Origin of the sequence: Caballeronia sp. DA-9, from assembly GCF_051615025.1 — a bacterium.
In the GTDB taxonomy this organism is placed as follows: Bacteria; Pseudomonadota; Gammaproteobacteria; order Burkholderiales; family Burkholderiaceae; genus Caballeronia; species Caballeronia sordidicola.
The window spans coordinates 686264-742903 of the sequence record NZ_CP195133.1; the positions used below are offsets into that span (position 1 = coordinate 686264).

Genomic DNA, 56640 nt, shown 5'->3' on the forward strand with positions numbered 1-56640 from the left:
CACACTGATTTTGCCGTGAAGCGGTGGCCGTTTGGCTGACTGTCAGGGCCTTGCCGGGCTCAATAAGATCGAAGCGTCTGGATTGCATCACGCAGCCAGACGCTTCGTCCTTTTGGGAGTTCAGCAATGACAGTAGCGGTGTGCGGGTTCAAGAGCATCAGGGAAGGCCAGTCGTGGTTTCGGCGGCTATTGGCGCGGGATAAAAAGAAGCGCTTGGGGCTGGGTTTTACGCTGATCGAGTTGATGATCGTGTTGGCAATTGTGGGCGTGGTCGCGGCGTATGCGATTCCGGCGTATCAGGATTATCTGGCGCGCAGCCGGGTGGGAGAGGGGTTGTCGCTCGCGTCTTCAGCGCGGTTGGCCGTGGCTGAAAATGCCGCGAGCGGATCTGATCTGGGCGGCGGATATTCCACGCCGCCAGGCACGCGTAACGTGGAATCCATTCACGTGGATGAAGACAACGGCCAGATCACCATTGCATATTCCACGCGTGTAGCGCCCGCCGGATCGAACACAATCGTTCTGGTGCCGTCCACGCCCGATAACGCCGAAGCGCCGACCGCGCGAACGGCTTTGACGAAGGGTTCGGTCCAGGCGGGATCTATAACCTGGGAATGCTTCGCCGCGACGAAATCATCGTCGTCGTTGCCAGCGCCGGGTGCAGGCCCGTTGCCATCCGAAGCAGCGACGTTGGCGCCGAATCTTGCACCGCCAGAATGCCGCGCTTAAGTTCCACGCCGGTTAGATCGTGCTGAAAAGGCTGACCGCATGAAACCGTAATCGCTGATTCGATATTTGAAAGCGAGCACGCGGATTGTGTTCAGCTTCTCTGTTTTGCCGAAAGCGCCACGGATTTCTAACGATCGACTGCGATTTCGGCGCATTTCATGCCGGGCGCCGCACAGCATGAGTAATTTTTTGTATAGTGCGCCGGTTGCCGACGTTCCCGACCCCTCATGCCTTCAAATATCGCGCGCTACCTTACTCTTTCCGTCCTCTGTCTGGCGCTGACGATTCCATTTGCAGTCGTCAACCATACGTATCCCATTCCGACCTTCTACGCCGAATACAGCGCGTTCGGGTTGTTTCTTGCGCTCGGTGCCGGAATGGCGCTGGTCGTGCGCTTGTCCGAGCCGCGTGTGGCATTCGCGACGCCACTCATCGCGTTGATGCCGCTCGTGCTCGGGCTTTTGCTTGTGGCGCAGACAGTTGTACTTCCGGTCGCGCAGCCCTCCATGAACTGGCTCGGCGGCGGTTATCTGCTGGCGTCGTTTATTGCCGTGCATACCGGATATGGCTTCGTGCGCGCCGGAATGGCCGAGAAAGCGTTGCGCTGGGGCGCATCGGCGTTGATCGTGGGCGGCCTGTTCGCCGTGTTCTGCCAGGTCGTGCAACTCTTTCATATGGAAGCGAAGTTTTCGCCGTTCGTGGTCGCCTACAACGTGAGCGTCGAGCGCCGGCCGTTCGGCAACATGGCGCAGGCGAATCACCTTGCTACGTACATCGCGTTCGCGACCGCGGGGGCGCTTTATCTGGTACAGACGCGGCGCTTGCCCGTGGTCGTATGGTTCGCGCTCTCCGCGATATTTTCTGCGGGGCTTGCTCTGACGGTATCGCGTGGTCCGTGGTTGCAGATGGGCGTGATCGTGGTCGCCGGTTTATGGATGGCCTTGATCCAGGGCCGCCCGAGCGCCGCCGACGATCCCGACGCGCCCGCGAGCGATGCTGCCAAACATAAGGCGCGCGCATGGCTGGTTCCCTTCGTGCTGCTGGTGCTGTTCTTCGCGGTGAACGCCGCGATCCGATGGGCGAACGTGCGCTATCAGCTTGAACTGGGACAGTCGGCGGCGGAGCGCATGCAGGACGCCAACCAGATCGCGCCGCGGCTCGCGCTGTGGAAATACGGCTGGACCATGTTTCTGACGCATCCGTTGCTGGGTGTGGGCTGGGGCGAATTTCCGCTGCATCAGTTCGAGTTTGTGCGTGAACTCGGCGGTGTGGAGATCGCGAATAATTCGCACGATATCTTCATTGATCTGCTCGCCAAAACCGGTTTGCTTGGGTTGGCGATCGTGTTGTTCGGCGTGATTGGCTGGCTCGTGCGTGTGCTGCGCGCGCCGCATACGCCTGCGCGGATTTTTGCGCTCGCGTTGCTCGGTGTTCTGACAATGCACGCGCTTGTCGAATACCCGCAGCAGTACATGTTTTATCTGATGCCCGCCATGCTGATTTTTGGCTTGCTCGAAACGCGGCCTTTGCGACTGGTTTCGCGCTCGTTTTCGTTCGGGCTTTATGCTGTGCTGGTTGTCCTCGGCCTGCTTTCGCTTTATCCGGTGCTTCGCGATTACAACCGCGCGGAAGTGCTGTATTACGGTGCGCGGCCCGCAGAGCAGTACGCGGCGGATCCATCGTTCCTGTTTCGAGCGTGGGGCGAATATGGTGCGGCTACGTTGCTGCCCATGAACGGCCAGGATCTTGCCAGCAAGCTCGACAGGCATCGTCAGGCGATCGCGCTGTTGCCGGGAGAAACCGTCTTGCGTCGATACGCCGTGCTGCAGGCGCTGGCCGGTCAGAATCAGGACGCGCTCGATACCGTGGCGCGGCTGAAGATTTTCGCGACCGAGCTGCACGACTGGCCGACACAACTGGAGTTGGTGTTCAAGTCGCTCGATGAGCAGGGCAAGCCGGTCGCGGCGTTCAAGGCGGAACTGGTGAAGCTGTATGGCGTGCCGGCGGCATCGGAGACGGATGAAAGCGATGACGATGACGATGAGTGACGCTCGCGCGTCTTGATCCCGACGTTACCGCGTGGAGAAAACTAAAGGCCGTTCCAGCGCAAGCTGGAACGGCCTTGGTCTTTCCGAACCGAAATCAACGAGGAAGGTGCTATTCCTTCGCCACCCAATCCCCCGACTTCCCCCCATGCTTTTCCAAGACCTTCACATTAGTGATCGTCATCCCCCGATCCACCGCCTTGCACATGTCATAAACCGTCAGCAGCCCGACCTGCACGGCCATCAGTGCTTCCATCTCCACGCCGGTCCGCCCGACCGTTTCAACGCGCACTTCGCAATGCACGCCGGGCAGTGTTTCATCGATGGAAAAATCCACCGCCACGCGCGTGAGCGCCAGCGGATGGCATAGCGGGATCAGATCCGACGTGCGCTTTGCACCCTGGATCGCCGCAATCCGTGCAACGCCGAGCACGTCGCCTTTCTTGGCTTTGCCGTCGCGGATCAGCGCGAGTGTGGCGGGCAACATTGCGATGGAGCCGCGCGCAACCGCAATCCGCCGCGTTTCGCTTTTGTCGCCGACATCGACCATGTGCGCTTCGCCAGAAGCATCGAAATGTGTAAGTCCGGACATGAATTCTCCTTGCATCGGCGCTCATGATACCAGCGGCGTGCGGGTGGTCCACGCGCGCTCACGCTGCTACGATAAGCCTTTCCGGCCGATGCCTCCGGCCATCCGTATAGCAAAGCTTGCCATGCGTCCAAACCGCCTGATCACAGTCGTGTTGTGCCTGACCGTGGGCCTGCCTCACGGCGCTTTCGCACAAACATCGGCACAAATACCGGCGCAAACACAGGCACAAACCGCAGCGGCTTCCAGCGATTCGCTCACCACACCGAGCGCAACCATCGACGCCAACGTCTTCGGCCTCTATGGCGGCGCGGCCGCGCGCTTCGCCAATCGGCCGGGTGAGAAAGCGAGTCTCCAGGCGTCGATGAACGCGCTCCAACTCCCCGATCTCGGCGATGGCTCCGGCGGCGCGCTCACGCCACAAGCCGAACGCCGTCTCGGTGAGCGTCTGATGCGCGATCTACGGCGCGATCCGGATTATCTCGATGACTGGCTCATTCGCGATTACCTGAATTCGATCGCCGCGCGTTTGTCGGCGGCTGCGGCGACGCAGTACATCGGCGGCTATCTGCCGGACTTCGATCTCTTTCCCGTGCGCGATCCGCAGATCAACGCGTTCTCCATGCCCGGCGGTTTTATCGGCGTGAACACGGGGCTGATCGCGACGACCCAGACAGAGTCGGAACTGGCGTCGGTGGTCGGGCACGAGATGGGACACGTGCTGCAGCGGCACATCGCGCGGATGATCGGTTCCAGCGAACGCAGCGGCTACGCGGCGATCGCGGCGATGTTGTTCGGCGTGCTCGCGGGCGTGGTGGCGCACAGCGGCGACCTGGGAATGGGAATCGCGATGGGCGGCCAGGCGTTCGCGCTCGATAACCAGCTGCGCTTTTCACGTTCGGCGGAACACGAAGCGGATCGCGTCGGCTTCCAGATGCTGAGCGCGGCGGGCTACGATCCCTACGCAATGGTCTCGTTTTTCGCCCGGCTCGACCGCACCGCGATGGGCGACAACGGCGTGCCGCCGTATCTGCGCACGCATCCGCTGACGGGCGAGCGCATGGCCGATATGGAGGATCGCGCGCGCCGGGTGGCCTACCGGCAGCCGCAGCAGGATCCGGAATACGGTTTCGTGCGAGCGCGCGCACGCGTGCTGCAGGTCAATTCAACGAGCGAATATCGCGATGTCGCGAGCCGGTTGCGCGCTGAAATCGAGGATCAGACGGCGCTGAACGTGGCCGCGAACTGGTACGGGATCGCGCTCGCGCAGACGCTTCAGCGCGACTACGATGCCGCGAACACATCGCTGGCCGAAACTCGGAAAGTGTTCGACGCGGAATCGGCGCAGGAGGATCGTCTCGTGTCCGGGGAACAGAAGGCGCCGGCTGCCACCAGCAACAATGACAGCGCCATCCCGCCGCCGCTATCAATCGATGTCGCTTCGCCCGCGAGCGCGGCGCTGGCGTCGCTGAATGCCGTGTCGAAATCTCCTGCCAACGTCGTGAACCTGGGCACGGTCGCGGCGAAGCGTCCGCAAGTTCGCAGTTCGCCAAGCCTCGATGTCCTCGCCGCCGATATCGCGCGCCTCGCCGGTCACGACAACGAAGCCATCCATCTCGCCGATATCGCCCAGGCGCGTTGGCCGGCATCGCACGCGGCTATCGAAGCGCATTTGCAGGCGTTGTTATCGGCGCGCCGTTTTGCCGAAGCGCAGGCGCTGGCTCGCCGCGAGACGCGCGATGACCCCAATCAGCCCGACTGGTGGCGATACCTGGCGCAAGCGAGCGCGGGCGCGAACGACCCGATGCAGCAGCATCGCGCGATGGCGGAAAAGCTCGCGCTGGATGGCGCGTGGCCTTCGGCGATCCGGCAGTTGCAGGCCGCGCGCGATCTGAAGAACGCGGGTTTCTACGATTTATCGACGATATCCGCGCGGCTGCGCGACTTCGAGACGCGCTACAAGGAAGAGCGCGAGATGGAAAAGGACGACAGCTAGGCCGCCGCTTTCGCCGCCGGACTGGTGACGAAGCCGAAGCGTCCTGCCACGTCTTTGCGCGAGATGGGCTGCAAAGGCAAATCCACGCTCGGCGCGAAGTGGAAAACGCCACTGTCTTCACTGAATTCCGCGTGCGATGCAAACAGATCGAGGTCATGATCGTGCAAGGCGGCAACACGCGTCGAATCCGAGAAAAGCACATTTCCCTGATCGTCCAGCCACGCTTCGGACGGCTCGAACGCGCCACCCGCGTGATCGGTCAGCTTGAGAGCGCCGTCTGTTGCGGCCAGCCGCACGATCCATGGCGTATAACCCAGTTCCACATACACGCGCTGCGGACCGTTCTGGAAGAACCACTGACCGGTTTCATCGGCGGCGTAATTGCGGTTGATAAAGCCCAGAAGCGCGTCGTGGCGGATGATATCGCCGGGCAAACGGGCTGCTTGCGTGGCGTCGTCGCGCATGCGCCACTGGCCGCGCCGGTCGAGCAGCAGCCAGCCGGTGCAATGCGGGACATTCGGCCATTTGGCCAGCGCCTGCTTGACGATCTCATCCATGCGTGGAATCCGTGTTGGCCGAAGCCGCCGCGACTTGCCGGACATGCGTCTGCAAGTAGCCGAAAACCCGCTGCGACAACCAGTCGATACGTCCCGGAAACGGCCCGGTCATGAATCCGACGTGGCCGCCGTGCGCGGGCTGGTCGAGTGTGACAGCGGCGGATACTTCCGTCACCGATGGCAGCACGCGTCCGGGCAAGAACGGATCGTTGCGCGCGTTCAGCACGAGCGTGGGCGCCGCGATGCGCGGCAAAAACGGCCGCGTGGTGGCGCGGGTCCAATAGTCGTCGGTATCGCGGAAACCGTGGACGGGCGCGGTGACGGCGTTGTCGAATGCATGCATGGTGCGGGCGGCCAGCATGGCGTCGCGGTCGAAGAGGCCGGGGTACTGATCGAGTTTTGCGAGCGCCTTGCTCTTGAGCGTCTTGAGGAAACTGCGGGTGTAGACCATGCCGAATCCCTGCGATATCGCGTGGCCGCCGGCGTGGACGTCGAGCGGCGCGGAGATCGCGGCGGCGGCATCGAGAATGGCGCTCGCGTCCTGTTCCTGCTCGCAAAGCCATCGTAACAACACGTTGCCGCCCAGCGAAACACCCGCCGCGACCACCGGCCCTTTGTGCTGCGCCTTCAGCCGGCGCAGGATCCAGTCGACTTCGGCGCTGTCGGCGAGATGGTAGAAGCGCGGCAGGAGATTCATTGAACCGCTGCAGCTTCGAAAATGCGGCACGACGCCAAGCCAGCCGCGCGCCTGGGCTTCGGCCATCAATACGCGCGCGTAGTGGGAATCCGAACTGCCTTCGAGTCCGTGGAAGAGGACAAAAAGCGGCGCCTGGGGCTGTGATTGCGCGGTATCGGCGGCGTTGCTACCGGCCTTGTCGAGCCAGTCAAGATCGATGAAATCGCCATCCGGCGTGGTCCATCGTTCCCTTCTGTATTCCACCATTGGCCGGCGCGCGAACAACGCGGGCACGATGGTCTGCGCGTGAGCGGTCGGCAGCCATCGCGGCGCCTGGTACAGCAGGTCGACCAACGGATCGACAATCGCATCCACAGCCGAGGGCGTTGAGGGCGCATCACCGTCCGATGCCGTCGCGCGGGCCGGGCCGGGAGCAATGAGGTGAGATGAATCGCGTTTCATGGCGCGCTATAGAACGAGATCGAACTTGAATACCAGCTTGGCCGGAGGTGTAGGCAAGCCCATGAACACCTTCCGGCGAGCATTCCTCAAACCATTCATGGACTTCTCCGCGTTCCAGCGCAACGCGCTGTGAAGGCCGTTTCAATGCAGCGGACCCTGCCCATGACGCATTTTGGCGGCAACCTGACCGGCGGCTTCGTCTGGCATCGCACTCGCGTGGATATGCGCTATGCGCCATTCCCCACGTTCATGAACCATTACATAGGTGCTGAAAACCATCACCGGCGTGCTGCCCGGTTCGGCGGACTGATGTGCTTCCGCGATCGCGTAGACCACGGTGCCAAGGCTGTCGTAGACGCGGATATCGAGCGGCTCCACGGTCACCGGCTGGAGTTCGAGTTGCGCGGCAAGACCTGCGCGAATGCTGTCGAGGCCGCTCAGGTGCGAGCCGTCCGAACAGATGAACGTGGCGAATTCCTCGTCGATCCAGAGCGCCATCACGCTGTCGATATTGCCCTCCGAAACGGCCTGGTAGTAGGCGTTGAGGGTATCGGCGGCAGCTTCGAAGAGGCGGGCAAAACGTGGCATGGCTAGTGGGTCTCTAACGTTCGATGCACGGCGCCCAGTGTTTTGCGGACAAAAGACGCCACGGTTCGGTCAAGTTTCAAAAGCATGCCCCCGCTCGGGTGGCATTGGCGTGTCGGCGCTCGCATGAGGACGGCAACGTGCGCGGCCGATCAATGCAGGCCGTCATGCGTCCCGGCGCTGTGGCTCGATCAGGCGACTTTGACGAAGTTATGTGAAGCGGGCTTTAAAGCGGGCTTCATGCGGCACCAAGCACGCCGCATCAGCCACGCTGCGTCATCAACATGCCGCGCAGATCGCCGAAAACCTGGTCCGCGCCGAGTTCGCGCAGGCAGTTCAGATGACCCAGCGGACACTCGCGGGCAAAGCACGGACTGCATTCGAGGTGCAACCATTGTACCTTTGCGAGGTCGGAGAGGGGCGGCGTGTGGCGCGGGTCGGTCGAGCCGAACACCGCGACCAGCGGGCGGCGCAACGCGGCGGCGACGTGCATCAGGCCGGAATCGTTGGTGACCACGGCGCTTGCACGCGAAATCAGCGCGCACGCTTCGCCCAGCGATGTCTGGCCGCACAGGTTGCGCACGTTCGGCGCGCGGTCGGCGATTGCCTGCGCGATTGGCGCATCTTTCGGCGAGCCGAGCGCCACAATGCGGGCATACGGAAACGACTGCGCGATGAATTGCGCAAGCGATGCAAAATGCTCCGGCGGCCAGCGTTTGGCCGGACCAAACTCCGCGCCGGGACAAAATACAACGAGCGGCGCGCGGGTATCGAGATTGAAGCGCGTGGAGACACGCGCGGCTTCGTTCAGGTCGAGATCGAGACGAGGCACGGGCATGGAAACGGTCGCGTTTTCCTGCAGCCACGGCAGCTTCGCGCCCGGTGCGTAGGCGAGAGCGGCGTACTGGTTGACCATCGGTGGGCGCTGGTCTTTTTGCGGATTCGCATGCCGCACGTTGAGCAGGCCGTATCGGCTTTCGCCCTTGTAGCCCACGCGCAGGTTGATGCCGGCCATCCACGGAATCAGCGCCGACTTGAACGAATTCGGCAGCACATAGGCGGCGTCGTAGCCAACGTCGCGCAGGTCGCTCGCGAGTTGCCACCGGCGCAGCATTTGCAGCTTGCCGTGAGCGAGATCGGTGGCGTAGACATCGTGGATCTCGGGCATGCGCTCCAGCACCGGCGCGACCCAGGCGGGCGCGACGGCGTCGATCACAATGCGCGGATGCAGTTTCTTGAGCAGCGAAAACAGCGGCTGCGCCATCAATGCGTCACCAATCCAGTTCGGGGCGATAACCAACGCGCGACGCATCTATTTAGATTCCAATCTCGAAAATGACGCAGCCTAAGCCGTTAAGCGTTTGCTGGCCGGTACAAATGGGGTGGTTGGCGCCTGGTGCGATGCGCGCCGGACGTCGAGGTAGGCTGTCATGTCCGGGAAAGCCGCCGGACATGACAGCGCGTATGTGCGTGATAAACGATACAGCGTGTCGCCGCCGCGGGTTACTTGTTCCCAGGCCGCCTGCTGAATCTTCGGCCCGCGGCGAGCAAGAGCCGCGTGGTCAGTGACCCTTGATCGTTTCGCCGTCTTTCAGCTTGTAGCGCGTGCCGCAATACGGGCAACGTGCTTCGCCGTGCGAGATATCGAGAAACACGCGCGGGTGCGTGCTCCAGCGCGGCATGTTGGGATTCGGGCAGAACGCCGGCACGTCTTTCGCCGACAACTGCACCAGCGGCATTTCCTTCAGTTCGCTCTTCAGTTCACTCATCAGGAATCTCGTTCGGGTTCGTTTCTACGTTCTATTCTGGGGACGCGGCGAACCGCTTTTACCGCTGGTTCGCCGCCGCACATCATGCGTGATATTTACTTGACCGCCGACAGCCAGTCCGCGTACTTCTCGTTCTTGCCGCTCACGATATCGAAGAAAGCGCTTTGCAGTTTCTCCGTGACCGGCCCGCGCTTGCCTTCGCCGATAGTGCGATTGTCCAGTTCCCGGATTGGCGTGACTTCGGCGGCCGTGCCGGTGAAGAAGGCTTCGTCGCAGGTATAAACCTCGTCGCGGGTGATGCGCTTTTCGATCACCGGAATGCCGAAGTCGCGTGCGAGCGTGATGACCGTGTCGCGCGTGATGCCGTCAAGGCACGACGCCAGATCCGGCGTATAGAGCTTGCCGTTGTTCACCAGGAAGAAGTTTTCGCCGGAGCCTTCGGAGACGTAGCCGTCCACGTCGAGCAGCAGCGCTTCGTCGTAGCCGTCCGTGATGGCTTCCTGATTCGCGAGGATCGAGTTCACGTACCAGCCGGACGCCTTCGCGCGAACCATGGACACGTTCACATGATGACGCGTGAACGATGACGTTTTCACGCGGATGCCCTTCGCAATGCCGTCGTCGCCAAGATAGGCGCCCCACGGCCATGCGGCGATCGCGACGTGAATGGTGTTGCCCTTCGCCGATACCCCGAGCTTCTCCGATCCCACCCAGATGATCGGGCGGATATAGCAGGATTCGAGTTTGTTCACGCCGACCACTTCGAGCTGCGCGGCTTCGAGCGTAACGTGGTCGAACGGGACTTCCATCTGGAAGATCTTGGCGGAATTCAGCAGGCGCCTGGTGTGATCCTTGAGGCGGAAGATCGACGTGCCGTTGCTGGTCTTGTAGGCACGCACGCCCTCGAAAACGCCCATGCCGTAGTGCAGCGTGTGGGTCAGCACATGGATGTTGGCGTCGCGCCAGTCGATCAGCTTGCCATCCATCCAGATCTTGCCGTCGCGGTCGGCCATTGACATACATTTCTCCTGGCGAGTGTTGTGCACGTGTTTGAATGGGTCGCCAGCGCGGTTCCACGAGTGCACGGGAAGCCGGATTTCGATGCAAAACCGGCACGCGGCCAGACGACCAAAGACCGTTATTTTAGCGTCTTTTCGATTAAAAAATGGGCGCTCTCGGCCATTTGGCGCCTTTCACGACGCTATAATTCGCCTTTCGCCATCACGCGATGCGCTCCGGCTGCGCTTCCGGCCGCCGCTCAGGGCGCGGAAAACGCCGTAATGGAAGCGAACCGGCTTGATTTCCGGCGGAATTCAGGCTTTATCGCGGTCCGATCCGTCAGCCGTCGCGCACTCAACCCGCACTCACCTCATGTTCGACCGGCTGTCAGACCTCAATCGACGCGCCTTCATAGACGGCGTCAAAACGCTTTCTCCCGCCGTCCCGGCAACGTTCTCGTGGGGTCTCGTCACCGGTATCGCAATGGCGAAGTCGGTGCTCACCGTGCCGCAGGCGCTCGGCATGTCGCTCGCGGCTTACGCCGGTTCGTCGCAACTTGCTGTGTTGCCGCTCTTCGCCGCAAAGCTGCCGCTCTGGACCATCCTCCTGACCGCCGCCATGGTCAACTTGCGTTTCGTGATTTTCAGCGCGGGCCTCGCGCCGCATTTCGGCTATCTGCCGCTGCGACGCCGCCTCGTGCTCGGCTATTTCAATGGCGACATCATCTATTTGATGTTCTCGAAGCGCAATTTCCCGGTCGGCTATCAGCCTGGCAAGGAGGCGTTCTTCTGGGGCATGGCGGCGACGAGCTGGTCGTCGTGGCAAGTGTCGTCAATCGCGGGAATCCTGCTTGCCAGCCTTTTCCCCGATAACTGGGGTCTCGAACTCGCCGGCACGCTCGCGCTGATTCCGCTCATTGTTTCGGCAATCGCCACGCGCTCCACGCTTGCCGCCGTGGGCGTGGCAAGCGTGATTGCGCTGATTACGCTGGATTTGCCTTATCGGCTGTCGTTGCCTTTGGCGGTCGTCTCGGCCTTGCTGGCCGGAACGTTCGCGGATCTGATGGCGGAGAAGATGGGCGCACGCGCCACGACAAAAGCAGTAACAGGAAGCTTGCCGCCTGAAAACCCGATCACCAGGGTGCCGCCGCGCGCCGCACTCGATGGCTCCAAAAAATCCCGGAGCATCCGATGACCACCGCTCAGGTATGGCTCGCCATTGCGGGCATGGCGCTGATCACTGGCTTCACGCGCGCGCTTTTCCTGATCGGCGGGGAACGCATGATCCTGCCCGAACGCGTGCAGCGTGCATTGCGCTACGCGCCTGCTGCGGCGCTCGTCTCGGTCGTCGTGCCTGACTTGCTTTCCACACCGAACGGACTTTCCATCGCGTTTTCGAACCATGCGCTGTACGCGTCGCTGTGCGGCCTCGCGTGGTTTTTGTGGCGGCGGAGCATGCTCGGGACAATCGTCGTGGGCATGGTCGTGTTTACCGCGTTGCGCTTGTTCGCCTGACCATAAGCAGTACATCGAGAATCGACTCATTGCGATGGTGCGTCGCAGCATGATTTTCTCGGGGCATTGTCGGCTATCCCGAATCCCGGGGATTTGCGTTGGCGGCGTTGGCGGCCGGTGGGTATCGGTTAAAATGGCCTTCTTGCTGTCGTATCCAATGAGGTCGAACGTGTATTCGGCAGTCACCGCTCAAGAGCTTCACCCGCTTCGTTCTCCGTTGCCACGCTTCGCCGTTTCGACGCATCCGTCGCCGGCGCAAGCGGCCGCGCGATTCGCTTCATGTCCCGCACCCGGCTTGCTTGAGCCGTTCGAACGCGAGCACGCCGCGTCAGCTTCAATTTCCCCGTAGCATTCCTCGCGAGCAGCAAGTCCTTGATGCTGGCTTGCAAAGTCAATCGCCCGAACCGCTTTCCCTTCACCCGCTTACGCGCTGACTCCCATGACGAAAGTACTGCGTTTCACCGATTTGATCGCCGAAGGCAAAGTGTCCGGCAAACGTGTTTTCATCCGTGCCGATCTCAACGTGCCGCAAGACGACCAGGGCAACATCACCGAAGACACGCGCGTGCGCGCATCGGTCCCGGCCATACAGAAGGCGCTCGCAGCGGGAGCGGCCGTGATGGTCACCTCGCATCTCGGCCGGCCAACGGAAGGCCAGTTCAAGCCCGAGGACTCGCTCGCGCCGGTTGCCGCGCGTCTTGGCGAACTGCTCGGCCGCGAAGTGCCGCTGGTCGCCGATTGGGTCGACGGCGTGCAGGTCCAGCCAGGCCAGGTCGTGCTGCTCGAGAACTGCCGCTGCAACAAGGGTGAGAAGAAGAACGACGACGCGTTGTCACAGAAGCTCGCCAAACTCTGCGATATCTACGTGAACGACGCGTTTGGCACGGCGCATCGGGCGGAGGCGACCACGCACGGCATCGCGAAATATGCGCCCGTGGCGTGCGCCGGTCCGCTGCTCGCGGCTGAACTCGATGCACTGGGCAAGGCGCTCGGCGAGCCGAAGCGTCCGCTGGTCGCAATCGTTGCGGGATCGAAGGTCTCCACGAAACTCACCATCCTCAAGTCGCTGGCCGAGAAAGTGGACCAGTTGATCGTGGGCGGCGGGATTGCAAACACCTTCATGCTGGCTTCCGGCTTGAAGATCGGCAAGTCGCTGGCGGAAAAGGATCTCGTCGATGAAGCCAAGACCATCATCAGCGAAGCGCGGGCACGCGGGGCATCGGTGCCAATTCCGAGCGACGTTGTGACCGCGAAGGAATTTGCCGCGACCGCGAAGGCGGAAACGAAGGCCGTCGATCAGGTTCAGGACGACGACCTGATCCTCGATATTGGCCCGGACACCGCCAAGGCCCTTGCCGCGCAACTGGAAAAAGCCGGCACGATCGTGTGGAACGGTCCGGTCGGCGTATTCGAATTCGATCAGTTCGGCAACGGCACGAAGACATTGGCGGACGCCATCGCCAACTCGTCGGCGTTCTCGATTGCGGGCGGCGGCGATACGCTCGCCGCCATCCAGAAGTACGGCATCCACGACAAGATTTCCTATATCTCGACGGGCGGCGGCGCGTTCCTGGAATTCCTGGAAGGCAAGACGTTGCCGGCGGTGGAAGTCCTCGAATCGCGGGCTTGATCCAATGACAAAAGCCACGTCGGAGTCGGATAGCGAGCGTTCTGTTTTGGCCGTGGAAGAACTGGCGGAGAAGATGGTGGAAGACGTGGAGGGCAGTGTGGGCGAGGCGGCCCGCCATGCCCGCGCGGCTGAAGCGCTGTCTTCCCCGTCCGCGGAGGACGAGTCCGGCGCGGACGCGCCCAGGCCGAAGCGTACGGCCCGCGCGCCGGCCCGGCGTGGCGGCAAGTTGAAGAAGGAAACGGCGGTCATGATTGGCGGCGCGAGTGCGGCGTCGCTGATTCCGGGCCCCGGGCAGTTATCGAATAGCTATCAAAAAGCGACGCCGGCACGATCCGGCGCGCGTTCGCAGGCGGAGACATTTGTATCCCCGTCGGCACACCGTACTCGCAGCGCTGTTTCAGGCGATACCACCCAGACGAGGAATTCCATGCATCGCGCTACAAAGATTGTCGCCACCATTGGCCCGGCTTCCAGTTCCCCCGAGATCCTGTTGCAGATGATCCAGGCCGGGCTCGACGTGGTCCGTTTCAACTTTTCGCACGGTACTGCCGACGACCATCGCCAGCGTGCGCAATACGTTCGCGACGCAGCGAAGCAATGTGGCCGCGAAGTTGCGCTGATGGCGGACCTGCAAGGCCCGAAGATCCGCGTGGGCAAGTTCGAGAATGGCAAGGTCACGTTGATTGCGGGCAACCCGTTCATTCTCGACGCACGCTGCGAGCTCGGCAACGACGAACGCGTGGGTCTCGACTATCCGGATCTGCCGCGCGATCTGCGTGGCGGCGACGTGCTGTTGCTCAACGACGGCCTGATCGTGCTCGACGTGGTGCGCGTGATTGGCGAAGAGATTCACACGACTGTGAAAGTGGGCGGCGACCTTTCGAACAACAAGGGTATCAACCGGCAGGGCGGCGGTTTGACAGCGCCGGCGTTGACCGAGAAGGACATGGAGGACATCAAGACCGCGATGTCGCTGGGCGCGGATTTTGTGGCGGTATCGTTTCCGAAGAACGCCACGGACATGGAAATGGCGCGGCAACTGGCGAATATTGCGGGCGCGCCTTACGGCATCAAGCCGAAGATGATTGCGAAGATCGAGCGCGCGGAGGCTATTCCGGCGTTGCAGGGGATTCTCGACGCATCCGACGGCATCATGGTTGCCCGTGGCGATCTGGCTGTGGAAGTGGGGAATGCGGCGGTTCCGGCGTTGCAAAAGCGCATGATCCGGATGGCGCGCGAGTCCAACAAGTTTGTGATTACTGCCACGCAGATGATGGAATCGATGATTCACGCGCCGGTGCCCACGCGCGCGGAGGTATCGGATGTGGCGAATGCCGTGCTGGACGGGACGGATGCTGTGATGTTGTCGGCGGAGACGGCCGCGGGGAAATATCCGGTGACGACCATTGAGACGATGGCGGCGATTTGTCTTGAGGCGGAGAAGTCAGAGCAGAGTGAGCTGGACAAGGATTTCCTGGACCGGACGTTCACGCGGATCGATCAATCGATTGCGATGGGCGCGTTGTTCACCGCTTATCACCTGGGTGCGAAGGCGATTGTGGCGCTGACTGAGTCGGGCGCGACGGCGCTCTGGATGTCGCGGCATTGGTCGCATGTGCCGATTTTTGCTTTAACGCCGCGGATTGGTAGTGAGCGCACTATGGCGCTTTATCGGAATGTTACTTCGTTGCACCTGGATACGAACACCGATCGCGATGTTGCGCTTCAGCAGGCGCTGGAAGTGGTTGTTTCCAAAGGGTACGCGGCGCGCGGCGATATGGTGGTCTTGACCGTCGGGGAGCCGATGGGGCAAGCCGGCGGTACCAACGCGATGAAAATTGTCAGGGTGGGAGACCCGTTCTAGGGGCGCTGGCGCTTGGGGTTGGGAGCCTGCTGTTTTTGCTTTCGCGCGGTCCCTGTGCGTTGTTCCTCTTTAGCACTGTTGGCCACTGTCCGTGGCGGGACTTCATTTCTTTTTCCAACGGCGAAAAAGAAACGAAGCAAAGAAAACGCCTTCCAACCGCTAATTCTTAAGTGGACCAAGCGTGCAGTGATATCTGCTTGGGACTTCAAAAGAACCCTCGACGCCATAACCACCAACACCTGAAACCCTCCCCCTCCGAATCCCTACATCCACACGCTTCGCCACCAGCGCTCTCGGGCAAGATCAACCGCCCAAGCGGCGGCGGCCGCCGCCGTCGCCCGTTTTGCGCCGTTGATTGAGAGGCTGGTTGAACTGTTGGTGCTTCGAGTTTTTTGATTTTTTGGGCTTTTGTTATTGCTTATGATGCGAGTGATGGCTGCGCCTGGCTGCCTGGTGGCGAAAAGTGTTCGCTGGTGTGGATTTCCGGATTGATGCCACGAACACTGGTGGCGAAGCGTGTGGATGTAGGGATACGGAGGGGAAGGGTTTCAGGTGTTGGTGGTTATGGCGTCGAGGGTTCTTTTGAAGTCCCAAGCAGATGAAACTGCACGCTTGGTCTCCTTAAGAATTGGCGGTTGGAAGGCGTTTTCTTTGCTTCGTTTCTTTTTCGCCGTTGGAAAAAGAAATGAAGTCCCGCCACGGACAGTGGCTAATAGTGCTAAAGAAATCAGCGAACAGGGAACGTGCGAAGGCATAAAAAGCAGCAACCCGGCATTGACTAAACCCACAAAAATCCAATCCCCAACAAAAACGTAGGCCGCCATGCCAAATGGCACCTCTCCCCGATGAGATTCCCGTAAAAACCTAATCAAAATGCGCCAAACCGTACGCAACCGCGTAAATCACCCTGTAGCCCCGGGCTAAAATATTACAAAACCGGTGCGAGGAAGCAAAAAAAACCAGGCACCGCAGGCAAGAAAAAAGATAAACCAAGACAGAAAAATTCGTTTCATCTTAAGGAGTTAGACAATGCCTCTCGTATCAATGCGACAACTGCTGGATCACGCGGCTGAAAACGGCTACGCGCTCCCGGCGTTCAACGTGAACAACCTTGAGCAGGTCCAGGCCATCATGGCCGCCGCCGACGAAGTCAACGCGCCGGTCATCATGCAAGCCTCGGCGGGTGCGCGGAAATACGCCGGTGAAGCATTCCTGCGCCATCTGATCGAAGCCGCGGTCGAGTCGTATCCGCACATCCCGGTCGTCATGCACCAGGACCACGGCCAGTCGCCCGCAGTCTGCATGGCCGCAATCCGTAGCGGTTTCACCAGCGTGATGATGGACGGCTCCCTCGAAGCCGACGGCAAAAGCGTCGCATCGTACGAGTACAACGTCGACGTGTCCCGCAAAGTGGTCGAAGCGGCGCACTCCATCGGCGTGACAGTGGAAGCCGAACTCGGCGTGCTCGGCTCGCTCGAAACCATGAAGGGCGACAAGGAAGACGGCCACGGCGCCGAAGGCACCATGACCCGCGAGCAACTGCTCACCGACGTCGAACAAGCCGCCGACTTCGTGAAAAAAACCCAGTGCGATGCGCTGGCAATCGCCATCGGCACGTCGCACGGCGCGTACAAATTCACCAAGAAACCGACAGGCGATATCCTCGCCATCGAACGCATCAAGGAAATTCACCAGCGCATTCCGAACACGCACCTGGTCATGCACGGTTCGTCGTCGGTGCCGCAGGATCTGCTGGCCGAGATCCGCGAATTTGGCGGCGACATGAAAGAAACCTATGGCGTGCCGGTCGAGGAAATCCAGGAAGGCATTCGTCACGGCGTGCGCAAGGTGAATATCGATACCGACCTGCGTCTTGCGATCACGGGCGCGATCCGCCGCTATTTCGGCGAAAATCCGTCGAAATTCGATCCGCGCGACTACCTGAAACCCGCACGCGAAGCCGCGAAGAAAATCTGTCTCGAACGCTACGTCCAGTTCGGCTGCGAAGGCCAGGCAAGCAAGATCAAGCCCGTTCCGCTCGACAAGATCGCCGAAAAGTACAAGTCCGGCGAACTGGCCCAGATCGTCAAGTAAGCGCATTTCAAGGCGGTTCGCCCAGAGTAAATTCGAGACAACCGCCGGACGCGTTTACAATGGCGCTGGATCGCGGTCGAGCGCCGGTTTTTCCGGCCGGCGTCGAACGTACAATCGATGAATACCAAGGCTGATCCGCCGCAAGCCGGAACCAGCCGACACAACCCGCCGTTCCCGCAAGCCTCGGGGAACGGCGCGTTGGTTTTTTCGTTTATTTTTTGCTCTTTCTCTGCGTTTCTCTTTTTAGCCAGACGTTGCAGCACTTTTCCGGTAGATGACGATGTCCACCCAACATTCCCCGCTGTACGAATCCACGCTGAAATCGGTGCCCCTGCTCGGGCGCGGCAAGGTCCGCGACAACTACGCCGTCGGCGCCGACAAACTCCTGATCGTGACGACCGACCGTCTTTCGGCGTTCGACGTGATCATGGGCGAGCCGATCCCGAACAAGGGCCGCGTGCTGAATCAAATGGCCGATTTCTGGTTCGGGAAGCTTTCGCACATCGTGCCGAATCACAATACGGGCATCGATCCGGCAACCGTCGTGTCCGCCGAGGAAGCCGATCAGGTCGCAGGCCGCGCCGTGGTAGTGAAGCGCCTTGAGCCGATTCTGGTGGAAGCCGTGGTGCGCGGCTATCTGGCTGGCAGCGGCTGGAAAGACTATCAGGCGACGGGTTCGGTGTGCGGCGTGGCATTACCGCCCGGCCTGCAAAACGCCGAACAGCTGCCCGAGCCGATTTTCACGCCGGCCGCAAAGGCCGAAATGGGTCATCACGACGAAAACATCACCTACGATGAAATGGAACGCCGTATCGGCACTGAATTGTCGGCGACCATCCGCGATATTTCCATCAAGCTGTACAAGGAAGCGGCCGAGTACGCGGCGACGCGCGGGATCATCATCGCGGATACGAAGTTCGAATTCGGGCTCGACAACCGCGGCGAACTGTTCCTGATGGACGAAGTGCTGACGGCGGATTCGTCGCGATTCTGGCCGGCGGACGGCTACAAGGTGGGCACGAACCCGCCATCGTTCGATAAACAATTCGTGCGCGACTGGCTCGAAACGCAATCGTGGGGCAAGACGCCGCCGGCGCCGAAGCTGCCGGACGACGTAATCGCGAAGACGGCGGAGAAGTACGAAGAGGCGTTGCAGCGCCTGACCGGGCAGTCGCTCGCGTAATGCGGCGCGCAATGAAGCGAAGACCAGAACCAAACCACCCCACAGGAATGCAGCACGATGAGCGAAGTCCAGGCCCACACGCATGACGCACCGTTGATCGGCGTGTTGATGGGTTCCAGTTCCGACTGGGACGTGATGAAAAACGCCGTCGCGATCCTGCAGGACTTCGGCGTGCCGTACGAGGCGAGGGTGGTCTCCGCGCACCGCATGCCCGACGAAATGTTCGCTTACGCCGAAAGCGCGCGCTCGCGCGGACTGGCCGCGATCATCGCGGGGGCGGGCGGCGCGGCGCATCTGCCGGGCATGCTCGCCGCCAAGACCACGGTACCGGTGCTGGGCGTGCCGGTATCGAGCAAATACCTGAAGGGCGTCGATTCATTGCATTCGATCGTGCAGATGCCCAAGGGCGTGCCGGTCGCGACGTTTGCCATCGGCGAGGCGGGCGCGGCGAATGCGGCGCTGTTCGCGGTATCCATGCTCGCCGTGACCCAAAGCGCCTACGCCGACAAGCTCGCCGCTTTCCGCGCCCGTCAGAACGACGCCGCGCACGCAATGGTCCTCCCGCCGCTTTAGACGCTTTGGAAAGCGACGAGCGCCAGCGCCAACGAAACACTCCCGGCCGCGACCGGCTGACCGACCTCACACGATGAACGCACACACTCAACCCAGTTCTCCCATCCAGCCGGGCGCGTGGCTCGGCATGGTCGGCGGCGGCCAGCTTGGCCGCATGTTCTGTTTCGCCGCGCAATCCATGGGCTATCGCGTGGCGGTGCTCGATCCGGACGAAACCAGTCCGGCCGGTTCCGTCGCCGATAAACACATCCGCGCCGCCTACGACGACGAAACCGCGCTCACCGAACTCGCGCGCCTGTGCGCGGCGGTATCGACGGAATTCGAGAACGTGCCGTCCGCCAGCCTCGATTTCCTCGCGAAGACGACGTTCGTCAGCCCGGCCGGCCGGTGCGTCGCGATCGCGCAGGATCGCGTGGCGGAAAAGCGCTTTATCGCGAGCGCGGGCGTGCCGGTCGCGCCGCACGTGGTGATCGAATCGCCGCAGGCGCTGGCCGCCTTGAGCGATGACGAAATCGACGCCGTGTTGCCCGGGATCCTGAAAACGGCGCGGCTCGGTTACGACGGCAAGGGCCAGACGAGCGTGCGCAACGCCGACGAAGTCCGCACCGCGTATGGTTCGCTTTCCGGCGTGCCGTGCGTGCTCGAAAAACGCATGCCGCTGAAATTCGAAGTATCCGTGCTGATTGCGCGGTCTGGCGACGGCAAATCGGCGGTTTTCCCGCTCGCGCAGAATCAGCATGTCGGCGGCATTCTGGCGAAAACGGTCGTGCCCGCGCCGGACGCATCGGCGGCGCTCGTTGCGCAGGCGCAGGACGCGGCGTTGACGATTGCGGCGAAATTGGATTACGTGGGCGTATTGTGCGTGGAGTTTTTCATCCTCGAAGACGGATCGCTGATTGCCAACGAAATGGCGCCGCGCCCGCACAATTCCGGTCATTACACGGTCGATGCCTGCGCCACCAGCCAGTTCGAGCAGCAAGTGCGCGCAATGACCGGCATGCCGCTTGGCGATACGCGTCAGCATTCGCCCGCGGCCATGCTCAATATTCTCGGCGATGTCTGGTTCGATGGCGCCAAGGCTCACATGCCGCCGTGGCACGAAGTCATCGCGATGCCGGCCGCGCGCCTGCATCTATATGGCAAGGAAGAAGCGCGGCCCGGCCGCAAGATGGGCCACGTGAACTTCACGGCGGCAACGCTGGAAGAAGTGCGCACGGCGGCGCGCGACTGCGCCCGCATGCTGCACATTCAACTGGATTGAGCCAATGAACTTCGAAGCGCCCAGCGTCGAGCAGATCACGGAGGCGGCCGCGTTGCTCGACGCCGGCCAACTGGTCGCGTTTCCGACCGAAACGGTCTACGGGCTGGGCGGCGATGCCGGGAATCCCGAGGCCATCGCGCGGATTTATGCGGCGAAAGGGCGGCCGTCGAATCATCCGGTGATCGTGCATCTGGCGCCCGGCAGCGATCCTGCGTTTTGGGTCCAGACGCTTTCCGCCGATGCGCAAAAACTCATCGATGCCTTCTGGCCCGGCCCGCTCACGCTGATCCTGAAGCGCGCGCCGCATGTGCCCGCGGCGGTCAGCGGCGGACAGGATTCGGTCGGGATCCGCTGCCCGTCGCATCCGGTCGCGCAGGCGTTGCTGACCGCGTTCAGCAGTTTGCGTAACGGTCACGGCGGCGTGGCGGGGCCATCGGCGAACCGCTTCGGGCACGTCAGCCCGACCACGGCGCAGCACGTCCGCGACGAATTCGGCGCGAGCATTCATGTGCTCGATGGCGGCCCGGCGAAGGTGGGTATCGAGTCGACGATCCTGGATTTGTCGCGCGGTTTTCCGGCCTTGCTGCGGCCGGGGCACGTGAGTCCGGCTGACATCGCGGACGTGATCGGCACCATGCCTCGTCTGCCCGATGGCGCCGACGCCAGTGCGCCGCGTGCATCGGGAACGCTGAAGGCGCATTACGCGCCGCGCACGCCGCTGCGCTTGCTGCCGTTCGATGCGCTCGAACCGCTGCTCGCCGCCCATCCGCTCAACGCCGATAAAAAGCTGGCGCTGGTCGCGCGGACATCGAGCGCGGGGAAATGGGCGGATGCGCCGAATGTGCATTTCGTCGCCGCGCCCGACGATCCGCAGAGTTACGCGCGCGAGTTGTACGGTTTGCTGCGCAAGCTGGATCGCGCGGACGTGGAGCGTATCTTGATCGAGACGCTGCCGGTATCGGCGCAATGGAGCGCTGTGAACGACAGGCTGGGTCGCGCGGCGGCGGCGTTCGAGGAGGAGGAGAAGTAAACGCACTCCGCGCCACGCCATGAAAAACGCCCGATCTCGAAAGAACCGGGCGTTTTGCTTTTTACCGCGTCGAAGCCAGTTTATTTACCCAACCCCGCTTTTGCGATCTGCTGCTGCACGTAAGTGGAAAACAGCGAATACAGATGCGTGGTCGGGTGCACGGTATCCGCGTACATGTACGTCTGATCCGCGCCGGCCACCGTGTAGGTCTGCGGCGAGCAGAACAGCGAAGTGCCGAACGCCGTCGGATTGGGCTGACCAGCCTTTGTCGCAGCGGCGATCATCGCGGCGAGATTGCAGGCCGTGCCCGTATTCGACACCGTAAAACCGTTCGCCTGATAGTTGGCCTGAACGCCGTCGATCCATGCGTAAGCATCGACGTAAATCACCTTCGACAACAACCCGGACTGTTGCAGCGCGCCTTGCAGCGTGCCGTTGAACAACTGCGTGACTTGCGACAGGGTCACGCCTTTATCGGCGCTGGCGAGCCCCTGCGGCGATCCGCCAATGTCCGGCACATTCGATACCAGCACGTGCGTGGCGCCCGCCTGAACCACGCGGCCAATCACCGTCGCCAGATCGATAGCCGCCTGGCTGATCGCGTCCGTCGCGGCCTTCTGCGCGGCGTTGCCCGCCGCGAGCGCGGCAGCCGGCGCCAGCGTCCCGGCCGCGACCTGCGCCTGGATCCCGGCGGCCGTGGCCTGTGCAACGGTCAGGTTGTAGAAGATGTCGTTGGCGCCGCCGTTCACCAGCACGAGCTGGTTGGCGCTGAACGTTCCATGCGCCGCGATGTACTGGGAGACCTGATCGTTGACGGGAATCGTCGTGGCTTGCGAGAAGTCCGCGTTCGCCGTGCCTGGCGTGGCGTGGCCCACGCCCGGCTGCAACTTCACGCGCGCACCGCCTTGCGCGTACCCCAGGCCGCTTGCGGCCTGCAGCGGCACGCCAAAGCCGCCGGTGTTCGCGGCGGTGAGCGTGTCGCCGTAATACTGCGCGACGTTCTGGGTCCAGACCTGACCAGGGTTCGTAGTGAAGCGGCCGCCGCCAAAATTCGCGGTCGCAACGGGCGCATATGTGCCGACATCGGACAGGCTGTCGCCGAATGACACGACCTGCAGCTTCACGCCGCCCGCCGGCGTGTTGTTATTGTTGTCGTCGCTGCCGCCGCCGCACGCGGCTAATGCCGCGATCGCCGCGCACGCCACTGTGGTCTGGACAGCGCGCAGCCAGTAAGCGGGGCGTGCGGCGGGAATAGTTCGGGCGGGTTTCATCGGCGTCATCTCCTCGTTCCTCGTTTATCTGGTCATGTGGTCTGCATGCCGCTCTTCGAGGTACCTGTCGGCTTGCGTGGCAATAGCTTACCGAATCTTTTGCAAGATTTTGAGATGTTTCCTACGAGGGTTTCCCTGTGCTTGCGGACGGTGCCAGAGTGGGTTCCAGGCCGGTTTTATTCCATCGATCCCGTGCGGCGCGCGCCTTCGTACACCCATTCGAGCAACGCATCGTGGGCGGCGCGCGCCGCTTCCGAACGCGGGTCGTTGATGAAGCTCACCACCACGTAGCTCTCGCCGTTCGCCGCGCCCACGTACCCTGCAATTGCCCGAACATCGCGCAACGTACCCGTCTTGATGTGCGCGTTGCCGAGCGCGCCCGCGTTCGTCAGGCGGTTGCGCATGGTGCCGTCCACGCCGGCAATGGGCAGGGATTCCGTGAAGACCTGCGCGACCGGGCTCGAGTTGGCGGCGGTCAGCAGATCGGCGAGCGACTGCGCGGTGATGTGTTCTTCGCGCGACAGGCCCGAACCGTTATCGAGATAAAGACCGGACATGGGCAATGCGCTTCTATGCAGGAACGCGGTAATTGCCGCCGCCGACTTCTGCGTGGTCGCGGGCGGTTTTCCGGTTGCGGCGCCAATGGTCAGGAACAGATTGCGCGCCATCACGTTGTTGCTGAACTTGTTGATGTCCCGAACGATGTCCGACAGCACCGGGCTGCGATGCGTGCCGACCAGACGTGCGCTGGCAGGCGTGGGACCTTCGCGCGTCACGCCGGCAAAGGTGCCACCCGCCTGTTTCCATAACGCAAGGAAACCGCCCGCGAAGAACGTGGAGTGATCGAGCGCGGCGACGTTGATCGTGCGCGAGCCGCAGCGCAGCGGATAGTCGCCAACAAACGACGCCTGCACGAACCCGCCCGACGTTTGCGCCACGCTCGGCGACGCCGCGGGCAATGTTCCCGCGCACGCGCCGCGCGTTACGCGCAGTTCGTTATCGATCTGAAGCTGTGCCAGTTGCGGCAACACGTCGATGGAAACGCCGCCTTCCGGATTCGGCGTCAATGTGAACGACAGCGACTTGAACGCGTACAGGAGCGGGTCCGGGCCGACGTTGTAGGGCGCGGTTTCATCGGCGTCGAAGGCGGGGAGATCGCGCGTGGATGGATCGAAATAACGTTTGTCCAGCACCAGCGCGCCGTCGATTCCGGCAATGCCGTTGCGGCGGATCTGGTTCACCAGGTCGATCAGCTCTTCCGGCACGAGTTTGGGGTCGCCCGTGCCCTGGATGTAGAGATTGCCGTGGAGGATGCCGTTGGTATCGACTTCGCCGTCGGCGTAGGCGGTCGTTTTCCAGCGATAGTCCGGTCCGAGCAGCGACAAGCCCGTGTAGGTCGTGACGAGCTTCATGGTGGACGCGGGCATCATCGGCTGGTTCGCATTAAGCGCCACGAGCGGCACGCCGGCGCTGCCAATGCGCTCGACCACCACGCTCACGGACGAAAGCGGCACGTGCGCACGCGCGAGCGCCGCCATGACCGTGGGCGGAAGCGGACCCGCCGGGACCGCGACGCGCTGGAAGTTGTTCCTCGCCGCAGCCTTGGCGGCCGCGCGTTTTACGGACGGTTTCCCCGCTTGTCTTGACGTCTGTTTTTGAGACTCGGCGGTCGATCCATTGCCGCTACGGGCTTCGGCGGGAGCGGATATTGAAACACCCAGCGCCGATAAGGCCACGGCAAGCGCCGTAAAAAAACGCCAACGTCTGCCGAAAGAAATGATTGAGTTCTGCGATGGTGCTCTGTGCATGTGTTCGGATCGTGTTCTGCTGCGGTTTTGCGGAGTGCCGGTATTGTAGAGGCGCTCGTGATTACGATTGTTAATTCCGCGGCTTTCGGCGTTATCGCCAACGTGAGCCGCTGAGCCAAGGCGCATCGAAAAACGCCCGTCCGGCTGCATTCATTTTGCTTAAGCCCCGTTTAAGCCCCGCCCAGCCTGTCCCGGCTAGAATGAACGTCCGGGCCGCGAGGTCGCCAAGCTTAGAGCCGCAGAGCGAATCATGCGAATCCTGCTAGTTGAAGACGACAGAATGATTGCCGAGGGCGTGCGCAAGGCGCTACGGAGCGACGGTTTCGCAGTGGACTGGGTGCAGGACGGCGAAGCGGCGCTCACGGCTGTTGGCGGGGAACCTTACGACCTGATGCTGCTCGACCTGGGCCTTCCAAAGCGCGATGGCCTCGACGTCCTCAAAAGCTTGCGCGCCAAAGGCAACGCGCTTCCAGTCCTGATCGTGACAGCCCGCGATTCCATTGCCGACCGGGTCAAGGGCCTGGACGCCGGCGCGGACGACTACCTCGTCAAACCCTTCGATCTCGATGAACTCGGCGCCCGCATGCGCGCGCTGATCCGCCGCCACGCGGGCCGTGGCGACTCGCTTATTCGCCATGGCGCGCTGACGCTCGACCCCGTGGGTCATCAGGTCACGCTTGAGGGCAATGCTGTCGCGCTTTCCGCCCGCGAGTTCGCGCTGCTCGAAGCGCTCATGGCGCGCCCGGGCGCAGTCCTGTCCAAAAGCCAGCTCGAAGAAAAAATCTACGGCTGGGGCGAGGAAATCGGCAGCAATACGGTCGAGGTCTACATTCATTCGCTGCGCAAAAAGCTCGGACCCGATCTCATCCGCAACGTCCGCGGCCTCGGCTATATGGTGTCGAAGGAAGCCTGATGCATTCAATTCGCCGCCAACTGCTGGTGTGGCTGCTGGCGCTGGTTATCGTGGGCGTGGGGTTTGCGGGCTGGCTGATCTACCGGCAGGCGCTCGCCGAAGCCAACGAACTCTTCGACTATCAGCTTGAACAGATCGCGGCGGCGTTGCCATCGGAACCGTTTTCGTCGGTGCTGCAATCCCGCAGCGACAGCGACGAAGGCGTCGTGATCCAGATCTGGAATCGCAACGGCGTACTGATGTACTACTCGCATCCGCGCGTGCCTCTTGCACCGCATGCGGAACTCGGTTTTTCCACCGAAGCCACCGCACGCGGCGAATGGCGTGTATATAGCGCGATTGTCGGGGATAACGTCGTGCAGCTCGCGCAGCCGCTGTCCATCCGCAACCGGCTTGCGGCGGGCGTTGCGTGGCGTACCTTGTGGCCGCTCGTGCTGCTGCTGCCGCTGCTTGGCATGGCGATATGGATTATCGTCGGGCGTGGTTTGATGCCGTTGCAGCGCGTGACGCGCGCGCTCGACACGCGTCATCCGGAAGCGCTCGAACATCTTCCGGATAACCGCCTGCCTCAGGAAGTCGTGCCGGTCGTGCGCGCGCTGAACGCATTGCTCGACCGCCTCGCGACCGCGCTCGATACACAAAAGGCCTTCGTCGCCGATGCCGCACACGAACTTCGCACGCCGCTTGCCGCCGTGCAGATCCAGTCGCAACTCGTCGCGCGCGCGAAGGACGACGCGTCGCGCAAGGAAGCGCTCGACGACTTGCAGGCCGGCATTACGCGCGCCACGCGCCTGGCTGAACAACTGCTTGCGCTTGCACGCTCGGAGCCCGATGGCAAGAACGCGACCGCGCTCGTCGATCTGCACGCGCTGCTCGATGAATGCGTTGGCGCGTCGGTGCTGGTGGCGCAGCAGCGCGGCGTGGACCTGGGCATCGAAGCGAGCGAGGCGGCAACCGTCATGGGCGACCAGAACGCATTGCGCGTGATGTTCAACAATCTCATCGATAACGCCACGAAATACACGCCCGATGGCGGCCGTGTCGACGTCTGCCTGCGCGTCGCCGAGGGCGATCCGGTGGTCGAAATCTCCGATAACGGCCCCGGTATTCCCGCCGAGGAGCGCGAGCGCGTGTTCGACCGGTTTTATCGCGTGGGCGCGAGCGCCGACCGCGCACGCACGGACGTGGCGGGCAGCGGGCTGGGCTTGGCCATCGTGCGCAGGATCGCCGAGCAGCATGGCGCGAAGGTGGCGCTGGCGGAATCGAAAAGCGGCGGCCTGCTGGTATCGATCCGCTTCAATTCAGTCTGAATTCTTGGCTTTAAGTAACCTTTAAGCGGCGTCCCGTACGCTTCGTTTCATCATGAAGCGCATCCCTGAGGAGCACACGATGAAATCGAAGATACTGACCCGCAGCGCCGTTGCGGTAGCCGTTGCCGTCGCTTTGTCGGCGGGTTATGTGGCAGGTAACCATAACGTTGCCGCGCCCCAGGTCATCACGCCGGCGCAAGCCGCGATGATGCCCGCCGAAGCCGCCGCCAAGACCGGCATTCCCGATTTCTCCGGTCTGGTGGAAACCTATGGCCCGGCGGTCGTCAATATCAGCGCGAAGCATGTTGTGAAGACTGCGGCGCGGCGTGGCATGAACGGCGGAATGAACGGCGGAGCGAACGGCGGCAATCCGCAATTGCCGATCGATCCTAGCGACCCGTTTTATCAGTTCTTCAAGCACTTTTACGGTAACGGCGTGCCCGGCATGGGTGGCGACGGCAATGGCCCGAACGCCTCCGATACCCCCAGCGAAAGCCTTGGCTCGGGTTTCATCGTGAGCAGCGATGGCTATATCCTGACCAACGCGCATGTGGTCGACGGCGCGAATGTCGTCACAGTGAAAACCACCGACAAACGCGAATACCGCGCGAAGGTCGTCGGCGCGGACAAGCAGTCGGACGTCGCTGTGCTGAAGATCGATGCCAAGAGTCTTCCCGTGGTAAAGATCGGCGACCCGAACGGCAGCAAGGTCGGCCAGTGGGTGGTCGCGATCGGCTCGCCTTACGGTTTCGATAACACCGTGACCTCCGGCATCATCAGCGCGAAATCGCGTTCGCTGCCCAACGAGAACTACACGCCGTTCATCCAGACCGACGTGCCGGTGAATCCGGGGAATTCGGGCGGACCGCTTTTCAACCTGCAAGGCGAAGTGATCGGCATCAACTCCATGATCTATTCGCAGACCGGCGGCTTCCAGGGGCTTTCGTTTGCTATCCCGATCAATGAAGCGATCAAGGTCAAGGATGCGTTGATCAAAACGGGACACGTGGATCGCGGCCGTCTCGGCGTAACGGTGCAGGGCATGAACCAGACGCTCGCGAAGTCGTTCGGCATGCAGAACTCGAACGGCGCGTTGGTGAGCTCGGTTGAACCGGGCGGTCCCGCGGCGAAGGCCGGTATTGAACCTGGCGACGTGATCCTGTCGCTGAATGGCCTTGCTGTCGCGGACTCGAACGCGCTGCCGTCGCAAGTCGCGGGTTTGCCGCCAGGAAGCACGGCCAGGATTCAGGTCTGGCGCGACAAGAGCACGAAGGACCTGACGGTGACCGTGGGCGCGCTTAACGACGCGAAGACTGCGAGTGCGGCCGGCGCGGACAAAAACGAGTCGGCCTCGCAAGACACGCGTCTGGGCGTGGCGGTGCGTCCGCTGACGCCTGAAGAAAAGCAGAGCGCCTCCCTCTCGCGTGGCCTGCTGGTTCAGCAGGCGGGCGGCGCGGCGGAAAGCGCGGGCATTCAGGCCGGCGACGTGATCCTCGCGGTCAATGGCCAGCCGGTCACGACCGTGCAGCAATTGAAGACGATGGTCAAGAATGCCGGCGACAGCATCGCGTTGTTGATCCAGCGCGACGATGCGCAGATCTTCGTGCCGGTGGATCTGGGCTGAAGCGTAATCTCCGGGCTGCGGCGCAGCGGCCCGGAAAATAGGGAGGGATACGGGCACGAACTGTGCTGATTCGTCTGTTGAGATGCTGCTCGCGCCCGGAATGTCTGAAAGTAATCGACAGACCGGTGCGGGGCCGCAATCAGAACCCGCAACGCCGATGAAGGCGTCTGAAGTCCACCAGGAGCTGAACAGATGACCAAGACGACGAAAGCAGCGACGACTTACACAGTATCGAAGCACAGCCATTCCGGCTTGAAAAAAGTATCGATTGCGGTGCTCGCAGCCGCCATGACGTTTGGTGTGGCGGGCGGCGCATTTGCGCAGGCATCCAGCGCCGACACCAGCGACATGAGCAGCGCCGGCAACACGAACGGCGGCGGTTTGCCGCAAGTCCAGACGCAGGGGAACGTATCGTACACGTCGGGCGGCGTGGGGCTCGACGAATCGCATGCGCTGATTCGCGAACAGGCGCACTGGCCGCTGTCATTGCGTTTCACGGGACCGACAGCAGATTATCTCTCCGACGTCCACGTTCGCATTACCGACGAGAAAAACGCCGACGTGCTCAAAACCGACGCAATGGGCCCTTACATGCTCGTGAAGCTGCCGCCGGGACGTTACACGGTCTACGCCAAGTACAAGGACTCCGAGAAGAAACAAGCAGTGACGGTGGCTGGAAACGGCAAGGCCAAGGCGGCATTCCACTGGTCAACTCAGTAATTGTCTCAATAACCGGAACAAACTGCCGGACGCTACCGCATGCTGTGTGGTGCGGGACATAAACCCGCGCACAACGCTTGCACAACTCCCCCGGAGTTGTCTCATAATGAAAGCCACGGGTCCCGGAAAGCCCGTGGTTTTTTTGCGCGGGCGTTGCGCGTTGCTGCACGACGGCGCAGTTCAATGTCCCATATGGAAATAGTGTGGAAACCGCATGGAATGGCATGAAGACATGCATGAAGCCGGGAGCGCACAATGAACACCGAAACCCATCACATTGACATTTCGCTGAACACGCGGCGGCATCGCGTGATTCATCAGGGCGTGACGTTCGCGGACACCCGGGCGGCTTTGACCCTTGCCGAAACCGGGCATGATCCGGTGCATTATTTCCCGCGCGGCGACGTCAACATGGCGCGCCTTGCCAAATCCACGCATACCTCGCACTGCCCGTACAAGGGCGAAGCCACGTACTACCACTTGCTCACAGAAGAAGGTCCGATCGAAAACGCGGTCTGGAGCTACGAGGAGCCTTTGGAAAGCGTGGCGCAGATCAAGTGTTATCTGGCGTTTTATCCCACCCGCGTCGATCGTATCGATGAAACGTCGGGCACTTGATTACCTGATATCCGATTGAAAAACCGCCGGGCCAATACGAACGCAATGCGTGAGATTCAGGGGAGGTCGTAATGGAAGTCGCCGACGCTTTACGCATTCCGCTCGCCCCTGGCCTGGTGCGCGAGGCGTTGGGCGACCTGGCGCTGGTGCGTGCGAGCATCGATAACTGCGAATCGCTTTTGCGTCTGGCCGGCGGCGAGTACATTCTCGCGCTGACCGTGCCACTCGGTGCGCTGCGCTCGCGCTACGTGATCCGCGCGCACGTGGCCGAGGCGCGCCGCCTGCCGCGACACGACGGGTCCGAGGGCGAAGTCGACGCGCAGACCCTGAGCTTCAAGGCGCGCGGCGAAGGCGTGGGGTCGTTGCGCGGACAAATTGCGGTCGCGTTGATTCCGGACGCGAACGGCGAATCGACATGGATTGAATACACGGTATGGGCGACGCTTTCCGGGCCGCTCGCGAGTTTGCCGCCGCGTCAGATCGAGAACGCGCTGCGCGAAGTAGCCGATGATTTTTTCGCCGAGTTTTGCGAAGTGGTGCGTGCGAAGCATGGCCATCCCGCGTTGCAGATGCCGGACGCGGCCATTTCGCGGCGGCACGTATTCCTGAGACCCATCGCCATGTCGGCGGCGTTCGCGCGTCCGGCCTCCGCTGCGGCGCAGAAGTCACGCGCAGCCGCCGCGGATGCTATCGGCGGGGTCTTGCGGCAGAGGCTGCACGGTCACGCGCCGCGGCATCATCCGCATAGCTTGCCTGCTTGGGCGTGGGCCGCCATGCTCGGTTGCGTCGCGCTCTTCCTGTTTCTCGCGCAGCACTACGGTCTGCAATAGCGCCGGATCTATTCGCCCCGGCGCAGCATGGACGGGCTGTAACGCATGACGTCGAAACAGGAGTCGATCAGCCTTTCCGATTCGTTCCTGAGGTCGATGCTCTCCGGCCACATCAGCGAATCGTAGAGAATGCCCGTGAACAGCGCGTGCAGGATGACCGTGGCGTGATGCGTGTCGAGCCTCGCCGGCAACTGGCCTTTATCGATCGCGTTCAACAGCCCGCGCTCGATCCTCTCCTTTCCCTCGCGTATGTTGGTCTGATGGCGCTCGCGCACCGGACCCATGTCTTCCACGAATTCGCACTTCAAAAACAGGATGTCGAAGACACGCCGCCGCTGTTCGTCGAGCGCAATGTTGCGCATGCACCAGATGAAGATGTCGCGCATCCGGCCGAGCGGATCGGGCTCTTTCGTGTCGAGCGTTGCTTCCACCAGTTCATCGAGCGGTAACAGGCTGCGGTCGAACATGGCGGTGAAAAGATCGCCCTTGTTGGCAAAATGCCAGTAAATGGCGCCGCGCGTCACGCCGGCTTCGAGCGCGATGTCGGCCAGCGTTGTGCGGGACACGCCTTTCTCGAAGAACACGCGCTCGGCTGCATCCAGAATGCCGTTGCGCGTTTCCGCCGCTTCTTCCTTCGTTCGTCGGACCATTATTTCGTTAGTTCCAGCTTGCCTGCCCGTGCGCCAAGGTTCGACGCTTTCTTACATTATCCCGCAGCGACGTCACATATTTGTTTATCCCGCTTCGACGCTTCGAGACGATTCCTCTCGCGCTGCTCGTGTTCACGTACGATCGTCTCTTTTACGTTCATTCGTGAATGTATATACAATACCATCCGTCCAACGATAGCCCAAGCCGCATTGACCGGTTAATATCCGACACAGCTTTCAGCCGCCGCCCGTCCGCAAGGCCAATCCCAGGCCAGACAAGCGGCAGTCGCACGACATAGACGACGCCCGGCGCGGAACACGAATGTTGATCGGGGCACTGGTTTTTACGCCCAATGGCTACTGGTTTGCGTCTCAAGACGCTTGTTGCGGATCGCCTGCAGGAAGGGTGGCCGCGCACTTATTTCAATCTCAGTCTTTGACAGAGGTCGCTCCATGCGCGTCGAACGGGTTCCATTCCGCTTAATCAGTGCCGCGACGGCTGCCCTAATCCTTGCAGCCTGCGGACAAAAACAATCAGCACCGCCGCCCCAGACGCCCGAAGTCGGCGTTGTTACCGTCCAGCCGACCACCGTTCCTGTCGTGAGCGAATTGCCGGGCCGTACGAGCGCGTTTCTCGTCGCCCAGGTGCGCGCGCGGGTCGACGGCATCGTGCTGCGCCGCGAATTCACTGAAGGTTCGGATGTGAAGGCGGGGCAGCGTCTTTACAAGATCGATCCCGCGCCGTTCATTGCGTCGCTGAACACGGCCAAGGCGACGCTCGCGAAGGCGCAAGCCAACGTCGTGACGCAAAACGCCCAGGCGGCGCGCTTCAAGATCCTCGTCGCGGCCAATGCGGTCAGCAAGCAGGACTACGACAACGCCGTGGCAACACAAGGCCAGGCTGCGGCGGACGTGGCGTCGGGCAAAGCTGCCGTCGATACCGCCCAGATCAACCTGGGCTATACGGATGTGGTGTCGCCCATTACGGGCCGCATCGGCTTGTCGCAGGTCACGCCGGGCGCGTATGTACAGGCGAGCGCGGCCACGCTGCTTACGACAGTCCAGCAACTGGACCCGGTCTACGTTGACCTGACGCAATCGAGCGTGGACGGCCTCAAGCTGCGCCGCGACATTCAGGAAGGCCGCCTGCAGACCGGTGGCCCGAACGCCGCCAAGGTCTCGCTGATCCTGGAAGACGGCCGCACGTATTCGGAACAGGGCAAGTTGCAATTCTCCGACGTAAGCGTCGATCAGGGCACGGGTTCCGTGACCGTGCGCGCGATTTTCCCGAACAAGGACCGCGTGCTGTTGCCGGGCATGTTCGTGCGTGCGCGGATTGACGAAGGCGTGAACAACAAGGCGCTCGTGGTGCCCCAAGTCGGCGTGACGCATGACCAGAAGGGCCAGCCCACGGCGCTCGTGGTCGGACCCGACAACAAGGTGGCGCTGCGCCAGTTGGTGACTTCCGGAACGTTCGGCTCGGGCTGGGTGGTCGACAGCGGCCTGAATCCGGGCGACCGCGTGATCGTGCAGGGCACGGACAAGGCGCGGCCGGGTTCGACTGTCAAGCCGGTCGACGCGCAACTGCCGCCGCCAGGCGCCCAAGGCGCTTCAGGCGCTGACGCGGGTTCGGCTCCGGCGGCTGCCGGCGCGAGCAGCGCGGCGGCTTCGAGCAGTCCGGCTCCGGCGGCAGCTTCCGCAGCTTCAGGTGCGTAATCAGGCGCAATCGACGGAATAACAGGGAGCCTGTTTCATGGCAAAGTTCTTTATCGATCGCCCGATTTTTGCATGGGTGATCGCGATTATTCTGATGCTGGCGGGGATCGCTTCGATCTTCACCTTGCCGATCGCGCAGTACCCGACGATCGCGCCGCCAGCCATTCAGATCAGTGCCACCTACCCGGGCGCGTCGGCTACGACCGTCGAAAACACGGTGACGCAGGTGATCGAGCAGCAGATGAGCGGCCTCGATCACTTGCTGTACCTGTCTTCGACCAGCGACGACTCCGGCACGGCCACCATCACGCTGACGTTCGCCGCCGGCACCAACCCTGACATTGCTCAGGTCCAGGTGCAAAACAAGCTGCAGCTCGCAACGCCGCTCCTGCCTCAAGCCGTGCAGCAGCTCGGCACCAAGGTGACGAAGTCGAGCAGCAGCTTTTTGGTGGTGATGGCGTTCGTGTCCACCGACGGCAGCATGGGCCGTTATGACCTCGCGAACTACGTGGCATCGAAGATTCAGGATCCGGTCAGCCGTATTGACGGGGTGGGTACGGTCACGCTGTTTGGCTCGCAATTCGCCATGCGGATCTGGCTGGACGCGACCAAGCTGAACAACTTCCAGCTAACGCCAATCGATGTCAAGAACGCCGTAGCGAACCAGAACGTGCAGGTCGCGGGCGGCGGACTGGGCGGCACGCCTGCCGTGCCGGGCCAGATGCTGCAGGCGACCATCACGGAAGCCACGCTGCTGCAAACGCCCGAGCAGTTTGGCAACATCCTGCTGAAGGTCAATGCAGACGGTTCGCAAGTGCGCATCAAGGACGTGGCGCGAATCGAGCTGGGCGGTGAAAACTACAACTTCGACACGAAGTACAACGGTCAGCCGACCGCCGGCTTCGGTATTCAGCTCGCCACGGGCGCCAACGCGCTCAACACGGCGAAACTGGTGCGCGCGAAGATCGACGACCTGTCGAAGTATTTCCCGCCGGGCCTGGTCGTGAAGTATCCGTACGACACCACGCCGTTCGTGAGGCTGTCCATTGAAGAAGTGGTCAAGACGCTGATCGAAGGTATCGTGCTGGTGTTCCTGGTCATGTACCTGTTCCTGCAGAACCTGCGGGCCACGCTGATCCCGACGATCGCCGTGCCGGTGGTGCTGCTGGGTACGTTCGCGGTGATGGGCCTGGTCGGATTCTCCATCAACACGCTGTCCATGTTCGGGCTGGTGCTCGCCATCGGCTTGCTGGTGGACGATGCAATCGTGGTGGTGGAAAACGTCGAGCGGGTGATGGCCGAGGAGGGACTGTCTCCGAAGGAGGCGACCCGCAAGGCCATGGACCAGATTACCGGCGCGCTGGTCGGCGTGGCGCTCGTGCTCTCGGCCGTGTTCGTGCCGGTGGCGTTCTCGGGTGGATCGGTGGGCGCGATTTATCGCCAGTTCTCGCTGACGATTGTTGCGGCCATGATCTTGTCCGTGCTCACCGCGTTGATCCTGACGCCGGCCTTGTGCGCGACGATCCTGAAGCCTATCGACAAAGACCATCACGTCGAGAAGAAGGGTTTCTTCGGCTGGTTCAACCGGACGTTCACGAAGAGCCAGGACAAGTACCACAGCGGCGTGGAGCACGTGATCAAGCGCTCGGGCCGCTGGCTTGTGATCTATCTCGTCGTGATCGTCGCGGTGGGTTTCCTGTTCGTGCGCCTGCCGAAGTCGTTCCTGCCTGACGAAGACCAGGGCACCATGTTCGTGATCGTCCAGGCGCCGGCAGGCTCGACGCAGGAACGCACGGCCAAGGTTCTCGCCGATATCTCCGACTGGCTGCTGAAAGACCAGAAAGACATCGTGGATGCCGTGTTCACCGTGAACGGCTTCAGCTTTGCAGGCCGCGGCCAGAACTCCGGTCTCGTGTTCGTGCGGATGAAGGATTACGGGGAGCGGCAGCACGCGGACCAGAAGGTGGGCGCGCTCGTTGGACGCATGTTCGGGCACTTCGCGAGCTACAAGGACGCGATGGTCATTCCGGTGAATCCGCCGTCCATCCCCGAACTCGGCACGGCTTCGGGCTTCGACTTCGAGCTGGAGGATCGCTCGGGTGTCGGGCACGACGCGCTGATCCAGGCGCGCAACATGTTGCTGGGCATGGCTGCGAAGGATCCGACGGTTGCGCAGGTTCGTCCGAACGGCTTGAACGATACACCGCAGTTCAAGGTGAACATTGACCGCGAGAAGGCGAGTGCGCTGGGTGTTTCGCCAGCGGATATCGACAATGTGTTCTCGATTGCGTGGGGTTCGTCGTATGTGAACAACTTCCTCGACGTCGATAACCGGATCAAGAAGGTCTACATTCAGGGCGACGCGCAGTTCCGCATGAACCCGGAAGACCTGAACGACTGGTATGTGCGCAACAGTTCCGGCGGCATGGTGCCGTTCGGCGCATTCGGCTCGGGCAAGTGGATCTTCGGTTCGCCGAAACTCGAACGCTACAACGGTATTTCCGCGGTCGAAATCCAGGGCGCGGCAGGTCCGGGCAAGTCGACGGGGCAGGCCATGGCGGCTATCGAGGCCATGGCGGCGAAGTTGCCGGCCGGTATTGGCTACGAATGGACAGGCTTGTCGCTGCAGGAACGCCAGTCGGGTTCGCAGGCGCCGATTCTGTACGGCATCTCGATTCTCGTCGTGTTCCTGTGTCTCGCGGCGCTGTATGAAAGCTGGTCGATTCCGTTCTCGGTGATCATGGTGGTGCCGCTCGGTATTCTGGGTGCGCTGCTCGCGGCGACTTTGCGCGGACTGGAAAACGACGTGTTCTTCCAGGTCGGCTTGTTGACCACGGTGGGTTTGTCGGCGAAGAACGCAATTCTGATCGTGGAATTCGCACGCGACTTGCGCTCGCAGGGCCGCACGACGGTCGAGGCGGCCATGGAAGCGGCGCGTCTGCGGTTGCGACCGATCCTGATGACGTCGCTGGCGTTTATTCTCGGCGTGCTGCCGCTCGCGATCAGTAACGGCGCGGGCTCGGCGAGCCAGCACGCGATTGGTACGGGCGTGATCGGCGGGATGTTGACGGCGACCTTCCTGGCTATTTTCATGATCCCGATGTTCTTCGTGGTGATCAGCAGAATCAGCCATGACAAGGGCACGCCGCATCATGACCACGGCGGCACGCCGGCTCCGGCCAAGGAAGGAAACTGAGATGCTAAAACACTCCTTGATAGCAGCAGCGGTGGCGTTGTTCGCGGCTGGCTGCACCATGGCGCCGAAGTACGTGCGCCCGGACGCGCCCGTCGACCAGACGTTCCCGCAGGGCGGCGTCTACGACAAGCAGCCGAGCGCGACCTCGGGCGACGCAAATGGCCGCAGCGCGGAAACGAAGCCGGCGGTGGACATCGGCTGGCGTGATTTCTTTGCCGATGCGCGCTTGCAGCGGATCGTGGAAATTGCGCTGAAGAACAACCGCGATTTGCGTGTATCCATGCTCAACGTCGCGTCCGCGCGTGCGCAGTATCAGATCACGCGCGCGGGCCTGTTTCCGACACTCGATGCAGTCGGCTCGCAAACGAAGCAGCGCACGCCGAGGGATCTGTCGTTCTTCGATCAGACGATCTCGAACCAGTATTCGGTTGGCGTGAATGCATCGTGGGAAATCGACTTCTTCGGGCGCATTCAAAGCTTGAAGGATCAGGCATTGGCGCAGTATTTCGCGCTGGCGGAAACGCGCAAGGCGGCGGAAATCTCGCTCGTCTCGCAAGTCGCCGACCAATATCTGACGATGCTTTCCGCAGACGATCAGCTCACCGTCACGCGCAATACGCTGAAGACAGCGGACGAGTCGTATCGGATCACGAAGCTGCAATTCGATAACGGCGTAGGTTCCGAGCTCGATGTGCGCCAGGCTCAGGGCGTCCAGCAACAGGCCGCTGCCAACCTGCAGTCGCAAATGCGCCTGCGGGCGCAGGCCGAAAATGCGCTGGTGCTTCTGGTCGGCGAGCCGTTGCCGGCCGATCTGCCGGCCGGCTTGCCGCTCGACAGCCAGAACCTGCTCGCCGATATTCCTGCCGGCTTGCCGTCCGACCTGCTGGTGCGGCGTCCGGATATTGCGTCGGCGGAGCAGTCGCTGCTTGCGGCCAACGCGAACATCGGTGCGGCGCGCGCGGCGTTTTTCCCGAAGATTTCCCTGACGGGAAGCTTCGGAACGTTGTCGCCGTCGCTTGGCGGATTGTTCAAGCCGGGCTCGGCTGCGTGGTCGTTCGCGCCGCAGATTTCGATTCCGATCTTCGAGGGCGGTGCGAACATTGCCAATCTCGATGTTGCGCAGATTCAGAAGCGTATTGAGATCGCGAACTACGAGAAGGCGATTCAGACCGCGTTCCGCGAAGTGGCGGACGGTTTGGCGGCGCGCGGTACGTACGATCAGCAGATTGAAGCGCTCGAATCGTTCACGAAATCGCAGTCGCGCCGGCTGGAATTGTCGGATCTGCGTTATCGCAACGGCGTGGACAGCTACCTTGCCGTGTTGACGGCGCAGGACGATTTGTACACGGCGCAGCAATTGTTGATTACCGCGCGGCTGAACCGGGCGACCAACCTCGTGGATTTGTATCGTGAGTTGGGCGGCGGGTGGATCGAGCATGCGGGCGATCAGCCGCGTCCAGCGGATTTGATACCGGATTACCGGGATATCGGGACGCCTGCGACGGCGGCTCCGGCTTCCGCTGCGACCGTGGGTTCGGTTTCGACAGGACCGGCGAAGCTCGTGCCGGTGCAGCATTTGATGCCCGTTGCAAAACCGCAAGTCGATGCCGAAGGGAAAGCGGTTGGATCGGCGGGGTAATTCGCTTGTTGGGATTGGTTGGAAAAACCGCAGCTTTGGCTGCGGTTTTTTTTATGGCGGATATGAGCTCGCACACCGGCTCACCGCTTCACTTTCGCCGTCCCATCGAAGTCACGCCCCGCGTGCCGGATCGCGCACGTTGCATCGCGTTCCTTCTTCACCCCGTTGAACACAATATTGAGCAGCACCGCCGATACCGACGCGAGCAGAATCCCGCTGTGCAGAATCGGTTCGAGCGCGTGCGGCAACTGCGAGAAGAACTTCGGCGCAACGACTGGCACCAGTCCCAGCCCGATACTCACCGCCACGATAAACAAGTTGTGGTGATTCTTCACGAAATCGACCTTCGACAATACCTTGATTCCGTTCGCCGCGACCATCCCGAACATGACAATGCCAGCGCCGCCGAGCACGAATGGCGGCACCGAAGCCACCACTTGCGCCATCTTCGGAAAAAGCCCGAGCGCGACGAGGATCACGCCGCCCGTCGCGCAGACGAAGCGGCTTTTGACGCCCGTCACGCCGATCAGTCCGACATTCTGCGAAAACGATGTGTGCGGAAACGAGTTGAAAATCCCGCCGATCAGCGTGCCGAGTCCATCGACTCTCAAGCCGCGTACCAGCGCATCCTGATCGACGGGACGCTCGACCATGTCGCCGACGGCGAGGAACATGCCCGTCGATTCAATGAAGGTGACGAACATGACGATGACCATGGTCGCAATGGAAAGCGGGTCGAAGTGCGGCAGGCCGAAGTGAAACGGCAAGACCACGCCGACCCAGGGCGCGCTCGTCACGCCGTCCAGATCGACGCGCCCCAGCGACATGGCAATCGCGAATCCCGCCACGATTCCCAGCAGCACTGAAATATTCGCGATGAAACCACGTCCGAACTTGTTGATCAGCAGGATCAGCACGAGCACGACCAGCGCGAGCAGCAGATAGACCGGGTTGCCGTATTCGGGATTTCCGACACCGCCGGCGGCCCAGTTGATCCCCACGCCCATCAGCGACAAACCGATCACCGCGATCACCGTTCCGACCACCACGGGCGGGAAGAACCGCAGCAATTTTCCGATCATCGGCGCAAGAAAGATCCCGATCACACCCGCCGCGATCGTCGCGCCAAAAATATCGAGAATGCCCAAGCCGGGATTCGTGCCGATGGCGACCATTGGCCCGACGGCGGCGAACGTGCATCCCATGATGACCGGCAGGCGGATGCCGAAGATCCATAGCCCGAGCGTCTGGATCAACGTCGCGATGCCGCACGAAAACAGGTCTGCGCTGATCAGGAACGCGATCTGGTCCTTTGGCAGCTTGAGCGCCGCGCCGAGAATCAGCGGCACGGCGACGGCGCCTGCGTACATCACAAGTACATGCTGTATGCCTAATGTGAGCAACTGGGCGGCGGGCAAGCGTTCGTCGCACGGATGAACCGGGTTTGATGCCATGTCTTTTCTGTCTCCATTGTCGACCGGAGCCGGCTCTTCAGCGCTGACTCCGGTCCCATGCAATCTGGTTGCCGTGATCCGGCGTCTTGTTCGAGGATTCAAGGTAAGCGGCATAAAAAGCAAGAACAAGTCGACGTTGGCGTATGGCCCCCTTAGCCGGGCTGATATGGCGCGTGTGGCTTAACATTGCGTCTTCCACGGCGAAGCGTTGGCTGGCGGGCGAAGAACGATTCGCGTCGCGCGAACGAGGGCGCCTCGATGCAAGGCGTGGTTATGATGGCTATCTGCGGCCGCGCATAGTCCGTTTTTCGACAGCATGCCGGGCGTACGGGGTAAACCCGCTGCAGCCGGGTTTTTCATGCGATTTTTGCGGGTGGCAAAACGCGATTGCGCCCTGCGCTTAAACTATCGCCGCACGTGTCCTTAAAGAAGTACGAAGACCTCATACAAATGTCCGATACCGCCAAGCCCCAGACACCTTTCCCCGATTTCCGCTCGCGCGAGTTCCTGCTCGATCACGCGTTGCGCACCATGACGTTCTATCACCCGCATTGCATGGATCCGGCGGGCGGTTTCTACCATTTCTACAAGGACAACGGCGCAATCTACGATCGGCAGACCCGGCATCTTGTATCGAGCACGCGGTTCGTTTTCACCTATGCAATGGCGTACAAGCATTTCGGCCTCGATGAATATCGCGGCGGCGTGCGGCATGGCATTGAATATCTGCGCGAGTTTCATCGGAACCCGGAAACCGGCGGTTATGCGTGGACGCTCGATGGCCGCGAAGTCACCGACGGCACCAATCATTGCTACGGTCTCGCATTCGTCGTGCTCGCCTACGCGAAGGCGCTCGAAGCGGGCTTCGAAGAAGCGCGCGCGTACCTGGAAGAAACGTGGGACCTTATGGAAACGCGCTTCTGGGACGCGGCGCACGGCTTGTACAAGGACGAAGCCAGCGCGGACTGGGTGGTGTCGGACTATCGCGGGCAGAACGCCAACATGCACGCCTGCGAGGCGATGCTCGCCGCGTTCGAGGCGTCGAAGGACGAGCGTTATCTCGATCGCGCCGCGCTCCTTGCGGACAACATGGTGAACCGTCAGGCGGCGCTGGCGGGCGGTCTCGTGTGGGAACACTACAAGCCGGACTGGTCGGTGGACTGGGAATACAACAAGGGCGACAAGACCAACATCTTCCGGCCGTGGGGATTCCAGCCGGGCCATCAGACGGAATGGGCGAAGCTCCTGCTGATCCTGGACCGGCATCGTCCGGAAGCGTGGCATGTGAAGCGTGCCCGCGAACTCTTCGACCAAGCCAGGGAACGCTCGTGGGACCACGAGCATGGCGGCATGGTTTACGGCTTCGACGTTGAAGGCAAGTTCTACGACGAGGACAAGTATTTCTGGGTCCAGGCCGAATCACTGGCAACAGCCGCATTGCTCGCGGACCGCGCCCGGCGCGACGGCGACGAAGTCGCCGCAACCCGCTACTGGAGCGATTACGAGCGTTTGTGGGCTTATAGCTGGGAGCATTTCGTGGACCATAAATGGGGCGCGTGGTATCGAATCCTTGCGCGCGACAACACGAAGTACAGCGACGAAAAAAGCCCGGCCGGCAAGGTCGACTATCACACCATGGGCGCATGCTACGAAGTCCTGAACGTAGTCTGAGCGCAGCCCGAAGAAACCCTGAATCAACGATCACAGAAAGGAATCGGACACATGAAGACGAAAGCCGCCATTGCATGGGAAGCAGGAAAGCCGTTGACCATCGAGGAAGTGGATCTTGAAGGGCCGCGCGCCGGCGAAGTGCTCATCGAGGTGAAGGCAACGGGCATTTGCCACACCGACTACTACACGCTTTCGGGCGCGGATCCGGAAGGCATCTTCCCGGCAATTCTGGGGCACGAAGGTGCGGGCGTGATCGTCGATGTCGGGCCGGGTGTCGGCACCTTGAAGAAAGGCGATCACGTCATTCCGCTCTACACGCCCGAATGCCGTCAATGCAAATTCTGCCTCTCGCGCAAGACCAACTTGTGCCAGGCCATCCGTTCCACGCAAGGCCGTGGCTTGATGCCGGACGCGACATCGCGTTTTTCCATCGGCGGAAAGCCGCTGTTCCATTACATGGGGACATCGACGTTTTCGAATTACATCGTCGTGCCGGAAATCGCGGTGGCGAAGGTTCGTGAAGACGCGCCCTTCGACAAGATCTGCTATATCGGCTGCGGTGTTACAACGGGCGTGGGCGCGGTCGTGTACTCGGCAAAGGTCGAAGCGGGCGCGAACGTGGTCGTGTTCGGGCTGGGCGGCATCGGCCTGAACGTGATCCAGGGCGCGAAGATGGTGGGCGCCGACAAGATCATCGGCGTGGATATCAATCCGGGTCGCGTGGAACTTGCGAAGAAGTTCGGCATGACGCACTTCATCAACCCGAACGACGTGCCGAACGTGGTCGATCACATCGTGCAACTCACCGATGGCGGCGCTGACTATTCTTTCGAATGCATCGGCAATACGAAGGTGATGCGTCAGGCGCTCGAATGCACGCACAAGGGCTGGGGACAGTCGTTCATCATCGGCGTGGCGGCGGCGGGCGAGGAAATCTCGACGCGTCCGTTCCAGCTCGTGACCGGCCGCGAATGGAAAGGCTCGGCGTTCGGCGGCGCGCGCGGACGCACGGACGTGCCGAAGATCGTGGATTGGTACATGGAAGGCAAGATCAACATCGACGATCTGATCACGCACACGCTGCCGCCCGAGCGCATCAACGAAGGCTTCGACCTGATGAAAAAGGGAGAGTCGATTCGTTCGGTCGTGTTGTATTGATTGCGTGGAACGTCTCGCTGAAAAGGAACCAAGCCATGCTGGAACTCGTGGAAGAACATCGCTGCTTTGGCGGCGTGCAGCGGATTTACAAGCACGACTCGCAAACCATCGGCTTGCCGATGCGATTCTCCGTTTTCCTGCCGCCGCAAGCCGCGCACGCCAAGGTGCCCGCGTTGTTTTATCTCGCGGGGCTTACGTGTACGGAAGAGACGTTTGCGATCAAGGGCGGCGCGCAGCGCTATGCGACTGAGCACGGCATTGCGTTGATCTCACCCGATACCAGTCCGCGCGGCGCCGGCGTGCCGAACGAAAGTGACGCGTGGGATTTCGGCGTGGGCGCGGGGTTTTATGTCGATGCCACGCGGGAACCCTGGTCGCGGAATTATCGGATGTACTCGTATGTGACGCAGGAATTGCGCACGGCCGTTCTCGCGGAATTGCCCGTGCGTGAAGACCGCCTGGGCATCTTCGGCCATTCGATGGGCGGTCACGGCGCGCTGGTTCTGGCGTTGAAGAATCCGGATATCTACAAGTCGGTGTCGGCGTTTGCGCCGATTGCGGCGCCTTCGCATTGTCCGTGGGGCGAGAAGGCGTTTTCAGGTTATCTGGGCGATGACCGGGAAGCGTGGAAGCAACACGACGCGAGCGAACTGGTGAAAAGCGCAAAGGCGAAGTTTGAAGCGGGGATTTTGATCGACCAGGGTCTCGCCGATAATTTCCTCGCCACGCAATTGCATCCGGAGCGTTTCGAGGCGGCGGCGAAGGCGGCGGGGCAGGCTGTGACGCTGCGCCGGCACGAAGGCTATGACCACGGGTATTACTTTATCTCGACGTTTATTGGCGAGCACGTGGCGTTTCATGCGCGGACGCTGTGTGGGTGAGGCAATTCCGTTTCTACTCGGTCCAATCTTCGAGTTTTAGGTTCGGTACATGTTGAAAGACTCTGTCATTCGAAACCAGAACGGCATCAACGCAGCGGGCGTGGGCGCCGATGAGCAGGTCCATTGGCGCGAGTGACTTTCCAAGTTGTTCTAGTTCGGCACGGAGCGTTCCGTATTCTTCGGCTACCAAGGTGTCCCATGGCAGAACGTTCGCGCGTAGCAGGAACTCGTGGATACTCCGTCGTAGCTTTATTGCGTCCGGACGCTTTGCCAATCCAAATAACAGTTCTCCCTCTGTGATGGCGGAGATGCAAACGCTTGAGATGGATACGGCTTCGAGTCGCGGCATGACGCTCGTGTGTCTCTTGATCAGGTGACTGACCGTGTTCGTGTCAAGCATGTATCGCTTCACTCGTTCCATCCATCAAAGGGATCTTGCCGATGTGTTCCTTGATTGCGCTCGTTAGCATCTAGGAAGTCGTCGGGAACCTCGGTGGCCTTGAGTGCCTCGATAAAACTGTTCCAGTTCGTCGGTTTGCGCGAAAGAATCACGTCACCGGTTTCCGGATCACGGCGCACGAAAACTTCGTCGCCATCGAATCGATATTCCGCGGGTAATCTGACGGCTTGGCTACGGCCGTTGATAAATAGTTTCGCTGTCTGTTTCATCGCAATGCCCACACTGGGTAGATACCAAAGTATATACCCATCGGCATGTTTTATCTCCTTCCCAGCAAACTCACCCCATAGACCCCTGCGGCCAGCATCGTGATCCAGAAGCTGGTTGGCCAGTCGGTGTAATACGCCAGCGTCAACCCAACCCACGCTTGCCCGAGCGCGAAAACCGCTGCCAGCACAACACCGGTCGACAATCGCGTCGCCACGTTTTGTGCCGCTGCTGCCGGGCCGACCATCAGCGCAAACACGAGCAGCACGCCGACAATCTGTGTCGACGCCGCCACCGCCAGCGCCGTGATCGCGAGAAACAATACGGACACGAGCCGCAGCGAAACGCCTTTGGCCTCAGCCAGTTCCGGCTGCAGCGACGCGAACAGTAACGGCCGCATGATCACGGCCAACGCACCGAGACTGACAACGGCGAGCCCGACCAGCACCACCAGCGTTTCATGGCTCACGCCAAGCACGTTGCCAAACAGCAGCGCGGTCGCCTGGCTTGCGTAGGCGGTAAAGAAGTGCAGAAACAGCAACCCGAAACCGAGCGATAAAGACAGGATCACGCCAATGGCGACATCGCGTCCTGTCAGCTTTTCGCCGAGCGCGCCCATGCCGATGCCTGCAACAAGCGTGAAACCGACCATGCCCCAGAGCGGCGAGATACCCACGAGCACCGCGCCGGTCGCGCCGGTAAAACCCACGTGCGACAACGCGTGACCCGCGAAGGTCTGCCCGCGCAGCACCAGAAAGTATCCGACAATTCCCGCCAGCACCGCGACGATTCCCGACGCCGCGAAGGCGTTGCGCATGAACTCGTATTCAAACATCGTGGGAATGCGTTCCGGAGTGGTGGTGGTGAGCGTGACCGTGATCGTGGTCGTGGGAATGCGAATGACCGTCGGGACCGTCTTCGTGCGCGTGATCGAGCTTGTCGACTTCCACGTCGCCGGCCATGACAAAAATGCGGCCGTTCACGCGCATGACGTCAATGGGCGATCCGTAAAGCTGCGAAAGAACCGGCTTCGTAATGACTTCGTCGATAGTGCCAAGCGCCGCGCGGCCATTGCCGAGGTACAGCACGCGATCAATCGAGTTGAGCAGCGGATTGAGCTCGTGCGCCGAGAACAGCACGGTGATGCCAAGCTCGCGCTGCACGCGGCGCACGAGATCGACCACGCCTGTTTGATGACGCGGATCGAGGCTGATCAGGGGTTCGTCGAGTAATAAAAGCTTCGGGTCGCCGAGCAGGCATTGCGCAAGCAGCAAGCGCTGCCGTTCACCGCCTGACAGTTCCGACAACGGACGCGCGGCGAGCGCGCGGCCATCGACCAGATCGAGCACGCGATCCACATCCGCGTTCGCCGCCGCGCTCGCACGCGGCAAACCCCAGCGATGGCCGTCCGCCGCCATCGCGACAAAATCGCGGCCACGCACGCGCCGGCCGGCGAGGCCGCTGCGAATCTGCGGCATATAACCAATCGACGCATTGCCGCGCACGACCGCCGCGCCGTTCACGCGAATCGCGCCTTTCGATAACGGTAGCAAGCCGAGCATTGCACGCATGAGCGTGGTCTTTCCGGCGCCATTCGGCCCCAGCACGCCGATAAACTCACCCGCCTCGACACTGAAGCTCGCGTCCTTCAGGATCGGCCGGCCGCCGAGTTCAAGCGTGACGTGCTCGACGGTAAGCGCGCTCGCTTTGATCGATGTCGTCATCAGGACGCATCCTCGAACTTCCAGCCAACCCTGACAATCATCGTGTCTTTCCCTGCAGCGCAGCCGACAATGCGTCGAGCTGCGACGTCATCCATGTCTGGAAGGTCTTGCCGGCGGGCAACGTCTCGGTGACGCTGATGCTCGGCACGTGTGAATCATGAGCTACTTTCAGCATGCGCTTGGTCAATGCTTCCGTTGCCTGACTGTTATAGATCAGCACGTGCACTTGACGCTCGCGCAGATCCTTTTCGAATGCGGCGATATCCGACGCGCTCGGTTCCGTATCGTTCATTGCGGCAAGCTGGAAACGGGCGTTGCGCATGTCCAGGCCGATCGCATCCGACATATAGCCGAACACCGGTTCCGTTGCCGTTACCGGCACGCCCTTGAACTGGCTCCTGAGCGCAGCAACCCGGGTATCGATGGGCTTCAGCGAGTTCAGGAACGTGTTCAAGCGTGTATCGTAATCGGCCTTGTGCGCCGGGTCCGCCTGGACCAGATACTGGCTCACCGCTTTCGCGACCGTCGGCATGGTGGCCGGGTCGTACCAAAGGTGGGGATTATCGCCGGATTTCTTGCCTGTCAGTTGAGCCGCGACGATCGTCGTGCGTCCGTTTCCCTTCGATGCCGCCAGCAGCTTGTCCATCCACGGATCGTAGTCGGCGCCGTTATACACGACAAGCGCCGCGTTCTGCAGCGCGCGCGCGGTTTTCGGGCTGGCTTCGAAGAGATGCGGATCTTCGTCCGGATTGCTCAGGATGCTTGTGACCTGAACGTGATTGCCGCCGAGTTGCCGCACGACATCGCCGTAGAAATTTTCGGCCGCGACCACCGCGACGGTGCCAGCGGCCGCTGTTTGCGCGTCAGCAGCGCCAGCAAAGCTCGCAGAGAAAAGGGCGACGCAGGTCAATAAAGCGGCGGCAAGCTTGCTCATGGTGTTTCCTGGATAAATGTGGATGACGGGAACTGCGATTGGAATGCTGCTTGAGCGGCCTCGCTCAAATCGCCCGCGATGATATAACGTATCACTGTATTTTGCATCCACGGACATACTGCTGAAACCTCTCCAGGCGTTTCCAGGATAAGCCGCACTCCGCGCAAAGCCGCGCCGGTTGGGGTTTTCCCGCGGTTTTCGGCCGCTTTGCGCGCCGCAGCATCGAAACATGGCAACGCGCCTTGACACCGTCTCACTCGTCACCGATCATTCGACCACGCAGAGAGCAAATGATCGCACGCAGAGCGTTCGCTCGGTATCGGGCGATCAGGATCGCGCGCAGCACAGTGCGAAGTCGGTCAAAGACGAACCGGAGACAACCGTGAAATTGCAGGACAAGGTAGCTATCGTGACGGGCGCGGCCAGCGGGATTGGCGAAGCGGTCACCAAACGATTTCTGGACGAGGGCGCGAAAGTTGTCGTCGTCGATCTGAAAGACGAAGCCGAACTGGCGCAGCGTTTTTCGGACTACGCGGGCAAGGTGCTGGCAGTAAAAGCCGATGTCACCCAGCGCGATGACCTGGAGCGCATTGTGTCCTCGACTGTCGGCAAATTCGGCGGCATCGACATCTTGTTCAATAACGCGGCGCTCTTCGACATGCGCCCGATCCTGGACGAATCCTGGGACATCTTCGACCGCCTCTTCGCGGTGAACGTGAAGGGCATGTTCTTCCTGATGCAACTTGTCGCGCAGCAAATGGTTAGGCAAGGCCGCGGCGGCAAGATCGTGAATATGTCGTCGCAGGCAGGACGTCGCGGCGAGGCGCTAGTTTCCCACTATTGCGCAACCAAAGCCGCCGTGATCAGCTACACGCAATCGGCGGCGCTCGGTCTCGCGCAACACGGCATCAACGTGAACAGCATTGCGCCAGGCGTGGTCGACACCCCCATGTGGGAAACCGTCGATGCACTCTTCGCCAAATATGAAAACCGTCCGCTCGGCGAGAAGAAGCGCCTGGTTGGCGAAGCCGTACCGCTTGGACGCATGGGCCTGCCGAACGATCTGACGGGCGCGGCCTTGTTCCTGGTATCGGCGGATTCGGACTACATCACCGCGCAGACATTGAATGTCGACGGCGGCAACTGGATGAGCTAGGCAGGCGGGCGGCTTCCAACCGCCCGTATCAGATTCGAGTTTCACGAGTACCAGAAAGTACGTAGTAGCCCGTATCAATCCGATCAACCGATGATCGACGCGTCAAAGAAGCCCGCAGCACGAGCGCCGTGCTAACGATAAAGGAGACGAAACAACATGAAACGCGCCACATTCACCCTTAAAAACCTGCCGATGCGTTCGTTCGCGTGTGCCGCATTCGCTGCGGCCGCGCTTGTGCCGGTTGCTGCGAAGGCGGCGACCGTGACCATTGCGACACTCAACAACCCGGACATGATCGAGTTGAAGAAGCTGTCGCCGGCGTTCGAAAAAGCCAATCCGGATATCCAGTTGAAGTGGGTCATCCTCGAAGAAAACGTGCTGCGTCAGCGCGCCACCACCGACATCACCACGAACAGCGGCCAGTTCGACGTGATGGCGATCGGCACGTATGAAGCGCCGCAATGGGGCAAGCGCGGCTGGCTCGTGCCCATGACGAATCTTCCGGCTGCCTACGATCTCGACGACGTGGTGAAGACCGCACGCGATGGCCTCTCGTACAACGGCCAGTTGTACGCGCTGCCGTTCTACGTCGAAAGCTCGATGACGTATTACCGCAAGGATCTGTTCGACGCCGCTGGCCTGAAGATGCCGGATCAGCCGACCTACGACCAGATCAAGCAATTCGCCGACAAGCTCACCGACAAATCGAAAGGCCAGTACGGCATCTGCTTGCGCGGCAAGGCAGGTTGGGGCGAGAACATGGCGTTTGTATCGACGCTCGTGAACACTTTCGGCGGCCGCTGGTTCGACGAGAACTGGAAAGCGCAACTCGATACGCCGGAATGGCACAAGGCGATCACGTTCTATTCCGACCTGCTGAAGAACGACGGTCCTCCGGGAGCGAGCTCGAACGGCTTCAACGAAAACCTGACGCTGATGTCTTCGGGCAAGTGCGCGATGTGGATCGATGCAACGGTTGCAGCCGGCATGCTCTATAACAAGTCGCAATCGCAAGTGGCGGACAAGATCGGCTTTGCTGCCGCGCCGGTCGCCGTGACGCCGAAGGGCTCGCACTGGTTGTGGTCGTGGTCGCTGGCCATTCCGAAGACGTCGAAGTCGCAAGATGCCGCGAAGAAGTTCGCGACGTGGGCGACATCGAAGGAATATATCCAGTTGGCCGCGAAGGACGAAGGCTGGGCATCGGTTCCGCCGGGCACGCGCAAGTCGACGTACGCGAACGCCGACTACAAGAAGGCCGCGCCGTTTGGCGACTTCGTGTTGAATGCAATCGAGTCGGCGAACCCGAACGATTCATCGGCTAAGAAGATTCCGTACACCGGCGTTCAGTTCGTCGGCATTCCGGAATTCCAGTCGTTCGGTACGGTGGTCGGCCAGTCGATTGCCGGCGTGGTTGCGGGACAGACGACCGTGGACGCAGCGCTGAAAGCGGGTAACGCAGCCGCCGACCGCGCAGTGAAGCAGGCCGGTTATCAGAAGTAAAGCAAGTTCTCTGGCAGTCGAGGCCCACGCTCCTGGTGCCTAATGCAGTACAGCAGGCCGCGCCGCTCTTTCCACGGAAGAGTCCACGCGCGCGGCCTGCGCTTCATCGAGAGGTGACACGACCATGAGTCAACTTAATCCCCCCATATCGAATACATACGCGGAGTCCGCGGCCGAGCGCGACAAGAAACGCGCGAAGTCGGTGCGCTGGCTGATCACGCCGTCGACCGCCGTATTGTTCCTGTGGATGGCCATTCCGCTCGCGATGACCATCTGGTATTCGTTCTCGAAATACAACCTGCTGAACCCGGATGTCAAAGGGTTCGCGGGTATCGATAACTACGAGTTTCTTGCAACCGATCCCGCGTTTGGTCCGTCGATTGTTCATACGCTGGTGCTGATTGGCTCCGTGCTTGGAATTACCGTGATCGGCGGCGTGCTGCTCGCTGTGTTGTTCGACCGCAAGTTCATTGGGCAGGGCGTTGCACGCTTGCTCGTGATCGCGCCGTTCTTCGTCATGCCCACCGTTAGCGCACTGATCTGGAAGAACATGATCCTGCATCCGGTGTATGGCCTGGTTGCTGCGGCAATGCGATCGTTAGGGATGCAGCCGATCGACTGGTTTGGCGAATATCCGCTTTTTGCGGTAATCCTGATCGTGGCGTGGCAATGGCTGCCGTTCGCCTTCCTGATTCTTTTCACTGCAATCCAGTCGCTTGATCAGGAGCAGAAGGAAGCGGCGCGGATTGACGGCGCGGGCGCGTTCTCGATGTTCTTCTACATCACGCTGCCGCACCTGAAGCGTGCGATCGCCGTGGTCGTGATGATGGAAACCATTTTCCTGCTGTCGATCTTCGCTGAAATCTATACGACAACCGGCGGCGGTCCCGGAACGGCGACAACCAATCTGTCGTACCTGATCTACTCGCTCGGCCTGCAACAGTTCGACGTTGGCCTGGCTTCGGCGGGCGGCATCCTGGCGGTCGTGCTGGCGAATATCGTCGCGTTCTTCCTCGTGCGGATGCTCGCGAAGAACCTGAAAGGGGAGTACGAATCATGAGCCATCCCGTAACCGCAACAACGTCGGTGCCTATCCTGGATACGCTCAAGCGCAGCGTGCTTGGCGTGATTGCGTGGCTGTTCGCGCTGCTGCTGTTTTTCCCGATCTTCTGGATGACCATCACGGCGTTCAAGACGGAGCAGCAGGCGTATTCGTCGTCGCTGATTTTCACGCCTACGCTCGATAGCTTCCGCGAGGTCTTTGCGCGCAGTAATTACTTTGCGTTTGCATGGAATTCAATCCTGATCTCGGTTGGCGTCACGGTGATCTGCTTGTTGCTCGCCGTGCCGTGCGCCTACGCCATGGCGTTCTTCCCGACCAAGAAAACGCAGAAGGTTCTGCTGTGGATGCTGTCGACGAAGATGATGCCTTCGGTCGGCGTGCTCGTGCCCATCTACCTGCTGTGGAAGAACACCGGCATGCTCGATACGGTATGGGGTTTGATCATCGTTTATACGTTGATCAACTTGCCGATTGCCGTGTGGATGTCGTACACGTACTTCAACGAGATCCCGCGCGACATTCTGGAAGCAGGGCGCATAGACGGCGCGGCGACGTGGCAGGAAATCGTCTACCTGCTCATGCCGATGTCCTTGCCGGGGCTGGCATCCACGGCGCTGCTGCTCGTGATCCTGTCCTGGAACGAGGCGTTCTGGAGCATCAACCTGTCGAGTTCGAACGCGGCGCCGCTGACGGTGTTCATTGCGTCGTATTCGAGTCCGGAAGGTTTGTTCTGGGCCAAGCTCTCGGCGGCGTCGTTGCTGGCAGTGGCGCCCATCCTGATCGTCGGCTGGCTGTCGCAGAAACAACTCGTGCGCGGCCTGACCTTCGGCGCAGTGAAGTAGCACCCGCAGCACTATAGAGGCCGATACAGTGAACTTGAATTTGTCCCAAGCCGGCGCGGCGGATGCATCCATTGCAGCCGCTGCCCACGACGACCACTTGCTGATATGCGATTGCGATGGCGTGCTGATCGACAGCGAAGCCATTGCGGGCCGCATGCTCGTGCAGGAGATCGAGGCGCTGTGGCCTGGCGTGGACGCTGAACCTATCGTTACGCCGTTGCTTGGTTTGCGGATTGAAACGGTGCTCAGGAGCTCGGCCGACATACTCGGCAAGTCGCTTGACGCCGCGCAGATCGATGCGATCCGCGCTGTCGTGGAGGCGTCGGCGGTGGAAGCGCCGGCGGTCGATGGCATCGAGGCGGCCCTTGCCGGCATCGCGCTGCGCAAGGCCTGCGCAAGCAACAGCTTTACGTCGTACGTGGAAGCCGTGCTGAGCCGAACCGGTCTCGTGCGTTTTTTCGGCGAACGTCTTTTTTGCGCCGATACCGTGCCGAACCCGAAGCCCGCGCCCGACGTGTATCTCTCGGCGGCGCGCACGCTCAGGGTCGCGCCCGAGCGTTGCGTGGTGGTGGAAGACAGCGTGACCGGCGTGACGGCCGCCTCGGCAGCGGGCATGACGGTGCTGGGTTTCGTGGGCGGCGGTCATGCAAGTGAAGGACAAATCGATGCGCTGAAACGTGCTGGCGCAAGTGTCGTGTTCGACGAAATGGGGCAGCTTCCCGCGCTTGTCGAGCAGTGGCTGCAAAACGCAAGCTTTGAACTGCCCTGAGCCTCGTGCTCGCAGAAAACAAAGCGAAGTTAAAGACGGAGACTCCATCATGGCAAGCCTGAATCTGCGCAACATCAACAAGCGCTACGAAGAAACCGAAGTGATTCGCAGCGTGAACCTCGATATCGCCGACGGTGAGTTCGTCGTGTTCGTGGGGCCAAGCGGTTGCGGCAAGTCCACACTGATGCGGATGATCGCCGGACTCGAGGACATCAGCGGCGGCGACCTGACTATCGACGGCGTGCGCGTGAACGACGTGCCGCCCGCCAAGCGCGGCATTGCGATGGTGTTCCAGTCGTACGCGTTGTATCCGCACATGACGCTCTACGACAACATGGCGTTTGGTTTGAAGCTTGCCGGCACGAAGAAGCCGGAAATCGACGCGGCGGTCAAGCAAGCCGCGAAGATTCTTCACATCGATCATTTGCTCGACAGGAAACCTAAGCAATTGTCGGGCGGCCAGCGTCAGCGGGTGGCTATCGGCCGGGCGATTACGCGCAAGCCAAAAGTGTTCCTCTTCGACGAACCGCTGTCCAACCTCGACGCCGCATTGCGCGTGAAGATGCGCCTCGAGTTTGCGCGCCTGCACGACGAATTGAAGACGACCATGATCTACGTGACGCACGATCAGGTCGAAGCCATGACGCTCGCGGACAAGATCGTGGTGTTGTCGGCGGGAAATGTGGAGCAGGTCGGCACGCCGAACCAGCTTTATCACGCGCCGCAGAACAAGTTCGTGGCGGGGTTCATTGGATCGCCGAAGATGAATTTTTTCAATGGCGAAGTCACGCAGGTGCTGAGCGATGGCGTGCTCGTGAAGTATGCAACGGGTGAGACGCAGCTTGCTGCTGTAGAGCCGGGTAACGCCAGGGTTGGCGATGCCGTGATGATCGGCATTCGTCCCGAGCATTTGCATGCGGGGACGGCGGCGACGGTTGAGCACGGTGTATCGGCGAAGACAATGGCCGTCGAATCGCTCGGCGATGCCGCTTATCTGTACGCGGAGTCATCGGTGGCGCCGGATGGAATCATCGCCCGGATTCCGCCGCTGGAGCGCCATTCGCGTGGCGAAGTGCTCAAGCTCGGCGCCATGCCCGAGCATTGTCATCTGTTCAATGCCGATGGGATTGCGTATCAAAGGAAGATTGTGGAAGTCTTGTCGGCGGCTTGATTTTTTTGTGCGCTCACACGAAAACGCCTGGACATGTCCGGGCGTTTTCGCATTTGAAGCCTTGAAATCAAGCCTCCAACGCAGCCTGCGCGCATAACTCGTCCGTCACCAACCCCGACAGCCATTTCCCTTTCAACGCGGCAATTACCGCGGCGCGCTTTCTCATTCCGCCGGCAAAGCCGATCGTCGGGCGCTTCGGCGGGGTATCGAGCCGCAAGCTCGTCACGCGCTCGCCGGTCGTCGATTTCACCCTGACACCTTCAGCATCTATAGGCAATCCAAGCAGTTCTGCCACCGCGCCGCCTTCCATCATCTCTTCGACTTCGGCGGTCGTGATAAACCCGTCCTCGTGCAGCGGGCAGTTGATCCCCATGTTGCCGATACCAACGAACGCCACATCGGCGTTCTCGGACAACGCATCCACGATCCGGTACAACCGGTGATTGACCCACTGCGCACGCTCGGCGCGGCTATCGGCCATCAACGGCGCAGGCAGCATGAAATGTTTGCCGCCGGTCTTCTCGGAAAGGTGCTGCGCGACGTCGTAGCGGTTCGAGGAGCCGTCCTGGGCGATCGCTCCGACCATCGATACCAACCGATGCTGCGGCCGCTCCAGTTGACCGATTTGCGCGACCACGGCCTTGAGCGTCCGGCCGCTGCTGATCGAGACGACCAGGGGTTTTTCATCGGTGAGATAACGCTCCATGACTTGCGCGCCCGCGACCGCGAGCTTGCGGTCCACCTGCTCGGGCGAGTCACCATCGATAGGAACGACCTCGCACATGGACAATCCGTAGCGCTTCGATAACTGCGCCGCCAGCGACAAGCAATCCGCCACGCGATGATCCACGCGCACGCGAATCAGGTTCTTCTCCACCGCGAACGCAACGAGGCGTTGCGCGACGGGCCGCGAAATCTGCAGCTTCTCCGCGATTTCATTCTGCGTGTTTCCCGCGACGTAATAGAGCCACGCGGCGCGGGTGGCGAGATCGAGTTTTTCGTTGGACTTGGGCACGGGAGCTCGATGTCAGGTCGTTTATATCGAATACACATATAGAAACGCGCGCCATGGAGGCGCGCGGATTGACCGATATTGTGCACGCTCCGGCGCGCAGAGCTTGTTGAAATTCTTCCGCGCCGAATTGTCAGGCGAGGCGCGGCCGCGCCGGATCGAACAACGGTTTTACATGCTGATAAAGCTCGCGGAAACCCTTCAGCCGCTGCCGCAAGATTGCGTGGCGCGCCGGGTTCGGCACGAATTCATCCTTCACTGGCGGCTTTGCGAGCACGACAGCGGGGTCGCCGCCCGCCGCAAGCCAGCCGAGACGCGCCGCGCCCAATGCAGCGCCGGTTTCACCGCCGCCATGCGTGCGCGTGCGCGTGTTGAGGGCATCAGCCAATAACTGGCCCCAGTACTTGCTGCGCGCGCCGCCGCCCAGCAGCGACAACGCGTGTACTTCCGTGCCGGCTGCCTGCAATGCGTCGAGTCCATCGGTCAGCGCCAGCGTCACGCCTTCGAGCACCGCGTAACCGAGCAACGCGCGATCGGTCGCGTGCGTCATGCCGAAGAACACGCCTTGCGCGTACGGGTCGTTGTGCGGCGTGCGTTCACCGCTGAGATACGGCAGGAACAGCGGCGCGATTTCCAGCGCAGCAGGATCGAGCGCCTCGATTTCGGCTAGGAGCGTGGGTTCGTCGGTGGAGGTCAGTTTGCAGACCCAGCGCAGGCAACTCGCCGCCGACAACACCACGCTCATCTGGTGCCATCTGTCTGGAATGGCGTGACAAAATGCATGCACGGCGGACGCCGGATTGGGCCGGAAGCGATCCCCGACCACGCACAACACGCCCGATGTTCCCAGTGATAAAAATCCATCGCCCGGTTCCGTAGCGCCGATACCCACCGCGCTCGCCGCGTTATCGCCGCCACCGGCCGCGACGATCACCCCATCGCGCAAACCGAGTTCGCGGGCGAGTTCCGGCAGCAGCGTGCCCGACGGCTCGCTGCCTTCGGCGAGCGCCGGCATCTGCGCGCGCGTCATGCTGCACGCGGCGAGCAGTTCGTCCGACCAGTCACGACGGGCGACATCGAGCCATAAGGTTCCGGCTGCATCTGAAGGGTCGGACACCTTCGTGCCCGTCAGATGCAAGCGCAGATAATCTTTCGGCAACAACACGCAGGCCGTCCGGTTGAAAATCTCCGGCTCGTTGTGCTTCACCCAAAGCAGCTTGGGCGCGGTGAATCCGGGCATCGCGAGATTGCCGGCAATCGCGTGCAACTCCGTTGCGGTTTGCGTCAGCTCGTCGCATTCCTTGTCGCTGCGCATGTCGTTCCAGAGAATCGCGGGACGCAGCACGCGGTCTTCGGAGTCGAGCAGTACGGCGCCGTGCATCTGTCCCGACAAGCCGATACCGCGAACCTGCGCGAACTCTTCCGGGAATTTATCGCGCAAGGCGAACAGGGCCGCGCGCGTGCCGTCCCACCAGTCGAGCGGATTTTGCTCCGACCAGCGCGGTTTCGGGCGCGATACGGTGAATGGCGTACCCGCTGTGCCCACTACGCTGCCGTCGCTCGCGAGCAGCAGGACTTTTACTTCGGAGGTGCCGAGATCGATGCCTAAATACATGGACGAACCCTTGTTGAAGGCTTGAAGCGGAGAAAACCGGAGGCGCTAATGTAGCGCCGCTGCCGGTGTTGCGCCATTGGCATAACACCGGACGGGGGTTATGAAATGTGGGACGCTCAGGCGCGCTTTGCAAGCCACGCGTCGACCCGGTCCAGCGCCGCGCGCAGCACGCGTTCGAGATCCGCGCTCCCGGCAAGGCTGCCCCAAAGCAGCTTGTCCGCGACGAAAGCCTTCACCGGATCGGCCGCTTCGAAGAAAGCGTGCGCGCTCGCCGCGTCCATCACGCCGTCCTGATACGCGTACGGCAGCTTGCCTTCGTGCCAGCGTTCGAGAAAACGGAAGAACAGCGCGGGCAGCATGGCGGTCGCGTCTGGATCGGTCTTGCGTGCGAAACATTCACGCAACGTCGGCGCGATAAACCCCGGGATCTTCGAGAAGCCGTCGGCGGCGACGCGCTGGTTCGTGTCCTGAATATACGGATTGACGAAGCGGTCGAGCACGACATCGCGGTACTTCGCCAGATCGATCGGGCTTGGCGACAGGCACGGGATCACGTCCTGCGTGACGTAGTCATCGGCGAGTGCGCGGATTTGCGCGTCCTGCGTGCCTTCGTGAATATATTGGTATCCGACCAGCGTTCCCGCCCAGGCAATGCAGCTATGCGTGGCGTTGAGAATGCGGATCTTGGCTTCCTCGTAGGGATGCACAGAGTCGACCATTTCGGCCCCGACCTTTTCCCAGGCGGGACGTCCGGCGATGAACGCGTCCTCGATCACCCACTGAATGAATGCTTCGCCCATGACGGGCGCCTTGTCGTCGAAACCGGTTGCGGCGAGCACGCGTTCGCGCACATCCGGCGTGGGGCGCGGCGTGATGCGGTCGACCATCGCGTTCGGACACGCTGTGTTCGCGATCATCCATTCACGCAATGCCGTTTCGCCGCGCAACTGCAGGAATTCGAGCATGCCCGCCTTGAAGCGGTCGCCGTTGCTGCGCAGGTTGTCGCAGTTTTGCAGCGTCACCTTGCCGGCGTTCTGCTTCATGCGGGCATCCAGAATCGCGGCGAGCGCGCCGTAGATGGTCGTGCGCGCGCCTTTCAGGTCCGCGGCGAGATCGGGATTGGCTGTATCGAGCTTGTGATGTTCGTCGAGGTAATAACCGCCTTCGGTCAC

The 56640-nt window shown here is 61.5% G+C and carries 51 protein-coding genes (2 of these 51 only partly in view); 31 read left to right on the plus strand and 20 right to left on the minus strand.

Going from position 1 to position 56640, the window contains the following annotated elements:
* The 3 genes from ACRWA7_RS19300 to ACRWA7_RS19310 form a co-directional block, all read left to right on the plus strand.
* A protein-coding gene (locus ACRWA7_RS19300) for a TerC family protein (RefSeq protein ID WP_438395525.1) crosses the window boundary here: on the plus strand, positions 1-8 show its final stretch. 703 nt of this gene lie to the left of the window's left edge; 8 of the gene's 711 nt are visible here — the last part of the coding sequence; its start codon lies off the left edge, out of view; its stop codon occupies positions 6-8.
* Positions 9-126: 118 nt separating this feature from the next.
* Positions 127-729 carry a pilin gene (locus tag ACRWA7_RS19305; RefSeq protein WP_438395526.1) on the plus strand — a complete coding sequence of 201 codons (603 nt, stop codon included), beginning with the start codon at positions 127-129 and terminating at the stop codon, positions 727-729.
* 227 nt (positions 730-956) lie between these two features.
* A complete protein-coding gene (locus tag ACRWA7_RS19310; RefSeq protein WP_438395528.1) occupies positions 957-2777 on the plus strand; it encodes a PglL family O-oligosaccharyltransferase in 1821 nt (606 codons plus the stop codon).
* A 109-nt stretch (positions 2778-2886) separates the two neighbouring features.
* Here the strand turns inward: ACRWA7_RS19310 and moaC are convergent, their stop codons facing one another.
* Positions 2887-3366: a cyclic pyranopterin monophosphate synthase MoaC gene (moaC, locus tag ACRWA7_RS19315; protein WP_438395529.1), complete on the minus strand. Its 480-nt coding sequence runs from the start codon at positions 3364-3366 to the stop codon at positions 2887-2889.
* A 121-nt stretch (positions 3367-3487) separates the two neighbouring features.
* Here moaC and ACRWA7_RS19320 point away from each other — a divergent pair, with 121 nt between their 5' ends.
* Entirely contained in the window at positions 3488-5359 is a 1872-nt protein-coding gene (locus tag ACRWA7_RS19320) for a M48 family metalloprotease (protein ID WP_438395531.1), read from the plus strand.
* Here ACRWA7_RS19320 and ACRWA7_RS19325 read toward each other — a convergent pair.
* From ACRWA7_RS19325 to ACRWA7_RS19350, 6 genes are all read right to left on the minus strand, one after another.
* Entirely contained in the window at positions 5356-5916 is a 561-nt protein-coding gene (locus tag ACRWA7_RS19325) for a DUF2946 family protein (protein WP_438395532.1), read from the minus strand. The two genes, ACRWA7_RS19320 and ACRWA7_RS19325, sit on opposite strands and share 4 nt — an antisense overlap.
* Positions 5909-7054 (minus strand): hydrolase, encoded by a 1146-nt coding sequence (locus ACRWA7_RS19330; RefSeq protein ID WP_438395534.1) that lies wholly within the window; start codon positions 7052-7054, stop codon positions 5909-5911. Before ACRWA7_RS19330 ends, ACRWA7_RS19325 begins: the two co-directional genes overlap by 8 nt.
* Before the next feature lie 141 nt (positions 7055-7195).
* Positions 7196-7642: a nuclear transport factor 2 family protein gene (locus ACRWA7_RS19335; protein WP_060856988.1), complete on the minus strand. Its 447-nt coding sequence runs from the start codon at positions 7640-7642 to the stop codon at positions 7196-7198.
* Between the two features lie 259 nt (positions 7643-7901).
* Complete coding sequence (waaF, locus tag ACRWA7_RS19340) at positions 7902-8951, minus strand: lipopolysaccharide heptosyltransferase II (RefSeq protein WP_060856989.1); 1050 nt, start codon at positions 8949-8951, stop codon at positions 7902-7904.
* Between the two features lie 250 nt (positions 8952-9201).
* On the minus strand, positions 9202-9408 hold the full coding sequence (locus ACRWA7_RS19345) for a zinc-finger domain-containing protein (protein ID WP_060856990.1): 207 nt from the start codon (positions 9406-9408) through the stop codon (positions 9202-9204).
* 95 nt (positions 9409-9503) lie between these two features.
* Positions 9504-10427, minus strand: coding sequence for a branched-chain amino acid transaminase (locus ACRWA7_RS19350; RefSeq protein WP_438395537.1), 924 nt, complete (start codon positions 10425-10427; stop codon positions 9504-9506).
* A 352-nt stretch (positions 10428-10779) separates the two neighbouring features.
* Here ACRWA7_RS19350 and ACRWA7_RS19355 point away from each other — a divergent pair, with 352 nt between their 5' ends.
* The 4 genes from ACRWA7_RS19355 (at position 10780) to pyk (ending at position 15415) form a co-directional block, all read left to right on the plus strand.
* Positions 10780-11601, plus strand: a complete 822-nt coding sequence (locus tag ACRWA7_RS19355) for an AzlC family ABC transporter permease (RefSeq protein ID WP_082850555.1) — start codon at positions 10780-10782, stop codon at positions 11599-11601.
* Positions 11598-11921, plus strand: a complete 324-nt coding sequence (locus tag ACRWA7_RS19360) for an AzlD domain-containing protein (protein ID WP_060856992.1) — start codon at positions 11598-11600, stop codon at positions 11919-11921. Before ACRWA7_RS19355 ends, ACRWA7_RS19360 begins: the two co-directional genes overlap by 4 nt.
* A 439-nt stretch (positions 11922-12360) precedes the next feature.
* Positions 12361-13551 carry a phosphoglycerate kinase gene (locus tag ACRWA7_RS19365; protein ID WP_060856994.1) on the plus strand — a complete coding sequence of 397 codons (1191 nt, stop codon included), beginning with the start codon at positions 12361-12363 and terminating at the stop codon, positions 13549-13551.
* A 427-nt stretch (positions 13552-13978) separates the two neighbouring features.
* Positions 13979-15415, plus strand: coding sequence for a pyruvate kinase (pyk, locus tag ACRWA7_RS19370; RefSeq protein ID WP_060857067.1), 1437 nt, complete (start codon positions 13979-13981; stop codon positions 15413-15415).
* A gap of 548 nt (positions 15416-15963) precedes the next feature.
* Here the strand turns inward: pyk and ACRWA7_RS19375 are convergent.
* Positions 15964-16239, minus strand: a complete 276-nt coding sequence (locus tag ACRWA7_RS19375; RefSeq protein WP_438395539.1) for a hypothetical protein — start codon at positions 16237-16239, stop codon at positions 15964-15966.
* A 205-nt stretch (positions 16240-16444) separates the two neighbouring features.
* On the opposite strand from ACRWA7_RS19375, the gene fba reads away from it, so the two are divergent.
* The 5 genes from fba (at position 16445) to ACRWA7_RS19400 (ending at position 21556) form a co-directional block, all read left to right on the plus strand.
* Positions 16445-17509: a class II fructose-bisphosphate aldolase gene (gene fba / locus ACRWA7_RS19380; RefSeq protein WP_060856995.1), complete on the plus strand. Its 1065-nt coding sequence runs from the start codon at positions 16445-16447 to the stop codon at positions 17507-17509.
* A gap of 280 nt (positions 17510-17789) precedes the next feature.
* Positions 17790-18692, plus strand: a complete 903-nt coding sequence (locus ACRWA7_RS19385) for a phosphoribosylaminoimidazolesuccinocarboxamide synthase (protein WP_438395540.1) — start codon at positions 17790-17792, stop codon at positions 18690-18692.
* A gap of 57 nt (positions 18693-18749) precedes the next feature.
* The gene (gene purE, locus ACRWA7_RS19390; RefSeq protein ID WP_438395542.1) at positions 18750-19265 is read left to right on the plus strand and encodes a 5-(carboxyamino)imidazole ribonucleotide mutase; all 516 of its coding nucleotides are present in this window, start codon (positions 18750-18752) and stop codon (positions 19263-19265) included.
* Positions 19266-19338: 73 nt separating this feature from the next.
* On the plus strand, positions 19339-20526 hold the full coding sequence (locus tag ACRWA7_RS19395) for a 5-(carboxyamino)imidazole ribonucleotide synthase (protein WP_438395543.1): 1188 nt from the start codon (positions 19339-19341) through the stop codon (positions 20524-20526).
* Positions 20527-20530: 4 nt separating this feature from the next.
* Positions 20531-21556 (plus strand): L-threonylcarbamoyladenylate synthase, encoded by a 1026-nt coding sequence (locus ACRWA7_RS19400; RefSeq protein WP_438395545.1) that lies wholly within the window; start codon positions 20531-20533, stop codon positions 21554-21556.
* 80 nt (positions 21557-21636) lie between these two features.
* Here the strand turns inward: ACRWA7_RS19400 and ACRWA7_RS19405 are convergent, their stop codons facing one another.
* Both ACRWA7_RS19405 and dacB read right to left on the minus strand, forming a co-directional pair.
* The gene (locus ACRWA7_RS19405) at positions 21637-22827 is read right to left on the minus strand and encodes an SGNH/GDSL hydrolase family protein (RefSeq protein ID WP_438395547.1); all 1191 of its coding nucleotides are present in this window, start codon (positions 22825-22827) and stop codon (positions 21637-21639) included.
* A 176-nt stretch (positions 22828-23003) separates the two neighbouring features.
* Complete coding sequence (dacB, locus tag ACRWA7_RS19410; protein WP_438395549.1) at positions 23004-24635, minus strand: D-alanyl-D-alanine carboxypeptidase/D-alanyl-D-alanine endopeptidase; 1632 nt, start codon at positions 24633-24635, stop codon at positions 23004-23006.
* A gap of 250 nt (positions 24636-24885) precedes the next feature.
* On the opposite strand from dacB, the gene ACRWA7_RS19415 reads away from it, so the two are divergent.
* From ACRWA7_RS19415 to ACRWA7_RS19440, 6 genes are all read left to right on the plus strand, one after another.
* Positions 24886-25548 (plus strand): response regulator, encoded by a 663-nt coding sequence (locus tag ACRWA7_RS19415; RefSeq protein ID WP_060856999.1) that lies wholly within the window; start codon positions 24886-24888, stop codon positions 25546-25548.
* Positions 25548-26858, plus strand: a complete 1311-nt coding sequence (locus ACRWA7_RS19420; protein WP_438395551.1) for an ATP-binding protein — start codon at positions 25548-25550, stop codon at positions 26856-26858. The genes ACRWA7_RS19415 and ACRWA7_RS19420 overlap by 1 nt, the downstream gene beginning before the upstream one ends.
* Positions 26859-26937: 79 nt before the next feature.
* Positions 26938-28482 (plus strand): DegQ family serine endoprotease, encoded by a 1545-nt coding sequence (locus tag ACRWA7_RS19425; protein WP_438395552.1) that lies wholly within the window; start codon positions 26938-26940, stop codon positions 28480-28482.
* A 288-nt stretch (positions 28483-28770) separates the two neighbouring features.
* Complete coding sequence (locus tag ACRWA7_RS19430) at positions 28771-29202, plus strand: hypothetical protein (protein ID WP_060857071.1); 432 nt, start codon at positions 28771-28773, stop codon at positions 29200-29202.
* A gap of 255 nt (positions 29203-29457) precedes the next feature.
* Positions 29458-29820 carry a DUF427 domain-containing protein gene (locus ACRWA7_RS19435; protein ID WP_060857002.1) on the plus strand — a complete coding sequence of 121 codons (363 nt, stop codon included), beginning with the start codon at positions 29458-29460 and terminating at the stop codon, positions 29818-29820.
* Positions 29821-29891: 71 nt separating this feature from the next.
* A complete protein-coding gene (locus ACRWA7_RS19440) occupies positions 29892-30650 on the plus strand; it encodes a CoxG family protein (RefSeq protein ID WP_060857003.1) in 759 nt (252 codons plus the stop codon).
* Between the two features lie 8 nt (positions 30651-30658).
* On the opposite strand, the gene ACRWA7_RS19445 is transcribed toward ACRWA7_RS19440, so the two are convergent.
* Complete coding sequence (locus ACRWA7_RS19445; protein ID WP_060857004.1) at positions 30659-31300, minus strand: TetR family transcriptional regulator; 642 nt, start codon at positions 31298-31300, stop codon at positions 30659-30661.
* Positions 31301-31753: 453 nt separating this feature from the next.
* On the opposite strand from ACRWA7_RS19445, the gene ACRWA7_RS19450 reads away from it, so the two are divergent.
* From ACRWA7_RS19450 to ACRWA7_RS19460, 3 genes are read left to right on the plus strand one after another with little or no spacing between them, the layout of a single operon-like run.
* Complete coding sequence (locus ACRWA7_RS19450; protein ID WP_060857072.1) at positions 31754-33016, plus strand: efflux RND transporter periplasmic adaptor subunit; 1263 nt, start codon at positions 31754-31756, stop codon at positions 33014-33016.
* 37 nt (positions 33017-33053) lie between these two features.
* On the plus strand, positions 33054-36212 hold the full coding sequence (locus tag ACRWA7_RS19455) for an efflux RND transporter permease subunit (RefSeq protein WP_060857005.1): 3159 nt from the start codon (positions 33054-33056) through the stop codon (positions 36210-36212).
* A 1-nt stretch (position 36213) separates the two neighbouring features.
* Positions 36214-37851 carry an efflux transporter outer membrane subunit gene (locus tag ACRWA7_RS19460; RefSeq protein ID WP_438395554.1) on the plus strand — a complete coding sequence of 546 codons (1638 nt, stop codon included), beginning with the start codon at positions 36214-36216 and terminating at the stop codon, positions 37849-37851.
* A gap of 80 nt (positions 37852-37931) precedes the next feature.
* Here ACRWA7_RS19460 and ACRWA7_RS19465 read toward each other — a convergent pair whose 3' ends face one another.
* Positions 37932-39305: a nucleobase:cation symporter-2 family protein gene (locus ACRWA7_RS19465; protein ID WP_438395555.1), complete on the minus strand. Its 1374-nt coding sequence runs from the start codon at positions 39303-39305 to the stop codon at positions 37932-37934.
* 450 nt (positions 39306-39755) lie between these two features.
* On the opposite strand from ACRWA7_RS19465, the gene ACRWA7_RS19470 reads away from it, so the two are divergent.
* From ACRWA7_RS19470 to fghA, 3 genes are read left to right on the plus strand one after another with little or no spacing between them, the layout of a single operon-like run.
* Complete coding sequence (locus ACRWA7_RS19470; protein WP_438395557.1) at positions 39756-40976, plus strand: AGE family epimerase/isomerase; 1221 nt, start codon at positions 39756-39758, stop codon at positions 40974-40976.
* A 51-nt stretch (positions 40977-41027) separates the two neighbouring features.
* Complete coding sequence (locus ACRWA7_RS19475; protein ID WP_438395559.1) at positions 41028-42134, plus strand: S-(hydroxymethyl)glutathione dehydrogenase/class III alcohol dehydrogenase; 1107 nt, start codon at positions 41028-41030, stop codon at positions 42132-42134.
* Between the two features lie 35 nt (positions 42135-42169).
* A complete protein-coding gene (gene fghA / locus ACRWA7_RS19480; RefSeq protein WP_438395561.1) occupies positions 42170-43015 on the plus strand; it encodes an S-formylglutathione hydrolase in 846 nt (281 codons plus the stop codon).
* Positions 43016-43028: 13 nt separating this feature from the next.
* Here the strand turns inward: fghA and ACRWA7_RS19485 are convergent, their stop codons facing one another.
* From ACRWA7_RS19485 to ACRWA7_RS19505, 5 genes are read right to left on the minus strand one after another with little or no spacing between them, the layout of a single operon-like run.
* Positions 43029-43436 (minus strand): type II toxin-antitoxin system VapC family toxin, encoded by a 408-nt coding sequence (locus ACRWA7_RS19485; protein ID WP_438395562.1) that lies wholly within the window; start codon positions 43434-43436, stop codon positions 43029-43031.
* Positions 43424-43684 carry an antitoxin gene (locus ACRWA7_RS19490; RefSeq protein WP_060857011.1) on the minus strand — a complete coding sequence of 87 codons (261 nt, stop codon included), beginning with the start codon at positions 43682-43684 and terminating at the stop codon, positions 43424-43426. Before ACRWA7_RS19490 ends, ACRWA7_RS19485 begins: the two co-directional genes overlap by 13 nt.
* 50 nt (positions 43685-43734) lie before the next feature.
* On the minus strand, positions 43735-44517 hold the full coding sequence (locus tag ACRWA7_RS19495) for a metal ABC transporter permease (protein WP_438395563.1): 783 nt from the start codon (positions 44515-44517) through the stop codon (positions 43735-43737).
* Positions 44510-45406, minus strand: a complete 897-nt coding sequence (locus ACRWA7_RS19500; RefSeq protein ID WP_438395564.1) for an ABC transporter ATP-binding protein — start codon at positions 45404-45406, stop codon at positions 44510-44512. Before ACRWA7_RS19500 ends, ACRWA7_RS19495 begins: the two co-directional genes overlap by 8 nt.
* 37 nt (positions 45407-45443) lie before the next feature.
* Positions 45444-46340, minus strand: coding sequence for a metal ABC transporter solute-binding protein (locus tag ACRWA7_RS19505; protein WP_438395566.1), 897 nt, complete (start codon positions 46338-46340; stop codon positions 45444-45446).
* A gap of 382 nt (positions 46341-46722) precedes the next feature.
* Between ACRWA7_RS19505 and ACRWA7_RS19510 the strand changes: the two genes are divergently transcribed.
* The 6 genes from ACRWA7_RS19510 to ACRWA7_RS19535 all read left to right on the plus strand — a co-directional run bounded on the left by ACRWA7_RS19510 (position 46723) and on the right by ACRWA7_RS19535 (position 52841).
* Positions 46723-47496 (plus strand): L-iditol 2-dehydrogenase, encoded by a 774-nt coding sequence (locus ACRWA7_RS19510; protein WP_438396697.1) that lies wholly within the window; start codon positions 46723-46725, stop codon positions 47494-47496.
* A 192-nt stretch (positions 47497-47688) separates the two neighbouring features.
* A complete protein-coding gene (locus ACRWA7_RS19515) occupies positions 47689-48996 on the plus strand; it encodes an ABC transporter substrate-binding protein (RefSeq protein ID WP_099050571.1) in 1308 nt (435 codons plus the stop codon).
* Between the two features lie 124 nt (positions 48997-49120).
* Positions 49121-50056, plus strand: a complete 936-nt coding sequence (locus ACRWA7_RS19520) for a carbohydrate ABC transporter permease (protein WP_060857017.1) — start codon at positions 49121-49123, stop codon at positions 50054-50056.
* Complete coding sequence (locus tag ACRWA7_RS19525) at positions 50053-50901, plus strand: carbohydrate ABC transporter permease (protein ID WP_060857018.1); 849 nt, start codon at positions 50053-50055, stop codon at positions 50899-50901. Before ACRWA7_RS19520 ends, ACRWA7_RS19525 begins: the two co-directional genes overlap by 4 nt.
* Positions 50902-50941: 40 nt before the next feature.
* Positions 50942-51670: an HAD family hydrolase gene (locus tag ACRWA7_RS19530; protein ID WP_438396698.1), complete on the plus strand. Its 729-nt coding sequence runs from the start codon at positions 50942-50944 to the stop codon at positions 51668-51670.
* 49 nt (positions 51671-51719) lie between these two features.
* A complete protein-coding gene (locus ACRWA7_RS19535; protein ID WP_438395568.1) occupies positions 51720-52841 on the plus strand; it encodes an ABC transporter ATP-binding protein in 1122 nt (373 codons plus the stop codon).
* A gap of 67 nt (positions 52842-52908) precedes the next feature.
* Here the strand turns inward: ACRWA7_RS19535 and ACRWA7_RS19540 are convergent, their stop codons facing one another.
* From ACRWA7_RS19540 to dalD, 3 genes are all read right to left on the minus strand, one after another.
* Positions 52909-53856: a sugar-binding transcriptional regulator gene (locus ACRWA7_RS19540; RefSeq protein ID WP_060857020.1), complete on the minus strand. Its 948-nt coding sequence runs from the start codon at positions 53854-53856 to the stop codon at positions 52909-52911.
* Between the two features lie 130 nt (positions 53857-53986).
* Complete coding sequence (xylB, locus tag ACRWA7_RS19545; protein ID WP_060857021.1) at positions 53987-55468, minus strand: xylulokinase; 1482 nt, start codon at positions 55466-55468, stop codon at positions 53987-53989.
* A gap of 116 nt (positions 55469-55584) precedes the next feature.
* Positions 55585-56640: the 3' portion of a D-arabinitol 4-dehydrogenase gene (gene dalD / locus ACRWA7_RS19550; protein WP_438395571.1), read on the minus strand. It continues 336 nt past the right edge of the window; the window shows 1056 of its 1392 coding nt (coding positions 337-1392); its start codon lies beyond the right edge, outside the window; its stop codon occupies positions 55585-55587.

What these genes read in the sequence shown, in the direction of transcription:
- ACRWA7_RS19305 (WP_438395526.1), top strand. Translation starts at nt 127, where the DNA reads ATGACAGTAGCGGTGTGCGGGTTCAAGAGCATCAGGGAAGGCCAGTCG.
- ACRWA7_RS19310 (WP_438395528.1), top strand. Translation starts at nt 957, where the DNA reads ATGCCTTCAAATATCGCGCGCTACCTTACTCTTTCCGTCCTCTGTCTG.
- moaC (WP_438395529.1), bottom strand. Translation starts at nt 3,366, where the DNA reads ATGTCCGGACTTACACATTTCGATGCTTCTGGCGAAGCGCACATGGTC.
- ACRWA7_RS19320 (WP_438395531.1), top strand. Translation starts at nt 3,488, where the DNA reads ATGCGTCCAAACCGCCTGATCACAGTCGTGTTGTGCCTGACCGTGGGC.
- ACRWA7_RS19325 (WP_438395532.1), bottom strand. Translation starts at nt 5,916, where the DNA reads ATGGATGAGATCGTCAAGCAGGCGCTGGCCAAATGGCCGAATGTCCCG.
- ACRWA7_RS19330 (WP_438395534.1), bottom strand. Translation starts at nt 7,054, where the DNA reads ATGAAACGCGATTCATCTCACCTCATTGCTCCCGGCCCGGCCCGCGCG.
- ACRWA7_RS19335 (WP_060856988.1), bottom strand. Translation starts at nt 7,642, where the DNA reads ATGCCACGTTTTGCCCGCCTCTTCGAAGCTGCCGCCGATACCCTCAAC.
- waaF (WP_060856989.1), bottom strand. Translation starts at nt 8,951, where the DNA reads ATGCGTCGCGCGTTGGTTATCGCCCCGAACTGGATTGGTGACGCATTG.
- ACRWA7_RS19345 (WP_060856990.1), bottom strand. Translation starts at nt 9,408, where the DNA reads ATGAGTGAACTGAAGAGCGAACTGAAGGAAATGCCGCTGGTGCAGTTG.
- ACRWA7_RS19350 (WP_438395537.1), bottom strand. Translation starts at nt 10,427, where the DNA reads ATGTCAATGGCCGACCGCGACGGCAAGATCTGGATGGATGGCAAGCTG.
- ACRWA7_RS19355 (WP_082850555.1), top strand. Translation starts at nt 10,780, where the DNA reads ATGTTCGACCGGCTGTCAGACCTCAATCGACGCGCCTTCATAGACGGC.
- ACRWA7_RS19360 (WP_060856992.1), top strand. Translation starts at nt 11,598, where the DNA reads ATGACCACCGCTCAGGTATGGCTCGCCATTGCGGGCATGGCGCTGATC.
- ACRWA7_RS19365 (WP_060856994.1), top strand. Translation starts at nt 12,361, where the DNA reads ATGACGAAAGTACTGCGTTTCACCGATTTGATCGCCGAAGGCAAAGTG.
- pyk (WP_060857067.1), top strand. Translation starts at nt 13,979, where the DNA reads ATGCATCGCGCTACAAAGATTGTCGCCACCATTGGCCCGGCTTCCAGT.
- ACRWA7_RS19375 (WP_438395539.1), bottom strand. Translation starts at nt 16,239, where the DNA reads ATGGCGGCCTACGTTTTTGTTGGGGATTGGATTTTTGTGGGTTTAGTC.
- fba (WP_060856995.1), top strand. Translation starts at nt 16,445, where the DNA reads ATGCCTCTCGTATCAATGCGACAACTGCTGGATCACGCGGCTGAAAAC.
- ACRWA7_RS19385 (WP_438395540.1), top strand. Translation starts at nt 17,790, where the DNA reads ATGTCCACCCAACATTCCCCGCTGTACGAATCCACGCTGAAATCGGTG.
- purE (WP_438395542.1), top strand. Translation starts at nt 18,750, where the DNA reads ATGAGCGAAGTCCAGGCCCACACGCATGACGCACCGTTGATCGGCGTG.
- ACRWA7_RS19395 (WP_438395543.1), top strand. Translation starts at nt 19,339, where the DNA reads ATGAACGCACACACTCAACCCAGTTCTCCCATCCAGCCGGGCGCGTGG.
- ACRWA7_RS19400 (WP_438395545.1), top strand. Translation starts at nt 20,531, where the DNA reads ATGAACTTCGAAGCGCCCAGCGTCGAGCAGATCACGGAGGCGGCCGCG.
- ACRWA7_RS19405 (WP_438395547.1), bottom strand. Translation starts at nt 22,827, where the DNA reads ATGAAACCCGCCCGAACTATTCCCGCCGCACGCCCCGCTTACTGGCTG.
- dacB (WP_438395549.1), bottom strand. Translation starts at nt 24,635, where the DNA reads ATGCACAGAGCACCATCGCAGAACTCAATCATTTCTTTCGGCAGACGT.
- ACRWA7_RS19415 (WP_060856999.1), top strand. Translation starts at nt 24,886, where the DNA reads ATGCGAATCCTGCTAGTTGAAGACGACAGAATGATTGCCGAGGGCGTG.
- ACRWA7_RS19420 (WP_438395551.1), top strand. Translation starts at nt 25,548, where the DNA reads ATGCATTCAATTCGCCGCCAACTGCTGGTGTGGCTGCTGGCGCTGGTT.
- ACRWA7_RS19425 (WP_438395552.1), top strand. Translation starts at nt 26,938, where the DNA reads ATGAAATCGAAGATACTGACCCGCAGCGCCGTTGCGGTAGCCGTTGCC.
- ACRWA7_RS19430 (WP_060857071.1), top strand. Translation starts at nt 28,771, where the DNA reads ATGACGTTTGGTGTGGCGGGCGGCGCATTTGCGCAGGCATCCAGCGCC.
- ACRWA7_RS19435 (WP_060857002.1), top strand. Translation starts at nt 29,458, where the DNA reads ATGAACACCGAAACCCATCACATTGACATTTCGCTGAACACGCGGCGG.
- ACRWA7_RS19440 (WP_060857003.1), top strand. Translation starts at nt 29,892, where the DNA reads ATGGAAGTCGCCGACGCTTTACGCATTCCGCTCGCCCCTGGCCTGGTG.
- ACRWA7_RS19445 (WP_060857004.1), bottom strand. Translation starts at nt 31,300, where the DNA reads ATGGTCCGACGAACGAAGGAAGAAGCGGCGGAAACGCGCAACGGCATT.
- ACRWA7_RS19450 (WP_060857072.1), top strand. Translation starts at nt 31,754, where the DNA reads ATGCGCGTCGAACGGGTTCCATTCCGCTTAATCAGTGCCGCGACGGCT.
- ACRWA7_RS19455 (WP_060857005.1), top strand. Translation starts at nt 33,054, where the DNA reads ATGGCAAAGTTCTTTATCGATCGCCCGATTTTTGCATGGGTGATCGCG.
- ACRWA7_RS19460 (WP_438395554.1), top strand. Translation starts at nt 36,214, where the DNA reads ATGCTAAAACACTCCTTGATAGCAGCAGCGGTGGCGTTGTTCGCGGCT.
- ACRWA7_RS19465 (WP_438395555.1), bottom strand. Translation starts at nt 39,305, where the DNA reads ATGGCATCAAACCCGGTTCATCCGTGCGACGAACGCTTGCCCGCCGCC.
- ACRWA7_RS19470 (WP_438395557.1), top strand. Translation starts at nt 39,756, where the DNA reads ATGTCCGATACCGCCAAGCCCCAGACACCTTTCCCCGATTTCCGCTCG.
- ACRWA7_RS19475 (WP_438395559.1), top strand. Translation starts at nt 41,028, where the DNA reads ATGAAGACGAAAGCCGCCATTGCATGGGAAGCAGGAAAGCCGTTGACC.
- fghA (WP_438395561.1), top strand. Translation starts at nt 42,170, where the DNA reads ATGCTGGAACTCGTGGAAGAACATCGCTGCTTTGGCGGCGTGCAGCGG.
- ACRWA7_RS19485 (WP_438395562.1), bottom strand. Translation starts at nt 43,436, where the DNA reads ATGGAACGAGTGAAGCGATACATGCTTGACACGAACACGGTCAGTCAC.
- ACRWA7_RS19490 (WP_060857011.1), bottom strand. Translation starts at nt 43,684, where the DNA reads ATGAAACAGACAGCGAAACTATTTATCAACGGCCGTAGCCAAGCCGTC.
- ACRWA7_RS19495 (WP_438395563.1), bottom strand. Translation starts at nt 44,517, where the DNA reads ATGTTTGAATACGAGTTCATGCGCAACGCCTTCGCGGCGTCGGGAATC.
- ACRWA7_RS19500 (WP_438395564.1), bottom strand. Translation starts at nt 45,406, where the DNA reads ATGACGACATCGATCAAAGCGAGCGCGCTTACCGTCGAGCACGTCACG.
- ACRWA7_RS19505 (WP_438395566.1), bottom strand. Translation starts at nt 46,340, where the DNA reads ATGAGCAAGCTTGCCGCCGCTTTATTGACCTGCGTCGCCCTTTTCTCT.
- ACRWA7_RS19515 (WP_099050571.1), top strand. Translation starts at nt 47,689, where the DNA reads ATGCGTTCGTTCGCGTGTGCCGCATTCGCTGCGGCCGCGCTTGTGCCG.
- ACRWA7_RS19520 (WP_060857017.1), top strand. Translation starts at nt 49,121, where the DNA reads ATGAGTCAACTTAATCCCCCCATATCGAATACATACGCGGAGTCCGCG.
- ACRWA7_RS19525 (WP_060857018.1), top strand. Translation starts at nt 50,053, where the DNA reads ATGAGCCATCCCGTAACCGCAACAACGTCGGTGCCTATCCTGGATACG.
- ACRWA7_RS19535 (WP_438395568.1), top strand. Translation starts at nt 51,720, where the DNA reads ATGGCAAGCCTGAATCTGCGCAACATCAACAAGCGCTACGAAGAAACC.
- xylB (WP_060857021.1), bottom strand. Translation starts at nt 55,468, where the DNA reads ATGTATTTAGGCATCGATCTCGGCACCTCCGAAGTAAAAGTCCTGCTG.